Genomic DNA, 56195 nt, shown 5'->3' on the forward strand with positions numbered 1-56195 from the left:
TACTAACTTACAACTCATGGTCAGGATGAGCGCGGAAGAGCGACGGGAGAGCGTCATCCGGGCGGCGACCGCCGAGTTCGCCCGGGGCGGGTACCACGGCACCTCCACCGAGGCGATCGCCAAGCGGGTCGGGGTGTCGCAGCCGTATCTCTTCCGGCTGTTCCCCGGCAAGCGGGCGATCTTTCTCGCGGCGGCCGAGCGCTGTGTCGAGGACACCATCCGGACCTTCGAGGAAGCGTCCGAGGGCCTGCACGGCGAGGAGGCCGTGGAAGCCATGGGCCGGGCCTATCGGCGGGTCACCGCCGAGCGGCCCGAGCGGCTGCAGATGCAGATGCAGATGTACCTCGCGGTCGCCGCCGCCGAGGCCGACGGCGATCACGAGTTCGGTGAGGCCGTACGGCAGGGCTGGATGCGGCTGTGGGACACGGTGCACCTGCCCCTGGGCGCGGACGCCGGCGAGACGACGACCTTCATGGCGTACGGCATGCTCATCAACTGTCTGGTGGCGATGGGTTTCCCCGCCGACCACCGGGTGTGGGCAGGGCTGGCGCCGACCCGCCCGGCAGCGGACTGAGGAAGCGGACCCCAAGAACCCGCCTTCCGTACACCCCAACAACTTAGTGATCAATAACTAACGAAACGAACTCTCTGGGGGAGAGATGTCCCAACCCACCACCCGGACCACCGTCTGGGCCCTGGTCATCACCAGCGTCGCCGGCTTCATGGCGGCCCTCGACAACCTCGTCGTCACCACCGCACTGCCCTCCATCCGCAAGGACCTGGGCGGCGGACTGGGCGACCTCGAATGGACCGTCAGCGCCTACACGCTCACCTTCGCCGTCCTGCTGATGTTCGGCGCGGCCCTCGGCGACCGCTTCGGGCGCCGCCGGCTCTTCCAGGCGGGCATCGCCGTCTTCACCGTCGCCTCCGCGGCCGCGGCCATGGCCCCCGGCATCGACGCGCTGATCGCCGCCCGGGCGGTCCAGGGCGTGGGCGCGGCGGTGATGATGCCGCTCACCCTCACCCTGCTCACCGCCGCCGTGCCCGTCGCCAAGCGCGGCATGGCGTACGGCATCTGGGGCGCGGTGAACGGCCTCGCCGTCGCCTCCGGGCCGCTGATCGGCGGCAGCCTGACCGAGCACATCTCCTGGCACTGGATCTTCTGGCTGAACGTCCCCCTCGGCATCGCCCTGCTGCCCCTCGCCCGGCTCCGCCTCACCGAGTCCTACGGCACCGGCGCGCCGCTCGACCTCACCGGCACGCTGCTCGCCAGCGGCGGCCTCTTCGGAATCGTCTACGGCCTGGTCCGCGGTCCAGCGGACGGCTGGACCAGCACGCTGGTGCTCCTCGGGCTGATCGCGGGCGGCGCGCTCCTGGCCGGCTTCGTCCTGCACGGCACACGCGCGAAGAACCCGATGCTGCCGATGCGGCTGTTCCGCTCGCGGGCGTTCTCGGGGATCAACGCGGCGAGCATGCTGATGTTCCTGGGCATGTTCGGGTCGATCTTCCTGCTCAGCCAGTACATGCAGGGCGTGCTCGGCTACTCGCCCACCGAGGCGGGGCTGCGGATGCTGCCGTGGACCGGCATGCCGATGCTCGTCGCGCCGGTCGCCGGGATCCTGGCCGACCGCATAGGAGGCCGGCCGGTCGTCGCGGTGGGCCTCTTCCTCCAGGCCGCGGGACTCGGCTACCTGGCCTCCGCGTCCACCGCCCACGCGTCGTACGCCTCCCAGCTGCCGGGGCTGATCCTCAGCGGCATCGGGATGGCCCTCTTCTTCGCCCCGGCGTCCCACCTGGTCATGTCCAGCGTCCGGCCAGCCGAGCAGGGGATCGCCTCCGGTGCGAACAACGCGCTGCGGGAGGTCGGGGGTGCGCTCGGCATCGCGGTGATGTCGTCGATCTTCTCGGCGCAGGGGGGCTACGGGTCGGCGCAGGCCTTCGTCGACGGGTTGCGGCCGGCGGTGTTCACGGGAGCGGGGGTCGTTGCACTGGCGGGGGTGGCGACGCTGCTGATCCCCACGAGGCGACACACCACCCCGAACCCGCCGACCCCGACCAAGCCCCGCCCCTTGGCAACGTCAACGCACTGACGTCACCCGGCGGCGCGCCACAGCGGCGGCCGAGGTCGGCCGGCCGGGGGCAGCCCGGCGCTGGCGTGCACCGCCGGGCCCGCCCCACCGGCCGCCGGCGGGCTTACCCGCCGTTACGGATCACCCGGCGTGGGAGCTGGCCGGGGGTGGGTGTGCTCACCGGCGCTGGCATGGCGCCGCTGCGCCCACCCGTGCCGCCCTGGGGGCCCCGACTCGAAGAGCTTGGGGGAGGCACGACTGCTCGCCGCTACGGAGACATGGCGGCCCAGCGCTGCGGCCGCCTGCGGGCTACAGCGGCGTTGCGGCCCGCCCGGCGTGGTGGCTGGCCGGGGGTTGGGGCGCTCACCGGCGCTGGCAGGGTGCCTCCCCCAAGCTCTTCGAGCAGGGGGTACCCCCAGCCCACCCGTGCCGCCCCAGCGGCACGACTGCCCGCAGTTGGGGCGGCCAGGTCACCCGTGGCTACAGCGGCGTTAGGGATCACCCGGCGTCGTGGTTGGCGGGGGATGGGCGCGCAGCCCAGCGCGACGGATTGCCGCTGCGCCCACCCGTGCCGCCCTGGCGGTCCCCTTACTCGAAGAGCTTGGGGAGCCACGACTGCCCGCAGTTATGGCGACGTGGCCTCCCGGTGCTGTGGCCGTCGGCGGCCTGCAGTGGCGTTGCGGTCGGCCCGGCGTCGTCGGGGCTGGCCGGGGGTGGGTGTGCTCACCGGCGCTGGCATGGCGCCGCTGCGCCCACCCGTGCCGCCCCAGCGGCACGACTGCCCGCAGCTACGCCGGACGGCGGCCCGCCAGTTACGCCGGACCGCGGCCCGCAACTGCGCGCGCGTGGCGGCCCGCACGCACGCACGCGGCGGTCCGGACCCGCGGGCGCAAGGGGCGACGGGCCGCAGTCGCCGATGGCGGGCAGGGGACGGGGTGGGGGGTGTCCGCCCGCAGCGGCCGGCACCGGGCAACGGCGCCGTCGTCGGAAGCGGGCGGCCGGACCGAGGACGGACACCCCCCACCCCGGCCCCGACCCACAACGCACCGCAGGCGCGACAGCAACCGGCCACCGGACCGCAACGGGCCGCCGCAGGCATATAAGGGGCGCGGGGAACTGCGCGAGCAACCACCCACCGAACCCGCACAGGCCGCCGCAGGCACCCCACACCCGCACCCCGCCCAACCGCCCGGCCGCCCCCGGCCCAACCGCCCCCAGCCCAGCCGCACCCCGCCCAACCCCCCGCCCAGCCACACCCCGCCCAACCGCCCACCGCCCCCCACCCAACCGCCGCCCACCCCTCGAAGGCACCCGCACCCCGAACGCCCCACCCACCCCACCAACCACCCGCCCCACCCGCCCCCCGCCGGAGGCATAGGCTTGCGCCCGTGCAGGAACGAAAAGACGCCCCCCTCGCCCCCCACACCACCCTCCGGCTCGGCGGCCCCGCCACCCGGCTGCTCACCGCGAGCACCGACGCCGAGGTGATCGACGCCGTGCGCGAGGCCGACGCCACCGGCACCCCCTTGCTGATCATCGGCGGCGGCTCCAACCTGCTCATCGGGGACAAGGGCTTCCCCGGCACCGCCCTGCGCATCGCCACCCGCGGTGTCGAGCTGAACGGCACCACCCTGGAGCTCGCCGCCGGCGAGGTCTGGACCGACGCCGTCGCCCGCACCGTGGAGGCCGGCCTGGCCGGCATCGAGTGCCTGGCCGGCATCCCCGGCTCCGCCGGCGCCACCCCCATCCAGAACGTCGGCGCCTACGGCCAGGACGTCTCCGCCACGATCACCGAAGTGATCGCCTACGACCGCCGCACCCACCGCACGGTCACCCTCACCAACGCCGACTGCGCCTTCTCCTACCGCCACAGCCGCTTCAAGCAGGACCCGGACCGCCACGTCGTCCTCCGCGTCCGCTTCGCCCTGGAGGACGCCGGCGGCCTCTCCGCCCCGATCCGCTACGCGGAGACCGCCCGCGCCCTCGGCGTGGAACCCGGCGACCGCGTCCCCCTCGCGGACGCCCGCGACACGGTCGTGAAGCTGCGCGCCGGGAAGGGCATGGTGCTGGACCCCGACGACCACGACACCTGGTCCGCCGGTTCCTTCTTCACCAACCCCATCCTCACGAACACCGCCTTCGCGGCCTTCCGCGCCCGCGTCCACGACCGCCTCGGCGCCGGCACCGAGCCGCCCGCCTACCCCGCAGGCGACGGCCACACCAAGACCTCCGCGGCCTGGCTGATCGACAAGGCCGGCTTCACCAAGGGCTACGGCAACGGCCCGGCCCGCATCTCCACCAAGCACACCCTCGCCCTGACCAACCGCGGCGAGGCCACCACGGAGGACCTCCTCGCCCTCGCCCGTGAGGTCGTCGCCGGCGTCCGCGAGGCCTTCGGCATCACGCTCGTCAACGAGCCGGTGACGGTGGGCGTCAGCCTGTAGCGGAAGATCACATAGGGTCGTACCCCGCCGGAAGACACGAGGGGAACGACCCATGCGAGGCACCCGCCGAGGCACCCGCCGCACCCATACGGCCGCGACCGCGACCACGACCACGGCACTCGCCGTACTGCTGGCCGCAGCCGCCACAGGATGCGGCGGCGGCACGGACGGCGGCGGCGGCGGCGGCGACGCCAAACCGGCGGGCGGGCAGCACGCGCACGCCACCCCGGCCCAGACCTACGCCACGGACGCCGACCTCCCCGAGTCCCTCGCCCCCGACGGCACCACCGTCCGCGTCGGATCACCGAGCGCGAAGACGGTCGTGCACGTCTATGAGGACATGCGCTGCCCGGTCTGCGAGCAGTTCGAGACCCAGGGCGGCGGCGAGGCCCTGCGCGAGATGGTCCGCTCCGGCCAGGCCAGGGCCGAGTACACCGTCGCGTCCTTCCTGGACGACAAGCTCGGCGGCGAGGGCTCGAAGAAGGCGGCCAACGCACTGCGGGCCGCCCTGGACGCGGGCAGGTTCGTCGAGCTCCACGACGCCCTGTTCGCCCACCAGCCCGACGAGAGCGTCGACGGCTACACCGACGCGTTCCTGCTCCGTACGGCGTCCCAGGTACCGGGCCTGCGCGGCGCCGCGTTCGACGCGGCGGTGAAGGGGATGAAGTACCGCGCCTTCGTCACCGCCTCCGAGAAGGCCTTCGACACGTCCGGCGCGACCGGCACGCCCACGCTGAAGGTGAACGGCAAGATCGTCCCGCAGAACCTGGCCAACGGCATCTTCGACAAGACGTCGTTCCCGATGGTGATCGGCTCCATGAGCCAGTGAGCCAGTGAGCCAGTGAGCCAGTGAGCCAGTGAGCCAGTGAGCCGGCGGGCTCAGCCGTCCAGCCACTCGTCCACCGCGGACAGCAGCTCCCGCTTGACCCCCTCCGGCGCCGCCGACCCCCGCAGCGACTGCCGGGCCAGCTCCGCCAGCTCCTCGTCCGTGAAGCCGTGATGCCGCCGCGCGATCTCGTACTGCGCGGCGAGCCGCGAGCCGAACAGCAGCGGGTCGTCCGCGCCGAGCGCCATCGGCACGCCCGCCTCGAACAGCGTGCGCAGCGGCACGTCCTCGGGCTTCTCGTACACCCCGAGGGCGACATTGGACGCCGGGCACACCTCGCAGGTCACGCCCTGTTCGGCGAGCCGCCGCAGCAGCCACGGGTCCTCGGCGGCCCGCACCCCGTGCCCCAGCCGGTCGGCGTGCAGGTCGTCCAGGCAGTCCCGCACCGAGAAGGAGCCGGTCAGCTCACCGCCGTGCGGCGCGGACAGCAGCCCGCCCTCACGCGCGATGGCGAACGCCCGGTCGAAGTCGCGCGCCAGGCCGCGGCGCTCGTCGTTGGACAGCCCGAAGCCGACGACGCCCCGGTCGGCGTAGCGCACGGCCAGGCGGGCCAGGGTGCGCGCGTCCAGCGGGTGCTTCATACGGTTGGCGGCGACCAGCACCCGCATCCCGAGCCCGGTCTCCCGGCTGGTGGTCTCCACCGCGTCCAGGATGATCTCCAGCGCCGGAATCAGCCCGCCCAGCCGCGGCGCGTACGACGTGGGGTCGACCTGGATCTCCAGCCACCGCGAGCCGTCCTTCAGGTCCTCCTCCGCGGCCTCGCGCACCAGCCGCTGGATGTCCTCCGGCTGCTGGAGGCACGAGCGCGCGGCGTCGTAGAGCCGCTGGAAGCGGAACCAGCCCCGCTCGTCCGTGGCCCGCAGCCGCGGTGACTCCCCGCTGGCCAGCGCGTCGGTCAGCGCGTCCGGCAGCCGGACGCCGTGCTTGTCGGCGAGTTCCAGGAGGGTGCTGGGCCGCATCGAGCCGGTGAAGTGCAGGTGCAGATGGGCCTTGGGCAGTGCAGACAGATCACGTACGCGCTCCATTGGGAGATCCTGCCGCACGCCCCGGCCGTCCCGGTACCGCTTTCCCCTATCGAGGTCTTGCTCGCACGAAGAAACGGGCCGCCTCCCGAAGGAGACGGCCCGCAGCCTGCTCACGTGAGCAGGTCGGATCAGTCCCTGGCCTCCGCCAGCAGCTTCTGGATCCGGCTCACGCCCTCGACGAGGTCCTCGTCACCGAGCGCGTACGACAGCCGCAGGTAGCCCGGCGTGCCGAACGCCTCGCCCGGGACGACCGCGACCTCGGCCTCCTCCAGGATCAGCGCGGCCAGCTCGACCGTGTCCTGCGGGCGCTTGCCGCGGATCTCCTTGCCGAGCAGCTCCTTGACCGACGGGTAGGCGTAGAAGGCGCCCTCGGGCTCCGGGCAGAGCACGCCGTCGATCTCGTTGAGCATCCGCACGATGGTCTTGCGGCGCCGGTCGAAGGCCTCGCGCATCTTCGCCACGGCGTCCAGGTTCCCGGAGACGGCGGCGAGCGCGGCCACCTGGGCGACGTTGGAGACGTTGGAGGTGGCGTGCGACTGCAGGTTGGTCGCGGCCTTCACGACGTCCTTCGGGCCGATGATCCAGCCCACCCGCCAGCCGGTCATGGCGTAGGTCTTGGCGACGCCGTTGACGACGATGCACTTGTCGCGCAGCTCGGGCAGGACCGCGGGCAGCGACACGGCGGAGGCGCCGCCGTAGACCAGGTGCTCGTAGATCTCGTCGGTGAGCACCCACAGGCCGTGCTCGTGGGCCCAGCGGCCGATGGCCTCGGTCTCGTGCTCGGAGTAGACCGCGCCGGTCGGGTTGGACGGCGAGACGAAGAGGACGACCTTCGTCTTCTCGGTGCGGGCGGCCTCCAGCTGCTCGACGGAGACGCGGTAGCCGGTGGTCTCGTCGGCGGTCACGAAGACGGGGACACCGCCGGCCAGCCGGATCGACTCGGGGTAGGTCGTCCAGTACGGGGCGGGCACGATGACCTCGTCGCCCGGGTCGAGGATCGCCGCGAACGCCTCGTAGATCGCCTGCTTGCCACCGTTGGTCACCAGGACCTGGGACGCGTCGATCTCGTAACCGGAGTCGCGCAGCGTCTTCGCGGCGATGGCGGCCTTCAGCTCGGGCAGACCGCCGGCCGGGGTGTAGCGGTGGTACTTGGGGTTCTTGCAGGCCTCGACGGCCGCCTCGACGATGTAGTCAGGAGTCGGGAAGTCGGGCTCACCGGCGCCGAAGCCGATCACCGGGCGTCCGGCGGCCTTCAGGGCCTTGGCCTTGGCGTCCACGGCGAGGGTGGCGGACTCGGAGATCGCGCCGATGCGGGCGGAGACCCGGCGCTCGGTGGGAGGGATTGCAGCGCTCATACCGCCCATGCTTTCAGACCCGAAACCCGCCCGGCACGCCGGTTTCACGGAGTGGGCACTCACCGAACGCCTGACGGAACGGAACGGGGCGGCCGATGCGGATCCGGCCACGAACATCAGAACCAACCACCCCCGCGGCCGCTTTCCGTTCGACTGCGCGCTCCGGACCACGTACACTCTCACCTCGTTGGCCTTCAGCAGCCGCGTCCGCAACCGGTGCACACCAAGCATCCGAGTGGATGCGGTACGTTGGGGGACACATCAAAGGGTCGTAGCTCAATTGGTAGAGCACCGGTCTCCAAAACCGGCGGTTGGGGGTTCAAGTCCCTCCGGCCCTGCTACACACACCTTCGCCAGGATGTGTGCGCATGTACGTACAGCAATGCACCGCCGTGCGGCTCAGACCGGGCGCGGCACGGCCACGACCCGGGATCAGGTGAGGACTAATGGCGGACGCCGTGGGCTCCATCGACACGCCTGACGCCCAGGACGAGGCGCCGGAGAACCGGAAGAAGGCCCGCAAGGGCGGCAAGCGCGCCAAGCAGGGCCCGCTCAAGCGCCTGGCCACCTTCTACCGGCAGATCATCGCCGAGCTGCGCAAGGTCGTCTGGCCCTCACGCAACCAGCTGACGTCGTACACGACTGTGGTGATCTTCTTCGTCGCCATCATGATCGGCCTGGTGACCGTGATTGACTATGGGCTCAACCACGCGGCCAAGTACGTCTTCGGCTGAGCCAGAAGCGAAGGGCGCCGAGGTATCCGGCGCCCCTTTTCGCGTGTTCCACCCCTATGTATCCAGGAAGAAGCAGCCACCGTGTCTGACCAGAACCTGAACGACGCCGTTGAGCCAAGCGAGACTGCGGCAGAGTCGGTGGACGACGAGCTCGACATCGTCGAGGGCGCGGACGAGGACCTGGACGAGGCTGAGGCTGCCGACCTCGACGCGGGCGAGCCCGCCGAGGAAGCCGCCCTCCACGAGGAGGCCGACGCCGGCGAGAGCGCCGAGGACGCCATCGTCGAGACCGACGAGTCCGGTGACACCGATGAGGGCGAGTCCGGCGACACCGATGAGTCCGGCGAGGACGACGCCGTCGAGGCCGTGGCCGAGGAGCCCGAGCCCGAGGACGACCGCGACCCGGTCGACAAGCTCCGCGAGGAACTGCGCACGCTGCCCGGCGAGTGGTACGTCATCCACACCTACGCCGGCTACGAGAAGCGCGTGAAGGCCAACCTGGAGCAGCGCGCCGTCTCGCTCAACGTCGAGGACTTCATCTACCAGGCCGAAGTGCCCGAGGAAGAGATCGTCCAGATCAAGAACGGCGAGCGCAAGACCGTCAAGCAGAACAAGCTGCCCGGTTACGTCCTCGTCCGGATGGACCTGACGAACGAGTCCTGGGGCGTCGTGCGCAACACGCCCGGCGTCACCGGCTTCGTCGGCAACGCCTACGACCCGTACCCGCTCTCGCTCGACGAGATCGTGAAGATGCTCGCCCCCGAGGCGGAGGCAAAGGCCGCCCGTGAGGCCGCCGAGGCCGAGGGCAAGCCGGCGCCGCAGCGCAAGGTCGAGGTCCAGGTGCTGGACTTCGAGGTCGGCGACTCGGTCACCGTCACCGACGGCCCGTTCGCCACGCTGCAGGCCACGATCAACGAGATCAACCCGGACTCCAAGAAGGTCAAGGGTCTGGTGGAGATCTTCGGCCGCGAGACCCCGGTCGAGCTGTCCTTCGACCAGATCCAGAAGAACTAGTTCTTTCTGTTCTTTCTGGACGTACCGCTTCCGTGCAGGTCAGGCGAACGCTCAGCGAGCGCCTGACCTGCACGGTTTTTAGCCGCGCATCTATACCCGTTATCGTTGTGCGGTATGCCTGCGTCCGGGTGGTCCCCGGAAGCGGGCATGGACCCGAAGTGAAAGGACCCGGAGAGCCATGCCTCCCAAGAAGAAGAAGGTCACGGGGCTCATCAAGCTCCAGATCCAGGCCGGTGCCGCCAACCCGGCTCCGCCGGTCGGCCCCGCGCTGGGCCAGCACGGCGTGAACATCATGGAGTTCTGCAAGGCCTACAACGCCGCGACCGAGTCGCAGCGTGGCTGGGTCATCCCGGTGGAGATCACGGTCTACGAGGACCGCTCGTTCACCTTCATCACCAAGACCCCGCCGGCCGCGAAGATGATCCTCAAGGCCGCGGGCGTGGAGAAGGGCTCCGGCGAGCCGCACAAGACCAAGGTCGCGAAGATCACGCGTGACCAGGTCCGTGAGATCGCCACGACCAAGATGCCCGACCTCAACGCCAACGACCTGGACGCCGCCGAGAAGATCATCGCCGGCACCGCCCGTTCCATGGGCGTCACGGTCGAGGGCTGACCCCACCTTCCAGCAGTAGTGGCAGGGCCTGCTCGGCCCGGACCACAACTCCTCAGTACATACAGGAGCATCACGTGAGCAAGCGCAGCAAGGCTCTCAAGGCTGCGGACGCCAAGGTCGACCGGGAGAAGCTGTACGCCCCGCTCGAGGCCGTCCGTCTCGCCAAGGAGACCGCCACGACCAAGTTCGACTCGACCGTCGAGGTCGCCTTCCGTCTGGGCGTCGACCCGCGCAAGGCCGACCAGATGGTCCGTGGCACCGTGAACCTGCCGCACGGCACCGGCAAGACTGCCCGGGTCCTGGTCTTCGCGACCGGTGACCGTGCTGCGGCCGCGGAGGCCGCGGGCGCCGACATCGTCGGCTCCGACGAACTGATCGACGAGGTCGCGAAGGGCCGTCTGGACTTCGACGCCGTCGTCGCCACCCCGGACCTCATGGGCAAGGTCGGCCGCCTCGGCCGCGTGCTCGGTCCGCGTGGTCTGATGCCGAACCCGAAGACCGGCACCGTCACCCCCGACGTGGCCAAGGCCGTCACCGAGATCAAGGGCGGCAAGATCGAGTTCCGTGTCGACAAGCACGCGAACCTGCACTTCATCATCGGCAAGGCGTCCTTCGAGGACGACAAGCTGGTGGAGAACTACGGCGCGGCCCTGGAGGAGATCCTCCGTCTGAAGCCGTCCGCCGCCAAGGGCCGCTACATCAAGAAGGCCGCGGTCAGCACCACCATGGGCCCCGGCATCCCGGTCGACCCGAACCGCACCCGCAACCTCCTCGTCGAGGAGGACCCGGCTGCGGTCTGAGCCTGAGGTTCACCGAAGTCGGTCACGGGCCCCGCACCCTGATTCCAGGGGGCGGGGCCCGTTCCCGTCTCCGCGGGGCCCGTTCCCGTTTCCGGCGGGGCACGTTCGCGAGACCGTTCCGTACCCGAAGTCGTCCGCCGCGGGTTAGCGTGAAGATCGCGGGGGAGTGGAGGGGGGCCCATGAGGAGCATCGGGCGGGGGATCGTGCCGGTCCTGCTGGCGGCCGTACTGAGCACGCTGACGGCCTGCGGCGGCGGTGACGCCCAGCCGCGGCCCACGGCGTCGCCCAGCCGCCCCGACGCGCGCACCGCGGCCGCGCTGCGCGCCGTGGAGCAGGCCACCAGCCGGGCCGGCTCCGCGCGGATCAGCTCCACCACCGTCATGGGCGGCCTGCTGTCCACCCGCAGCGAAGGCATCCTGGACTGGGCCGGCGAGTCCACCGGCACGCTCAGCATCACCTACACCGGCGGCAGCCTGGCCGAGCCGCTGCGGGCGCTCGGCAGCACCACCATGGAGGCGCGCCTGCTGCCCGACGCCTATTACGCGCGCGTGGGCGCCGAGTTCGCCCGCCGCATCGGCGGCCGGCACTGGATCCGCTACGACTACGACGACCTCGCCGGCCTGCCGGGCACCTCCGGCGGCTATCTGCGCGACCAGCTGCGCAACACCGCCCCCGTGCCGCCGGTGAAGCTGCTGCTGGCCTCCGGCGACGCCCGCGCCGTCGGCGAGGAGAACGTCGCGGGCCGCCGCACACGGCACTACTCGGGCACGGTCGACGTCGCCTCCCTCGCCGACGCGTCCCTGAAGAAGCAGCTCACCGACGCCGGCGTGACCAGCGAGCACATCGACCTCTGGGTCGACGACCACGACCTGATCGTCAGAAAGACCGAGAAGGCCGCGATGACGAGCGGCCTGATGACCCAGACGGCCGGCTACGGCGACTACGGCGTCCACGTCGCCGTACAGCGGCCCCCGGCGGCCGACACCGAGGACTTCGCGCAGCTCATGGGCACCGCGGGCCCCTGAGAAACCGGGGTGCCTTACCGGTCTCTTACCGTTACCCTCGCAAGGCTGCCGTGTGGCAGCCGTGTCTCTCGTGGGGGGAAACCATGAAGAAGTCCTCTGCCGTACCCGCCGCCTCTCTCGCCGCGCTGCTGCTCGCCGGAGCCGTCGGCTGTGGAAAGGGCGCCGCGCAGTCCCCGGAGATGTCTCCGGCGGCGGCGGTGGCGGCGGCCGCGAAGAACGCCGACGCGGTCACGTCCTTTCACTACCGCATGAGCGGCACCGTCCCGGGCGAGGGCAAGCTGCGCGGTGACGCGGCGATGAGCCTCAAGCCGCTCGCCATGAGCATGAAGATGAGCGTCGAGGGCGGGGCCGACGCGGGCGAGATGGAGCTCCGGCTCGTGGACAAGGCGCTGTTCGTCAACGGCGGCGAGGAGGCCGCGAAGGACCTGGACGGCAAGAGCTGGATCAAGTTCGACATGTCCAAGAGCTCCAAGGAGCTGGAGGAACTGGGGGCGGCCGGCCAGGCCCAGAAGAACCCGGCGGCGGAGTCCACGTTCCTCACCGGCTCCAAGGACGTGAAGAAGGTCGGCACCGAGACGGTCGACGGGGTCGCCACGACGCACTACGCCGGCACGGCCACCCTGGCGGACCTCCAGGCCTCCCTGCAGGGCCAGGCCGCCCGGAAGAAGCAGCAGGAGAGCCTCAAGGAGTACGAGAAGCTCGGCATCGACAAGTTCGCCATGGACATGTGGATCGACGGTGAGCACCACACCAAGCAGTTCCGCATGCGGGGCGACGCCGACAAGGGACCGCTCGACATGACCGTCACCTTCCTCGACATCAACGAGCCGGTGACGGTGACCGCCCCGCCCGCCAAGGACGTCGCCGATCTGGCGGAGATGATGAAGAAGGCGATGGGGGAGGCCGCGACCGAGCAGAGCTGACCCGTACGGGCGGATTTGCTCAAAGGCGACCCGTTCCCGTAACCTCACTGACGAAGCCAAAGACCGCTGGTCGTTGCCGTGCCCCAACAAGGGGTCGGTGGCCGAAGGATCCGCTGAAAATGCGGGCGACCCGCGCAGGTGACTGTGGAAGAACTCCCGGAGCGCGTGCTCATACGCGTGTGCTGTCGGTCGAGTCCGCCCCGTGCGCCTGCGCCGGGGCGTTTCGTTTTCCCCAGTCCTCCTTCGGGTCCGCGCGGTCCGAATCACCCGGAAGGAGGCCGAGGCTCTATGGCGAGGCCCGACAAGGCTGCCGCGGTTGCCGAGCTGACGGACAAGTTCCGCAACTCCAACGCCGCCGTGCTGACCGAGTACCGCGGTCTCACCGTGGCGCAGCTCAAGACGCTGCGCCGCTCGCTCGGTGAGAACGCCCAGTACGCCGTGGTGAAGAACACGCTGACCAAGATTGCGGCCAACGAGGCCGGGATCACGACGCTGGACGACCAGTTTGCTGGTCCGACGGCCGTCGCCTTCATCACCGGTGACCCGGTGGAGTCGGCGAAGGGTCTCCGTGACTTCGCCAAGGACAACCCGAATCTCGTCATCAAGGGCGGTGTGCTCGAGGGCAAGGCCCTCACCGCCGACGAGATCAAGAAGCTTGCGGACCTCGAGTCCCGCGAGGTTCTGCTCTCCAAGCTGGCCGGTGCCATGAAGGGCAAGCAGTCGCAGGCTGCCGCGCTCTTCCAGGCGCTGCCGTCGAAGCTCGTCCGCACCCTGGACGCGCTGCGCGCCAAGCAGGACGAGCAGGGCGGTGCCGAGTAATTCGGCTCGCTTTCTGACGCTCGCCGCCTGAGCGCGGCGCGTGTCGCCAGCGGGCCAACGTACGCCCGCCACATCCAGTACATCCGGCACCTGCCGATTTAGTGGAAGGACCGCCATCATGGCGAAGCTCAGCCAGGAAGACCTGCTCGCGCAGTTCGAGGAGATGACCCTCATCGAGCTCTCCGAGTTCGTGAAGGCCTTCGAGGAGAAGTTCGACGTCACCGCCGCCGCCCCGGTCGCCGTGGCCGCCGCCGGCGCCCCGGGCGCCCCGGCCGCCGCCGCCGAGGAGGAGAAGGACGAGTTCGACGTCGTCCTCACCGGCGCCGGCGACAAGAAGATCCAGGTCATCAAGGTCGTGCGTGAGCTGACCTCCCTGGGTCTGAAGGAGGCCAAGGACCTCGTGGACGGCGCCCCGAAGCCCGTTCTCGAGAAGGTCGCCAAGGACGCCGCGGAGAAGGCCAAGGAGGCCCTCGAGGGCGCCGGCGCCTCCGTCGAGGTCAAGTAAGACCTTCGCGACCGCGTGAACGGCCCCTCAGGGCCCAGATCGTGAAAACGTCTTCCCTGGGGCTGTAACGCGAACGCACCGAAGGGCGATCATCCATCCGGGTGGTCGCCCTTCGGCGTTCCCCGGGGGACGGCCCGGGCTGCCTTGCACCTGTGTTCGTGAGGGGTAAGGTGATCTTCGCCGTGTCTCGGTCGCCCCGGTTCGTGCAAGGGGGGCCTTGACGAACCGCACGCAGCGCGCAATTCTCAGGACGCGTCGTCACAAGGATCCGTATCCGAGGCATGGATCGACGGCGAAGAGGGCAGTATCAACGTGCGTTGAAGGCAGGCAGGCCGTAGGCGTTGGGAACAGTGAGGTCTCCGAAAATGCGGGACTGGACATCAGTGTGCCAAGTGGCTACACTGACCCTTTGCGCTGCCTGTTAGCTGCCCCCTGCCCGTCACCAGGGGTCTGCCCTCACTCGAGCACTGACCGACAGATCGTCTCTGACCTGGGACATCTGTCTCCGTGCGCGGGAGAGGGGACGGTACGCGCGTAGTGAGTCCGAGCCCTCGGAAGGACCCCCTCTTGGCCGCCTCGCGCAACGCCTCGACCGCGAATACGAACAACGCTGCCAGCACCGCCCCGCTGCGCATCTCCTTTGCAAAGATCAAGGAGCCCCTCGAGGTTCCGAACCTTCTCGCGCTGCAAACCGAGAGCTTCGACTGGCTGCTCGGCAACGACGCGTGGAAGGCTCGCGTCGAGGAGGCCCTCGAGAACGGTCAGGATGTCCCCACCAAGTCCGGTCTGGAGGAGATCTTCGAGGAGATCTCCCCGATCGAGGACTTCAGCGGGTCGATGTCGCTGACCTTCCGCGACCACCGCTTCGAGCCGCCGAAGAATTCCATCGACGAGTGCAAGGACCGCGACTTCACCTACGCGGCCCCGCTCTTCGTCACCGCCGAGTTCACCAACAACGAGACCGGCGAGATCAAGTCCCAGACTGTCTTCATGGGCGACTTCCCGCTCATGACGAACAAGGGCACCTTCGTCATCAACGGCACCGAGCGTGTCGTGGTGTCCCAGCTGGTGCGTTCCCCCGGCGTCTACTTCGACTCCTCCATCGACAAGACGTCCGACAAGGACATCTTCTCCGCCAAGATCATCCCGTCCCGGGGTGCCTGGCTGGAGATGGAGATCGACAAGCGCGACATGGTCGGTGTCCGCATCGACCGCAAGCGCAAGCAGTCCGTGACCGTCCTCCTCAAGGCCCTCGGCTGGACCACCGAGCAGATCCTCGAGGAGTTCGGCGAGTACGAGTCCATGCGCGCCACCCTGGAGAAGGACCACACCCAGGGCCAGGACGACGCGCTGCTCGACATCTACCGCAAGCTGCGTCCGGGCGAGCCCCCCACGCGTGAGGCCGCGCAGACGCTACTCGAGAACCTCTACTTCAACCCCAAGCGCTACGACCTGGCCAAGGTCGGCCGCTACAAGGTCAACAAGAAGCTGGGCGCGGACGCCCCGCTGGACGCCGGGATCCTGACCGTCGAGGACATCATCGCGACGATCAAGTACCTGGTGAAGCTGCACGCCGGCGAGACCGAGACGGTCGGTGACAACGGCCAGCCGGTCGTCGTCGAGACCGACGACATCGACCACTTCGGCAACCGTCGTCTGCGCAGCGTCGGCGAGCTCATCCAGAACCAGGTCCGTACGGGTCTGGCCCGTATGGAGCGCGTCGTCCGTGAGCGGATGACCACCCAGGACGTCGAGGCGATCACGCCGCAGACCCTGATCAACATCCGGCCGGTCGTCGCCTCCATCAAGGAGTTCTTCGGCACCAGCCAGCTGTCGCAGTTCATGGACCAGAACAACCCGCTGTCGGGTCTCACCCACAAGCGCCGTCTGTCGGCTCTTGGCCCGGGTGGTCTCTCCCGTGAGCGGGCCGGCTTCGAGGTCCGTGACGTGCACCCGTCGCACTACGGCCGCATGTGCCCGATCGAGACCCCCGAAGGCCCGAACATCGGTCTGATCGGCTCGCTCGCCTCCTACGGCCGGGTCAACGCGTTCGGTTTCGTCGAGACCCCGTACCGCAAGGTCATCGACGGCCAGGTCACCGACGAGGTCGACTACCTGACCGCCGACGAGGAAGACCGCTTCGTCATCGCGCAGGCCAACGCCACGCTCAACGACGACCTGCGCTTCGCCGAGGCCCGCGTGCTGGTCCGCCGCAAGGGCGGCGAGGTCGACTACGTCGGCCCCGAGGACGTGGACTACATGGACGTCTCGCCGCGCCAGATGGTGTCGGTCGCGACCGCCATGATCCCCTTCCTCGAGCACGACGACGCCAACCGTGCCCTCATGGGCGCGAACATGATGCGTCAGGCCGTGCCGCTGATTAAGTCCGAGTCCCCGCTCGTCGGCACCGGCATGGAGTACCGCTCCGCCGTCGACGCCGGCGACGTGGTCAAGGCCGAGAAGGCGGGTGTGGTCCAGGAGGTCTCCGCGGACTACATCACCACCGCCAACGACGACGGCACGTACATCACGTACCGCCTGGCCAAGTTCGCCCGCTCCAACCAGGGCACCTCGGTCAACCAGAAGGTCATCGTCAACGAGGGCGACCGCGTCATCACGGGCCAGGTGCTCGCCGACGGCCCGGCCACCCAGAACGGCGAGATGGCGCTGGGCAAGAACCTGCTCGTGGCGTTCATGCCGTGGGAGGGTCACAACTACGAGGACGCGATCATCCTGTCGCAGCGCCTCGTGCAGGACGACGTCCTCTCCTCGATCCACATCGAGGAGCACGAGGTCGACGCCCGTGACACCAAGCTCGGCCCCGAGGAGATCACCCGGGACATCCCGAACGTCTCCGAGGAGGTCCTCGCCGACCTCGACGAGCGCGGCATCATCCGTATCGGTGCCGAGGTCGTCGCCGGTGACATCCTCGTCGGCAAGGTCACGCCCAAGGGTGAGACCGAGCTGACCCCCGAGGAGCGCCTGCTCCGCGCGATCTTCGGTGAGAAGGCGCGCGAGGTGCGCGACACCTCGCTGAAGGTGCCGCACGGTGAGATCGGCAAGGTCATCGGCGTCCGCGTCTTCGACCGCGAAGAGGGCGACGAGCTGCCGCCGGGCGTGAACCAGCTGGTCCGCGTCTACGTCGCGCAGAAGCGCAAGATCACCGACGGTGACAAGCTCGCCGGCCGTCACGGCAACAAGGGCGTCATCTCCAAGATCCTGCCGATCGAGGACATGCCGTTCCTGGAGGACGGCACCCCGGTCGACATCATCCTCAACCCGCTGGGTGTGCCGTCCCGAATGAACCCGGGACAGGTCCTGGAGATCCACCTCGGCTGGCTCGCCAGCCGCGGCTGGGACGTCTCCGGTCTCGCCGACGAGTGGGCGCAGCGCCTCCAGGTGATCGGCGCCGACTCCGTCGCCCCCGGCACCAACGTGGCCACCCCGGTCTTCGACGGTGCCCGCGAGGACGAGCTGGCAGGTCTGCTGCAGCACACCATCCCGAACCGCGACGGCGAGCGCATGGTGCTCCCGTCCGGCAAGGCGCGGCTGTACGACGGCCGTTCCGGCGAGCCGTTCCCGGAGCCGATCTCGGTCGGCTACATGTATATCCTGAAGCTCCACCACCTGGTCGACGACAAGCTGCACGCCCGCTCGACCGGTCCGTACTCGATGATCACCCAGCAGCCGCTGGGTGGTAAGGCCCAGTTCGGTGGCCAGCGCTTCGGTGAGATGGAGGTGTGGGCCCTCGAGGCCTACGGCGCCGCGTACGCCCTCCAGGAGCTGCTGACCATCAAGTCCGACGACGTCACCGGCCGCGTGAAGGTCTACGAGGCCATCGTCAAGGGCGAGAACATCCCTGAGCCCGGCATTCCCGAGTCCTTCAAGGTGCTCATCAAGGAAATGCAGTCCCTGTGCCTCAACGTGGAGGTGCTGTCCTCGGACGGCATGTCCATCGAGATGCGCGACACCGACGAGGACGTCTTCCGCGCTGCGGAGGAGCTCGGTATCGACCTGTCCCGGCGCGAGCCGAGCAGCGTCGAAGAGGTCTGACGGGAGTCCGGCGGGGCCCTCACCCACAGGGCCCCGCCGACCCCCAGGCCCCCGTTTCAGACCACAGACTTACAACCCTGAGAGGGATTGACGCATAGTGCTCGACGTCAACTTCTTCGATGAGCTCCGGATCGGTCTGGCCACCGCTGACGACATCCGTCAGTGGAGCCACGGCGAGGTCAAGAAGCCCGAGACCATCAACTACCGCACCCTCAAGCCCGAAAAGGACGGACTCTTCTGCGAGAAGATCTTCGGTCCGACCCGGGACTGGGAGTGCTACTGCGGCAAGTACAAGCGCGTCCGCTTCAAGGGCATCATCTGTGAGCGCTGCGGCGTCGAGGTGACCCGCGCCAAGGTGCGCCGTGAGCGGATGGGCCACATCGAGCTCGCCGCGCCCGTCACGCACATCTGGTACTTCAAGGGCGTCCCGTCGCGCCTGGGTTACCTGCTGGACCTCGCCCCGAAGGACCTGGAGAAGGTCATCTACTTCGCGGCGTACATGATCACGTACGTCGACGAGGAGCGCCGTCAGCGCGACCTGCCCTCGCTGGAGGCCCACGTCTCCGTCGAGCGTCAGCAGATCGAGCAGCGCCGTGACGCCGACCTCGAGGCCCGCGCCAAGAAGCTCGAGACCGACCTGGCCGAGCTGGAGGCCGAGGGCGCCAAGGCCGACGTGCGCCGCAAGGTGCGCGAGGGTGCCGAGCGCGAGATGAAGCAGCTGCGCGACCGTGCGCAGCGCGAGATCGACCGCCTGGACGAGGTGTGGAACCGGTTCAAGAACCTCAAGGTCCAGGACCTCGAGGGCGACGAGCTGCTCTACCGCGAGCTGCGTGACCGCTTCGGCACGTACTTCGACGGCTCGATGGGTGCCGCGGCGCTGCAGAAGCGCCTGGAGTCCTTCGACCTCGACGAGGAGGCCGAGCGCCTCCGCGAGATCATCCGCACCGGCAAGGGCCAGAAGAAGACCCGTGCGCTGAAGCGTCTGAAGGTCGTCTCCGCGTTCCTGCAGACGTCCAACAGCCCCAAGGGCATGGTTCTGGACTGCGTCCCGGTCATCCCGCCGGACCTGCGTCCGATGGTGCAGCTGGACGGTGGCCGCTTCGCGACCTCCGACCTGAACGACCTGTACCGCCGTGTCATCAACCGCAACAACCGTCTGAAGCGCCTGCTCGACCTGGGCGCTCCGGAGATCATCGTCAACAACGAGAAGCGCATGCTTCAGGAGGCTGTTGACGCCCTCTTCGACAACGGTCGTCGCGGCCGGCCGGTGACCGGTCCGGGTAACCGCCCGCTGAAGTCCCTCAGCGACATGCTGAAGGGCAAGCAGGGTCGTTTCCGTCAGAACCTGCTCGGCAAGCGTGTCGACTACTCGGCGCGTTCCGTGATCGTCGTCGGTCCGCAGCTGAAGCTGCACCAGTGCGGTCTGCCGAAGGCGATGGCGCTGGAGCTGTTCAAGCCGTTCGTGATGAAGCGCCTGGTCGACCTGAACCACGCGCAGAACATCAAGAGCGCCAAGCGCATGGTGGAGCGCGGCCGCACGGTCGTCTACGACGTCCTCGAAGAGGTCATCGCCGAGCACCCGGTGCTGCTGAACCGTGCTCCCACCCTGCACCGCCTCGGCATCCAGGCCTTCGAGCCGCAGCTGGTCGAGGGCAAGGCCATCCAGATCCACCCGCTCGTGTGCACCGCGTTCAACGCGGACTTCGACGGTGACCAGATGGCCGTGCACCTGCCGCTGTCCGCGGAGGCGCAGGCCGAGGCCCGCATCCTGATGCTGTCCTCGAACAACATCCTCAAGCCGGCCGACGGCCGTCCGGTGACGATGCCGACCCAGGACATGGTCCTCGGTCTGTTCTTCCTCACCACGGACGCCGAGGGCCGGGGCGTCAAGGGCGAGGGCCGCGCGTTCGCGTCCGTCGCCGAGGCGATCATGGCGTTCGACGCCGGTGAGCTGTCCCTGCAGACCCCGGTCGACATCCGCTTCCCGGTGGGCACCATGCCGCCGCGTGGCTGGGTGCCGCCGGTGCGCGAGGAGGGCGAGCCGGAGTGGCAGCAGGGTGACAGCTTCACGCTGAAGACCACGCTGGGCCGTGCGCTCTTCAACGAGCTGCTGCCCGAGGACTACCCGTTCGCCGACTACGAGGTCGGCAAGAAGCAGCTCTCCCAGATCGTCAACGACCTGGCCGAGCGCTACCCGAAGGTCATCGTGGCGGCGACGCTCGACAACCTGAAGGCGGCGGGCTTCTTCTGGGCCACCCGTTCCGGCGTCACCGTGGCCATCTCCGACGTCGTCGTCCCCGAGGCGAAGAAGGAGATCGTCGCCCGCTGGGAGGCCGCGGACGAGAAGGTCCAGCGTCAGTACGAGCGTGGTCTGATCACCAAGGACGAGCGCACCCAGGAACTGATCGGCATCTGGACCAACGCGACCAACGAGGTCGCCGAGGCGATGAACGAGAACTTCCCGAAGACCAACCCGATCTTCATGATGGTGAACTCGGGTGCTCGAGGCAACATGATGCAGATGCGTCAGATCGCCGGTATGCGTGGTCTGGTGTCGAACGCCAAGAACGAGACGATCCCGCGTCCCATCAAGGCGTCCTTCCGTGAGGGTCTGTCCGTGCTGGAGTACTTCATCTCCACGCACGGTGCCCGTAAGGGTCTGGCGGACACCGCTCTGCGTACCGCCGACTCGGGTTACCTCACCCGTCGTCTGGTCGACGTCTCCCAGGACGTCATCATCCGCGAGGAGGACTGCGGCACCGACCGCGGTCTGAAGCTGCGGATCGCCGAGCGCGACGCCGAGGGCACGCTGCTCAAGGCGGAGGACGTCGAGACCAGCGTGTACGCGCGCTGCCTCGCCGAGGACATCGTGGTCGACGGCCAGGTCCTGGCCCCGGCCGGCACCGACCTCGGTGACGTCCTGATCGACGAGCTGGTCTCCCGCGGGATCGAGGAGGTCAAGACCCGTTCGGTCCTGACCTGTGAGTCCGCGGTCGGCACCTGCGCCATGTGCTACGGCCGTTCGCTGGCCACCGGCAAGCTGGTCGACATCGGTGAGGCGGTCGGCATCATCGCCGCCCAGTCCATCGGTGAGCCCGGTACCCAGCTGACGATGCGTACCTTCCACACCGGTGGTGTGGCCGGTGACGACATCACCCAGGGTCTGCCGCGTGTCGTCGAGCTCTTCGAGGCCCGTACCCCGAAGGGTGTCGCCCCGATCTCCGAGGCCTCCGGCCGCGTGCGGATCGAGGAGACCGAGAAGACGAAGAAGATCGTCATCACGCCGGACGACGGCAGCGACGAGACGGCGTACCCGATCTCGAAGCGCGCCCGTCTCCTGGTCGGCGAGGGCGAGCACGTCGAGGTGGGCCAGAAGCTCACCGTGGGTGCCACCAACCCGCACGACGTGCTGCGCATCCTGGGTCAGCGTGCCGTCCAGGTCCACCTGGTCGGCGAGGTCCAGAAGGTGTACAACTCGCAGGGTGTGTCGATCCACGACAAGCACATCGAGATCATCATCCGGCAGATGCTGCGCCGCGTGACGATCATCGAGTCCGGCGACGCCGAGCTGCTGCCCGGTGAGCTGGTCGAGCGCTCGAAGTTCGAGACCGAGAACCGTCGTGTGGTCCAGGAGGGCGGTCACCCGGCCTCCGGTCGTCCGCAGCTGATGGGTATCACCAAGGCCTCGCTGGCGACGGAGTCCTGGCTGTCGGCCGCCTCCTTCCAGGAGACGACCCGAGTCCTGACGGATGCGGCGATCAACGCCAAGTCCGACAGCCTCATCGGCCTCAAGGAGAACGTCATCATCGGTAAGCTCATCCCGGCCGGTACGGGTCTGTCCCGCTACCGCAACATCCGGGTCGAGCCGACCGAGGAGGCCAAGGCCGCGATGTACTCGGCCGTCGGCTACGACGACATCGACTACTCGCCGTTCGGCACCGGCTCCGGCCAGGCCGTTCCGCTGGAGGACTACGACTACGGTCCGTACAACCAGTAAGGCGCAGGTCCACTGAAGGGCGGTCACCCGTACGGGTGGCCGCCCTTCGGCGTTGTGCCGGTGCCGCGCGCGCCGGTTCGGCGCATGATGGAGGGACGCCGGCGCTTCGGGGAGGTGCTCGTGTCCCAGTGGCCGAATCCTTCGTGGCAGTCCGGGCAGGCCGGGCCGCAGGGGTGGCGGGTGGTGCTCGCCTCGCATGCCGACCGGGAGCGGGCCGTGGACGTGCTCAGAGCCGGGTATGGCGAGGGGCGGATGGAGCGCGAGGAGTTCGAGGAGCGGGCCGGGCGGGCGTATGCGGCCCGTACGGTGGGGGAGCTGGCCCAGCTGGTCGCCGACCTGCCGCAGGGCCCCGTACCGCCCTCGGTGCCCGCTGTCTTCGCGCCGGGGGCGTTCGTGGCCGTGCCCCGGCCACGGACGAACGGGAAGGCCGTGGGGGCCGCGGTGTGCGGGCTGCTGTGCGTGTTCACCGCCGGCGTCACCGGTATCCCGGCGATCGTCCTCGGGCACACCGCGCGCTCGGAGATCCGGCGGACCGGCGAGCTGGGGGAGGGGCTGGCCCTGACCGGTCTCGTACTGGGGTGGTTGGCTACGGCCGGCTGGGCACTCGTACTGCTCCTGCTGACGGCCGTGTCGCTCGCGGCCGGCTGACCCGGCGCAGGGGTGTGAGGAAAGTGTTCGAAGCGGACAGCGGCCGCCGATTCGTAGATCACTTGGGCTCGGCGGGCTTGACATGTGGCGTGTGTCGCTGCGGGCGGGGCCCATTTGTTTTGACCGTAGCGTTTGAGGTAGGTACGCTCAGACCTTGTGCCTGGGGTGTGCCTTGGCTCTCCTGCGTGCCTTCGTCCGCATAGGAGTCATGACCGGCCACCGCGATCTGCGTCTCTTTCTGCCGTTCGGCAGGAGCCCGCCGATTCGACACACCCGACCGCGTGGGTCGGCGACGTTCCAGGTTAGCTTCACCATCGGCACACAGAAACCGGAGAAGTAGTGCCTACGATCCAGCAGCTGGTCCGTAAGGGCCGGCAGGACAAGGTCGAGAAGAACAAGACGCCCGCACTCGAGGGTTCCCCTCAGCGTCGTGGCGTCTGCACGCGTGTGTTCACGACCACCCCGAAGAAGCCGAACTCGGCCCTCCGTAAGGTCGCGCGTGTGCGTCTGACCAGCGGCATCGAGGTCACGGCCTACATTCCGGGTGAGGGACACAACCTGCAGGAGCACTCCATCGTGCTCGTGCGCGGCGGCCGTGTGAAGGACCTGCCGGGTGTTCGCTACAAGATCATCCGCGGTTCGCTCGACACCCAGGGTGTCAAGAACCGCAAGCAGGCTCGCAGCCGTTACGGCGCCAAGAAGGAGAAGTAAGAATGCCTCGTAAGGGCCCCGCCCCGAAGCGCCCGGTCATCATCGACCCGGTCTACGGTTCTCCTCTGGTGACCTCGCTGATCAACAAGGTGCTGCTGAACGGCAAGCGCTCCACCGCCGAGCGCATCGTCTACGGCGCCATGGAGGGTCTGCGTGAGAAGACGGGCAACGACCCGGTCATCACGCTGAAGCGCGCGCTGGAGAACATCAAGCCGACCCTCGAGGTCAAGTCCCGCCGTGTCGGTGGTGCGACGTACCAGGTTCCGATCGAGGTCAAGCCCGGTCGCGCCAACACGCTCGCGCTGCGCTGGCTGGTCGGTTACTCCCGCGCCCGTCGCGAGAAGACCATGACCGAGCGTCTGCTCAACGAGCTTCTCGACGCCTCCAACGGCCTCGGTGCCGCTGTGAAGAAGCGCGAGGACACCCACAAGATGGCCGAGTCCAACAAGGCCTTCGCGCACTACCGCTGGTAGTCGCTACCCACATCGAGACCGAGAGAAGACTGAAGCCTTATGGCTACCACTTCACTTGACCTGGCCAAGGTGCGCAACATCGGCATCATGGCCCACATCGACGCGGGCAAGACGACCACCACCGAGCGGATCCTGTTCTACACCGGTGTGTCTTACAAGATCGGTGAGGTCCACGACGGCGCTGCCACCATGGACTGGATGGAGCAGGAGCAGGAGCGTGGCATCACGATCACCTCTGCTGCCACCACCTGCCACTGGCCGCTGGAAGACGTCGACCACACCATCAACATCATCGACACCCCCGGTCACGTCGACTTCACCGTCGAGGTGGAGCGCTCGCTGCGCGTGCTCGACGGTGCCGTGACGGTGTTCGACGGCGTCGCCGGCGTTGAGCCGCAGTCCGAGACGGTGTGGCGTCAGGCGGACCGCTACGGCGTTCCGCGTATCTGCTTCGTCAACAAGCTCGACCGCACGGGCGCCGAGTTCCACCGCTGTGTGGACATGATCTCGGACCGCCTGGGCGCGCAGCCGATCGTCATGCAGCTCCCGATCGGTGCCGAGGCCGACTTCCAGGGCGTCGTGGACCTCGTCCGCATGAAGGCGCTCGTGTGGTCCGCCGAGGCCACCAAGGGCGAGATGTACGACGTCGTCGACATCCCGGACACGCACACCGAGGCTGCCGAGGAGTACCGCGGCAAGCTGCTCGAGGCCGTGGCCGAGAACGACGAAGAGATCATGGAGCTGTACCTGGAGGGCCAGGAGCCCACCGAGGAGCAGCTGTACGCCGCGGTCCGTCGTATCACCATCGCGTCCGGCAAGGGCACCGGCACCACCGTGACCCCGGTGTTCTGCGGTACCGCGTTCAAGAACAAGGGCGTCCAGCCCCTGCTCGACGCGGTCGTGCGCTACCTGCCGTCCCCGGTCGACATCGAGGCCATCGAGGGCCACGACGTCAAGGACGCCGAGGTCGTCGTCAAGCGCAAGCCGTCCGACGAGGAGCCCCTCTCGGCGCTGGCGTTCAAGATCATGAGCGACCCGCACCTGGGCAAGCTCACCTTCGTCCGGGTCTACTCGGGCCGCCTGGAGTCCGGCACCTCGGTGCTGAACTCCGTCAAGGGCAAGAAGGAGCGCATCGGCAAGATCTACCGCATGCACGCGAACAAGCGTGAGGAGATCGAGTCGGTGGGCGCCGGTGACATCGTCGCCGTCATGGGCCTGAAGCAGACCACCACCGGTGAGACGCTGTGCGACGAGAAGAAGCCGGTGATCCTGGAGTCCATGGACTTCCCGGCGCCGGTCATCGAGGTCGCGATCGAGCCCAAGTCCAAGGGTGACCAGGAGAAACTGGGTGTCGCCATCCAGCGTCTCGCGGAGGAGGACCCCTCCTTCCAGGTGCACACCAACGAGGAGACCGGCCAGACCGTCATCGGCGGTATGGGCGAGCTTCACCTCGAGGTGCTCGTCGACCGCATGAAGCGCGAGTTCAAGGTCGAGGCCAACGTCGGCAAGCCGCAGGTGGCCTACCGTGAGACGATCCGCAAGGCCGTCGAGCGCGTCGACTACACGCACAAGAAGCAGACCGGTGGTACGGGTCAGTTCGCCAAGGTGCAGATCGGCATCGAGCCCCTCGAGGGCGGCGACGTCTCGTACGAGTTCGTGAACAAGGTGACCGGTGGCCGTATCCCGAAGGAGTACATCCCTTCGGTGGACGCCGGTGCGCAGGAGGCCATGCAGTTCGGCATCCTCGCCGGCTACGAGATGACCGGTGTCCGTGTCATCCTCCACGACGGCGCCTACCACGAGGTCGACTCCTCCGAGCTCGCCTTCAAGATCGCCGGTTCGCAGGCCTTCAAGGAGGCCGCGCGCAAGGCCAGCCCCGTGCTGCTCGAGCCGATGATGGCCGTCGAGGTCACCACGCCCGAGGACTACATGGGTGAGGTCATCGGCGACATCAACTCCCGCCGTGGTCAGATCCAGGCCATGGAGGAGCGGGCCGGTGCCCGTGTCGTGAAGGGCCTCGTGCCTCTGTCGGAGATGTTCGGCTACGTCGGCGACCTCCGCAGCAAGACGTCGGGTCGCGCAAGCTACTCGATGCAGTTCGACTCCTACGCCGAGGTTCCGCGGAACGTCGCCGAGGAGATCATCGCGAAGGCCAAGGGCGAGTAACGCACCGCGTTCACACGCCGTAGGCTTGACTCCGGAGCCTCCAGGGGCAAACACCCGCAATCGCGAGGGTTTGCCCCCGGGTTCCGGGCCTTTTCAGCAAAGATCACCTGGCGCCGATGAAGTAAGGCGTACCAGAACCACTCCACAGGAGGACCCCAGTGGCGAAGGCGAAGTTCGAGCGGACTAAGCCGCACGTCAACATCGGCACCATCGGTCACATCGACCACGGTAAGACGACCCTCACGGCCGCCATTACCAAGGTGCTGCACGACGCGTTCCCGGACCTGAACGAGGCCTCGGCGTTCGACCAGATCGACAAGGCTCCTGAGGAGCGCCAGCGCGGTATCACCATCTCCATCGCGCACGTCGAGTACCAGACGGAGACCCGTCACTACGCCCACGTCGACTGCCCCGGTCACGCGGACTACATCAAGAACATGATCACGGGTGCTGCCCAGATGGACGGCGCCATCCTCGTGGTCGCCGCCACCGACGGCCCGATGCCGCAGACCAAGGAGCACGTGCTCCTGGCCCGCCAGGTCGGCGTTCCGTACATCGTCGTCGCCCTGAACAAGGCCGACATGGTGGACGACGAGGAGATCCTGGAGCTCGTCGAGCTCGAGGTCCGTGAGCTCCTCTCCGAGTACGAGTTCCCGGGCGACGACCTGCCGGTCGTCCGTGTCTCCGCGCTCAAGGCCCTCGAGGGCGACAAGGAGTGGGGTGAGTCCGTCCTCAACCTGATGAAGGCTGTGGACGAGAACATCCCCGAGCCCGAGCGTGACGTCGACAAGCCGTTCCTCATGCCCATCGAGGACGTCTTCACGATCACCGGTCGCGGTACGGTCGTCACCGGCCGTATCGAGCGCGGTGTCCTGAAGGTCAACGAGACCGTCGACATCATCGGCATCAAGACCGAGAAGACCACCACCACGGTCACCGGTATCGAGATGTTCCGCAAGCTGCTCGACGAGGGCCAGGCCGGTGAGAACGTCGGTCTGCTCCTCCGTGGCATCAAGCGCGAGGACGTCGAGCGCGGCCAGGTCATCATCAAGCCGGGTTCGGTCACGCCGCACACCGAGTTCGAGGCGCAGGCGTACATCCTGTCGAAGGACGAGGGTGGCCGTCACACCCCGTTCTTCAACAACTACCGCCCGCAGTTCTACTTCCGTACGACGGACGTGACCGGCGTCGTGACCCTCCCCGAGGGCACCGAGATGGTCATGCCGGGTGACAACACCGAGATGAAGGTGGAGCTCATCCAGCCCGTCGCCATGGAGGAGGGCCTGAAGTTCGCCATCCGTGAGGGTGGCCGGACCGTCGGCGCCGGCCAGGTCACCAAGATCAACAAGTAAGCTCGCTTGCTTGAGGGTTCTGTGACCCGGTAGCTCCGACTGCGAGCTCCCTGAGGGGCCCGTACGACTTCGGTCGTACGGGCCCCTCGCTTTTGTCCCCTCGCTTTTGTCCCGGTGACCTCACCGGTCACAAGCGTTTCCCCAGCCCCGGTGGAAAGCGCTCCCACGCGCCCCTGTAGCCTGCCGCCACCTATTCGTGTCATGTCCATCTAGGGGCTCCAGGGGGGCCGTTCAGGGGTGGGAAACAACTTGAGATCGGGACGTCGAGCACGGCGTACGGCCGCCGCACGAGTGCGGCGCACAGCCGCCGGGACCGCACTGGGCATCGCCGCGATCCTGGGCATCCAGTCCATCGCGAACGGCGCGGTCTTCGCGAGCGGGGACGACCAGGCGCGTCAGCCGAGCGTCTACAGCGCGCGCGGGAAGGAGCACGGCCCCGTCCGGACCGCCGTGCACAAGCTCGCCCTGACCGACCAGGGCCACGGCGAGGCCGTGCTGTCGAAGCGGGACACCGACCGCTTCGCCCTCATGGGCGTCTCCTGGACGGACCCGGAGGCGAAGATCCAGGGCACCATCCAGGCGCGCGCCCGCAACGCCGAGACCGGCGAGTGGACCGCGTGGCAGGACCTGACGCCGTACCCGGCGCTGCTCGACGGCAAGCGGGCCGGCGCGCGCGGCTCCACCGAGCCGGTCTGGGTGGACGCCTCCGACGGCGCCGAGGTCCGCGTCACCGACGGCGCCCGCAACGGCAAGCTGCCGGCCGGTCTGCGCCTGGACCTGGTCGACCCGGGCACCGCCACGGCGGGCAAGTCCTCCGGCGGCGGTGAGCTGAACGCGGAGCCCGCGGCCTTCGCGCAGGACACGCCGCCTCCCACCACGCCTCCGACGACGCCCGGCCCGGCCTCCACGGCCCCGCAGCCGACGATCGTCTCGCGTGCCGGGTGGGGCGCCGACGAGAGCATCAGCCCCGAGGCGCCGGAGTACCTGCCGAACGGCAACACGATCAAGGCCGCGTTCGTGCACCACACCGCGGACGCCACGCCGTACGACTGCTCCGAGTCCGCCGCGATCATCCGGGGCATCTACACGTACCACGTGAAATCGAACGGCTGGAAGGACATCGGCTACAACTTCCTGGTCGACAAGTGCGGCACCCTCTTCGAGGGCCGCAAGGGCGGCATCGACCAGCCGGTGTACGGGGCCCACACCTTCGGCTGGAACTCCCAGTCGACGAGCGTGGCCTTCCTCGGCGACTACAGCCAGCAGAGCGCCTCGGACGCGTCCCTGGTCGCCGCGTCGCGGATCATCGCGTACAAGCTCGGTCAGTACGGCGTCGACCCGTCCGGCACGACCCTGCTGAACTCCGGTGCCACGCAGAAGAACTACTTCGGCACCTCGTACACCCAGGGCCAGGACTACACCTTCAACACCGTCTCCGGGCACCGTGACGGCTACGCCACCGAGTGCCCCGGCAACCTGCTCTACGGGCAGCTCGGCACGATCCGCAGCTATGCGAGCGGCACCGTGCAGGACCTGGCGATCAGCTCGGTCGGCGGCGAGGCCACGAGGGCCGGCAGCGGCTACCAGACGTCCGGTCCGGCCACCGTCAACTGGTCCACGAGCACGCAGAACGCCCTGATCTCCAAGTTCGAGGTGCTGGTCGACGGCCAGGTCGCCACCTGGAGCTGGGGTCACATCCGCAGCGCGTCGATCACGCTGACCGGCTACGGCGACCACACGGTGGCCGTCCGCGCCACGCACACCTCCGGCAAGGTGACGACGTCGGCGCCGGTCACCGTGACCGTGCCCGGCCCCAAGACCTTCAAGCCGGTCACCCCGACCCGTCTGATGGACACCCGGTACGGCACGGGCGTCGCGAAGGCCAAGGTCGGCCCCGGCGGCGAGGTCGTCCTGAACGTCACCGGCAACAGCGTGGTGCCGTCGACGGGCGTCGGCGCGGTCGTCCTGAACGTGACAGCCGCCAACCCCACGTCGACGAGCTTCGTGTCCGTCTACCCGAACGGCACCGACCGCACCTCCGCGTCGAACCTCAACTTCACCGCCGGGAAGACCATCCCGAACCTGGTGACCGTGCCGGTGATCGACGGCAAGGTGCGGTTCTACAACCACGCGGGCTCCGTCGACCTGATCGCCGACGTCACCGGCTACTACGCCACGGACACCAGCGGCTCCACCCACGTCAGCCACGGCCCGCTGCGGCTGATGGACACGCGGTACGGCATCGGCGTCGCGAAGGCCCCGGTGGGTCCGCAGGGCGTGGTCTCGCTCCCGGTGGCCGGAGTCCAGGGCGTGCCCGCCTCCGGCGTGACGGCGGTCGTCCTGAACGTCACAGCGACGAACCCGACGTCGTCGAGCTTCGTCTCGGTCTACCCGGACGGCACGACCCGCACCTCGGCGTCCAACCTGAACTTCACCGCCGGCCAGACGATCCCCAACCTGGTGATCGTCCCGGTCGTCAACGGCAAGGTGGACTTCTACAACCAGTGGGGCTCGGTCGACCTGATCGCCGACATCACCGGCTACTTCACCTCCGGCACGGACGGCGCCCAGCACATCAACCTGGGCCCGAAGCGGCTGATGGACACGCGGTACGGCATCGGCGTCGCGAAGGCCCCGGTGGGTCCGCAGGGCGTGGTCTCGCTTCCGGTGGCCGGAGTCCAGGGCGTGCCCGCGTCCGGTGTGACGGCGGTGGTCCTGAACGTGACGGCGACGAACCCGACGTCGTCGAGCTTCGTCTCGGTCTACCCGGACGGCACGACCCGCACCTCGGCGTCGAACCTCAACTTCACGTCGGGCCTGACGATCCCCAACCTGGTGATCGTCCCGGTCGTGAACGGCAAGGTGGACTTCTACAACCAGTGGGGCTCGGTGGACCTGATCGCGGACATCACGGGGTACTTCGTGAAGTGACGCGGCTGTAGGGCTATAGAGCTCAGGGCTGTAGGGCTGTAGGGCTGTAGGGCTGTTGGGGCCCGTCTCCACCTGTGGGTGGGGGCGGGCCCTTTCTTGCTGATGGCACCATGAGGGGCCGAACGATCGAGCGAGCGGGGGAGTCCCACGTCATGGCGCGTTACATGGAGGCGCTGACCGTCGAGCGGGGCGGGTTCAGGATCAAGGTGCCGGAGTCGTGGTGGGAGTTCGACGTGCGGCCGGAGTCGCGGGACGACTCGATCCACCGGATGGTGACGGAACGCGTCGCCCAGCGGCCGGAGTTGGCGCCGTACAAGGACACCTACGTCGGCTTTCTGCAGAAGGCGGCCGCCGACGCCTGGAAGTCGGGGGCGCTGTACTGCGGCTGCATGGCGGAGAGTTTCGGCGGTGACACGCCGATCACCGGCTCGTTGACGGTGTCCCTCGTCGGCGGCCGGACGCGGGAGGGCGTGCCCCTGACGACCGACCCCTCGGCCATCGCCGCCGGGCTGGCGGTCAAGGAGGCCAAGAAGGAGGGCGACTCCTGGCGGAAGGTCACCACCGTCGACATCCCCGGTGTGGGCCCGGCGGCACGGACGTACGGCATCGAGGACATCGCCGTACCGGACGACGCCCTGGGCCGCACGGTCCGCGCCGTCCTGATGCAGACGTTCATCCCGGTCCCGGGCCAGGAGGGCAAGGTCGCGCTGGTGGCGGGCAGCAGCCAGGTCCTGGACCTCGCCGACTCCTTCTTCGACATCTTCGACGCGATCACGTCGACGTTCCGGTTCGTCGGGTAGGGGCCTGGGGAGGGGAGTGCCATGACGTCCGCCTGGGACTGGGACACCGGTGAGGGCCTGCTCGGTGTCGACGACCCGGTCGACGTCGACGCCGCGTTCGAGCGGGGCGCGGAGCCTCTCGGTACGGCGGTGATCGGGCTGGCCCTCAACTGCTCGCTGGAGGAGGCGTCACCGCGGATCCTCCGGGCGATGCGGCTGCCGGACGCCGCCCAGCGCGGCTTCGCCTTCACCGCGGCCGGTGCGGCGGCCCGGCTCAACGGTGCGCTGACACCGGAGCTGTACGACGCCCTGCGGGCGGAGGGCCTCACGGGCGGCACGGCCGAGGACGCCATCAGGGACACGCTCACGTTCGTGCCGTTCCGGGACCTGCCGTGGTGGTTCCGGTGGTGCCGGATGCGGCTGGGAGTGCGGGACAGGGTGGAGGGCTGGTGGCTGCGGGCGGCGGACGCCCTCGGGTCTGCCGCCCGTCATGCCGCCGCATCGTTGCGGAGGCGTTGCTCCCGGCAGTCGCGGCAGTAGGCCCCTGGTTTCGGGGTGCGGATGCCGCGTTCACAGCCCTCGCAGTTGAGCATCGGCAGGCGCGGGGTGGGGCGGTCGGCCTTTGGCGCCGGTGGCGTTTCCGGCACGGGAGGTGGCAGCAGGTCGGCCAGGCGGTGGGCGAGCAGGGCGGCCGGGTTGCGCAGGGGTTCCCGTGGCAGGTTCGCCGTCAGCGCGTGGCGTACGGCTTCGGGGCCAGCGCCGCGTTCGAGCCAGGCGGCGACGGCCGGGGCGAGGTGGCGGATGGCGCGCTCGGAGAGCAGCAGGCGGGGATCGTGGCGGTGGAGGGTGGCCAGGACGGCCGTGGCGGAGCGGTGACGGTCCGGGTCGGGGGCTTGCGGCGCGGGGAGGGGAGGCGGAGGCGGCGGGGGCTTCGGTGCCGCCTCGGGGGCGGGCGCGGGTTCGGGTTCGGGCGCGGGGGCGGGCGCGGGTTCGGGATCCGGCGCGGGTTCGGGATCGGTTGTGGGCTCGGGGGCCGGTCGCGGGGTACGCGCGGGTGGTGTCTCCCGGCGATGGGCTTGGCCGGCGTAGGGCTGGTTGTACGACACCGTGTGCGTGACGATCCGGCCGTTCGGGAGCTTCTGGCGGACGCGGGCCAGGTAGCCGTGGACCTCCAGCTCACGCAGGGCGGCGGCGATACGTGTCTCGCCCTCCGGGAAGCGGGCGGCGAGCGCCTTGATGGCGACGGGGGCGCCGGCGGGCAGCGACTGGATGTGGGCGGCGAGGCCGATCGCGGTGAGGCTCAGCCCCCGGTGCTGGGCGAGATGGTTGCCGATGACCGTGAAGCGGGCGGTGTGCCGGGAGTTGATGTGGGTGATGCCGCGCGGATTCAGCGGCTCGGCGCACGACGGCGCGCTAAAGTGCGGGGTATCCATCGGGAAGCTCCTGACTTCCTCGGTGGTCAGGCCCTCGATCGGGATGCCAGTCCCGGCCGGGGGCCGTCGCATGTCTGCGGTTGTGGTCGCGGCGAGCATATGCCATCGAACTGGCGGCAGATCCAGCCCAGTTGGGGAAGATCACTCGTGCGGGTGACGGGCGTCCGCAGGGCAGTCGGCGGGGTGGGGTCGGGTTGGGTCGGTACTTTCCCCGGGGTTCTTCAAAGAATTGACCACGCGCCGGGCCGGGTTGCCGCTCACCGGGACGTGCCCGGTCGCGATGCGGTGCTCCCGGCCCCGATCTCCGCCCAGACGGTCTTGCGCGGGAAGCGTTCCTCCCGCACCCCCCACCGGTCCGCGAGCGCCTCCACGAGAAGCAGCCCCCGCCCGGACTCGGCGCCCTCCTCCGGGCACCGCACCTCCGGCAGACGTTCACCCCGCGTGTCCGTCACCTCGATGCGCAGCGTGCCGCCGACCACGTACAGCGTCAGACGGAAGCTGCGCCCGGGGACGCGGCCGTGGGTGGCGGCGTTGGCCGCCAGCTCGGCCACCAGCTGGTTCGCGGGCTCGGTCGGCAGCCCCCAGCGGCGCAGCTGCGTCTCGGCGAGCAGCCGGGCGAGGCGGGCGCCGCGCGCGGTGGATGACAGCAGCACGCTGAAGTGCGGGACGGTGGGGGCGAGTTCGGGGCCGGACTCGGCGATTTCCTGATTCACGTCACTCAGCGTGGCGGTTTCTGCCTACCGTGATGAGTGACGGGGCGCTTGCGTACGGTCACTGTCCGGCACTTGTCCGGTGCTGTCTTGGCTGTCGGCGCGGTTCCCACGGGTAGGGCGCCGACGTACGGCGCGGGAACGGGACGACGGAGGGGTGCGGATGGCCGTGGACGGCGAGGCGGTACGGCTCAAGAGCGAGGCGGACGAGCCCGGTTGGGAAGTGGACCCGGACGACGAGTGGGGCGTGGCCGTCATCGCCACGGTCGGACGGCAGCTGAAGCTGCGCCGGGAGGCGGCCGGGCTGCGGGCCGCCGAGTTCGGCCGGCTCATCGGCTACGGCGAGGACATGGTGTACAAGATCGAGGCCGGGAAGCGCATCCCCCGCCAGGACTACCTGGTCGCGGCCGACCAGGTGCTGAACGCCGGCGGGCTCATCGCGGCGACGTGGGAGGACGTGAAGAAGGTCCGCTACCCGAAGCGGGTCCGGGAACTGGCGAAGCTGGAGGCCCAGGCGGTGGAGATCGGGGTCTACGAGTGCAACATCATCGCCGGGTTGCTGCAGACGCCGGACCACGCGCGAGCCGTGATCGGTGCGGCCCAGCCGCCGTACTCACCGGATGACGTGGAGCGCATGGTGGCGGCGCGGCTGGCGCGGCAGTCGGTGTTCGAGCGGGATCCGGCACCGGCTCTGAGCTTCGTCCTGGAGGAGGGATCCCTGCGCCGTCCCATCGGGGGCACAATGGCCTGGCGTCACCAGCTCGAACGTCTGCTGGAGGTGGGCCGGTTGCACAACGTCGTGCTTCAGGTGATGCCGATGAACTGTGACACCCACTCGGGGCTGGACGGTCGTATCGAGCTGCTGAAGTTCGCGGACGGTACGGCGGTGGGCCGCTCCGACGGCGCGTTCAACGGCCGGCCGACGCAGGATCCCAAACACCTGCGCATCCTTGAGCTGCGGTATGGCACGATCCGGGCTCAGGCGCTCTCGCCCAGGGAGTCGCTGGCCTTCGTCGAGACACTGCTGGGAGAAACATGATCCGCAAGACCACGGCCGGGGACGCATCCGAGCTGGCGTGGTTCAAGAGCAGCTACAGCGGCGGCAACGACGGCAACTCCTGCGTCGAGATCGCCCACGCTCCCGGCACCGTCCACGTGCGCGACTCCAAGCACGCCGCGGGCCCCCGGCTCGCGCTCACGGCGCCGGCCTGGGCGGACTTCCTGACGTACGCGTCGGGACGCTGACCGGGAACCCCCGTGGATGACGTCACGTACGCACGCGAGCAGGAGTACGCGAGGGTGTACGACGAACTGCTCCGCCTCGCCGCACGGCTCGACACGCTGCGGCGGCTGGAGGACGGCTCCGTCGAGCCCCAGGCCGGAGCGGCCATGTACGGCGTCCGGTTCGCCGCGACCATCCTGTGGCCCGCCGTTCCGCACGCGTCGCCGCCGGGATACCGCCACGACAGCGAGCACCTGGTCACCCTGATCGCGAACTGGCGTGAGGCAGCACTGGGCATCGGCGAATTCGCCCCACCACGCCCCACCCTGCGCCTCGTGAGCAGCACCGAACCGCCGGAGGAAACCGGAAACCCGACTTCGTGACGTACGCCTCGAGGAGCTGAGCCCCGCAGACGGACGCCGCATGGGGCACTGGTCATCCTGGTCAGGGCGCGGTGGGCCGACGTGTCCGAGAGGGTAACCGCCTGCTGGCAGCAGGCCGCACCCGCTACCAGTACGACGGCCAAGGGCGCGTTGTGCGACGGCATTGCGGGCCCGCGCCACTCTATGGGGAGTGACGGAGCCCCCGGGGGGATCCGGGGGCCGGCTCCCAATCCCCATCTCTACTTCCTCGACCCGTTGCTCTCGGCCGACTTCCTCGGGCTGTATGAGATAGGAAAGCCTGACCCGGCTAGCCAAGACATGATGACTGCGAAGCCCGGAATCAGGATGCGGAGCACGTCTTCGGGGAATACCCGTTTCGCGTCGTGGGATGACGCGTCTGGGACCATGCTGAACCGTGAGGGTGAAAAGGGAACATTCATGCAGCCGGACGATGGCTACGAGTATTTCCTAAAACAATTAGAGGAGTGAACGGTGAACTACGACGTATTTTGGGAGGCACCTGAGACCAGGAACGCATGGAGTGGACTGGCCCCGCCCGTTCTCGAAGCGATGGCTGAGCGTGATGTGGAGCGACTGGAGGTGGAACGGGCACGAGTGGCTCCGCAACTGCGGGAGAAGATTACCGCCCCGACGTACTCGGTGGCCGATCGCTTCGCCTCGTGGGAGCGCCTGGTGAGGCGGTTGGAACGGGAATTTTCCCGGGGCGACGACTTCTACCCCATCAGCGCGTATGAGAACGACCTGGACTCTCGCGACAACCTCCAGGAAGTCATGCAGACGCTGCCGGTCGAGGTGCGCGAGGGTGTGCTGGGTGACCTCTTGACCCGCCTGGACGGCCGCTTCCGCGCCGCAAGTGCGCCTGATCCGGAGCGTTCGCTTCGCCCCTGGGTCCGCCCGACCAGGGAGCGCCCGGAAGATGCCCTTGCGGAGTGGTGGAAGCGCAAGCCGATCCACGTCCCCTGGGGTGATTAGCTGCGGTCGCCGCTTCCCCGTCGACGACCAAGCCAACCTTGCGAGGCGCCCTTTCGGCGATCACCGACGCCTTGGGCCATTGACAGGCCATCGTGACCGCAGAATGTGTATCGCCAAATGGAGGAAGTGCTGGCTGAGGTGCCTGAGGCGCGCACCCAGATCCTCGGCTGGCTGCGCGGTCTTGCGGACGTGGGGGACTGGCGCCGCTTCGAAAGGCTGGCGGGAGTCGCCGTCCATCTCCACCCCGACGGGCTGGGCCCGGTACTGGCGTCGGTGCTGGCCGCGCGAGTACCAGGCGTCAACGCCGAGGACTTGGTGGACATACTCGGCGAGGCGAGGGCTCCGGAAGGAGTGGAGCCGATCATCTCGGTCGTCCGGGACAGGAAGGACACGGACGGCCCGTTCTACGCGTTCTGCATCAAAGGCATCCAAGCTCTCGGTGAAATCGGCGGCCCCGAGGCCGAGCGGTTTCTGCTGGCTATTGCCACCGATGAGGCGGACACGTGGCCGGATCCGCTGCGCTGGCATGCGGCGGAGGAACTGGGCATCGAGGAAGATCTTGGCTTCGACGAGGACGACATGCTCGGCGGCGTGTGAGCAGATCTCATTCGCCGGCCAGCTCATCTCTGAGCAGCCCTCAATCCCGAGGAATGGAACTGAAGGGCTTGGGGACGGGTTGATCGAGACCACACACGAGGCCGCCATGAGTCCGAGCGCTACCTGGCGACAGGGGTCGAGGGGAGGAGAGGTCCATGACCTACCTCGGCAGGTGCTGGAAGGGGCGTCCCACGTCGACGGGACCTGCGGTCCTGGCACGTCCGGCTGCGGGACGGCATGGATGCGTCCCCGTTCGTCGTCGGATGGGAGGGGCCTGTCGCCGGGCGGGACAAACTCAGCGCGTCCCTGCGCATCGACGGGCCCGAGCGTCTGGGTGAGCTGACCGTCCGGGAGACCGGGGAGGGTTGTCCACATCGACGCCGAGCCGGTCGAGCGGATGCCCCGGCGGGCGGCCGACGCCCGACGTCGGGTTGACGAGTCATGGAAGGCGCAGGCGCGAAATGGCGGAGTGCTGGCCGACGACGGCTCGTTTCTGGTGGCGGCAGAGATGGACCGTGGCTGGCTCCGCGCAAGGCTGACCGATGGAGCAGACATCTCGGCCCTCGAAGACCCAGAGGGAGACGAGTTCAGGAGCCCGACGTCACCGGGGTCTCACTCCTTCTCTGGTCCGGTGGTATCGCCGGCGTGCCCGAGCCGCCGGAGCTACTCGGCGAGCCGCGCTGGTGTGTCGTCGTGGTCGCGCTACGGGGGGCCGCCCGGCTCGTCGGCGGTCAGCCCGTCGACGCCCGCAGCTCCCAAGGGCGGACCCGGCCCGGCGTACTACACGCCGGATCACTATGGAACGTTCTATTACGTCGGTGAATTTACAGGGTGATTTCGAATGAGCGGTTTTGACATCACGGGGACGTTGGAGCCGTGGGTTATTTTTGTTCCCCATGGGCAGGCGGAGGTCGCTCGGCAACTGGGGCAACTTGAGGACCGAGGGGGGCGAATCTACCGGATCGACGCCCGGGAGTTGATGACGCCGCAGGGTATCTATCGATCATTCGCAGAGCATCTGCAATTCCCGGGCTACTTCGGGCGCAACTGGGACGCCATGGTGGACTGCCTGGATGACTTGTGTGGCGCCGTTACAGGGCAGATCGGAATTGCGGGGGTCATTGGTGAAGCGGATCGTCTATTGGAGTTGCATCACTTCCCGCTTTTTGTGTCGGTTCTCTGCCAAGGGGCGGACCGGGCGAACTCTTCGGTGGACCTCGATGGGTTCCCATTGGACAGGCCGGCCATCTCTGAGCATTTTATTTTCGAGTTCCGTGAATTTGACCGCGACAAGATCATGCGCCGAGTCGAGCAACGTGATTTGGTCGTCACCTCTGATGATTCTTTCGTGGCAGCCGCCCTCAATCCAGAGGAATGGCATTGAAAGGCTTGACGGGCGGTTGATCGAGACCACACGCGACGCCGTATGAGTTCGTGGCGTGAGGTGCGGGACGCGGTTCCGCCGTCTCGTGCAGCCGGCCGAGGAGCTGGTCTTCTGCGACGCGAGCCACAGCTTCGACGCGCCGCCCCTGGCAGGGCCCCGTCGCCGGGTGGGGAAAGCTCAGCGCGTCCCTGCGCATCGACGGGCCCGGGCGTCTGGGTGAGCTGACCGTCCGGGAGACCGGGGAGGGTTGTCCACATCGACGCCGAGCCGGTGGAGCGGATTCCCCGGCGGGCGGCCGACGACGGCTCGTGTCGATCCCCGTGGCGGGGTGATGGCGGCCGTGGACGTACGCGCTGAGGGCAATCCGGTCCACGGCACACCGAAGCCGCCTTGTCTCTCCTGCCAACATGTCCAACTGGGCGTTCGGGCGGTGGTGTGAGTGAACGACGACCGTACACATGGCTGGTCTCAGCAGACCGAAGACGTGTTGCGACGGGCGGGCTGGCGGCCTGGGCGTTCGGTGCCCACCGACACCTGGGAGTCGATCCTGAGTGAGCGGGGGCCGTTCGTGGCCCACGATGCGGCGCGCCGGTTCCTTTCGGAATTCGGCGCCTTGGTGACGTACGGCTGGCCGGCCGATTCGATCACGACGTCGTCAGGCGTGCGATTCGACCCTCTCAGGGTCTCGTGGGAGAGCGAGCGCCTGGCGAGCGCCGGCCGGGAAGCGGGGGTGCCCCTGTACCCCGTGGGCGCCGCGGACGAGGGGGCCGGCGTCCTCTGCATCAGCGAGGACGGCGCGCTCCACCTCGTGCGGGACCACGCGGAGTCCTTGGGGACGACCGTCGGCCAGGCTCTCGACCGCCTGCTGGAGACACAGCGAACGCGGTCCGCCCTCTGGGCGCCTGATGTGCCGGACGAGGACCCGTTCTGGCGGCGGCTCGACGCGGTGGAGCCCGGCCCGGACAGCGGGGTGCGGTGGCCCGAGGAGACAGACCGTGTGCTGCGGGCGGGCGGTTGGTTCCCGGGCCGTTCGGTGGCTACACAGACTTGGGAGAGCATCCTTCTGCAGACCGGTGAATTCGAGTTGCACGACGCGGCACGGAGCTTCCTCGCCGAGTTCGGCGCCGTGGGCGTGCCCTACCGCGATCCGTGGGACTCGATGCCGTGGATGGAGTTCTCTCTGGACCCGCTGCTGGCCTTCTGGGACGCGGAGATCATCGATGACCTCGCCGAGCAGGCGGGCGTCGATCTCTACCCCATCGGGATGCGCGACCGGGGGAACCAGTACCTGGCCATGGCGGAGGACGGCGCGGTATACGCCGGCATGGACAGCGTCGGGGTGCTGGCTCCCACGCCCGATGAGGCACTACGGAGGCTCACCACCCGGATCCGGCCAACGGCGGAGACGCGGGGAGCCACCGACAAGGACTGAAGCGTCGAATGCCCGTCGCGTGTGTGGCGTGTCGCACATCTGGCCCGGATTCGGGACACCCGGTCCGACGACCCGGAGGGGACCGGGCCGCCCACAGGGTCTGTGACCTGGTCCTGGACGGGCTTCTCCAGGGGGCCCGGCGCTCCGGGTTTGACCTTCGTCACCCCAGGGGTAATCTCTTCGGCTCGATTGGCGTCCGGCCTGCCCCATATGGCAGACTGTCGGAGTTGCTCGGTCGAGTGTTGATGCTGCGCGCCTCCCGCCGGGAGGACCGGAAGCGAGTCCCACAGTACTCGTCGCCCTAACTGCCCTCGGGCAGCGCTGGGGCGGACGTACGGGAATCTTCCGGGAAGTGTGGTGCGGCACTGGCCAGGCACCCGGTGAACCTCTTCCCCACGACAAGGGATGTTCGAACAAGGGACATCTGTGTCAGGGGGAGTGCGACACGCCCGACCGCGTGGGTCGGACAAAGTCGAAGGAACACCAGGTTCCAGAGCTGTAGAGAGACAGGACTACTGAGTAGCCATGGCGGGACAGAAGATCCGCATCCGGCTCAAGGCCTACGACCACGAGGTCATCGACTCTTCGGCGAAGAAGATCGTCGAGACGGTGACGCGCACTGGTGCGTCGGTCGCGGGCCCGGTGCCGCTGCCCACTGAGAAGAACGTGTACTGCGTCATCAAGTCGCCGCACAAGTACAAGGACTCGCGCGAGCACTTCGAGATGCGCACGCACAAGCGCCTGATCGACATCCTCGACCCGACCCCCAAGACCGTTGACTCTCTGATGCGACTCGACCTCCCGGCCGGTGTCGACATCGAGATCAAGCTCTGAGGCTGGTGGGCTGAGAATGGCTAAGCAGATCAAGGGCATCCTGGGCGAGAAGCTCGGCATGACGCAGGTGTGGGACGAGAACAACCGTGTTGTTCCGGTCACCGTCGTCAAGGCCGGCCCCAACGTCGTCACCCAGGTCCGTACGAACGACGTCGACGGCTACGAGTCGGTCCAGATCGCCTTCGGCGAGATCGACCCGCGCAAGGTGAACAAGCCCCTCAAGGGCCACTTCGCCAAGGCCGACGTCACCCCTCGCCGTCACCTCGTCGAGATCCGCACCGCGGACGCCTCCGAGTACACGCTGGGCCAGGAGATCACCGCTGAGGTGTTCGAGGCCGGCGTGAAGGTCGACGTGACCGGCAAGAGCAAGGGCAAGGGCTTCGCCGGTGTCATGAAGCGCCACAACTTCCGTGGCCTCGGCGCCGGACACGGCACCCAGCGCAAGCACCGCTCGCCCGGTTCCATCGGTGGCTGCGCCACCCCGGGCCGCGTGTTCAAGGGCCTCCGCATGGCGGGTCGCATGGGCAACGAGCGGGTCACCACCCAGAACCTGACCGTCCACGCCGTTGACGCGGAGAAGGGTCTGCTGCTCATCAAGGGCGCGGTTCCCGGTCCGAACGGCGGCCTCGTCCTGGTCCGCACCGCGGCCAAGGGGGCCTGAGGTACCGATGAGCACTGTTGACATCCTTTCGCCTGCCGGCGAGAAGACCGGTAGCGTCGAGCTCCCCGCGGAGATCTTCGGCGTGGAGAAGATCAGCATCCCGCTGCTTCACCAGGTCGTCGTCGCGCAGAACGCCGCTGCCCGTCAGGGCACGCACAAGACCAAGCGTCGCGGTGAAGTCCGCGGTGGCGGCAAGAAGCCGTACCGCCAGAAGGGCACCGGCCGCGCCCGTCAGGGCTCGACCCGCGCCCCGCAGTTCGCCGGCGGTGGCGTCGTCCACGGCCCGCAGCCGCGTGACTACTCGCAGCGGACCCCGAAGAAGATGAAGGCCGCGGCCCTGCGCCACGCCCTCACCGACCGGGCCCGCCACAACCGCATCCACGTCGTCTCCGGCGTGATCGAGGGCGCGAACCCGTCCACGAAGGCCGCCAAGTCGCTGTTCGGCAAGATCTCGGAGCGCAAGAACCTGCTCCTGGTCGTCGACCGCGCCGACGAGGCCGCGTGGCTGTCCGCCCGCAACCTGCCCCAGGTCCACATCCTGGAGCCGGGCCAGCTGAACACGTACGACGTTCTCGTCTCGGACGACGTGGTCTTCACCCAGGCCGCTTTCGAGTCCTTCGTGTCTGGCCCCAAGGCCGCTGACACCGAAGGGAGCGAGGCCTGATGGCTATCCGTCACCCCGCTATCGCCTCGAAGGCCGCCAAGGCCGCCAAGGCCGCGCGCGTCGCCAAGGCGCGTCGCCACGCCACCGAGGGCAAGAACACCGTCGAGACCCCGCTGAGCAAGTCCTTCACGGACCCCCGTGACGTGCTGCTCAAGCCGGTCGTCTCCGAGAAGAGCTACGCGCTCCTCGACGAGAACAAGTACACGTTCATCGTCGCCCCGGGCGCCAACAAGACCCAGATCAAGCAGGCCGTCCAGGCGGTCTTCTCGGTCAAGGTCACCGGGGTCAACACGATCAACCGCCAGGGCAAGCGCAAGCGCACCAAGACCGGCTTCGGTCAGCGTGCCGGCAGCAAGCGGGCGATCGTGACCCTCGCCGAGGGCGACCGTATCGACATCTTCGGCGGTCCGACCGCGTAAGCGGGTCGGATCGTCCGATATCGGACGAGGACTGAGAAATGGGAATCCGCAAGTACAAGCCGACTACGCCGGGCCGTCGTGGCGCCAGCGTCGCCGACTTCGTCGAGGTCACGCGGTCCACGCCGGAGAAGTCGCTGGTCCGCCCGCTGCACAGCAAGGGCGGCCGTAACAACGCCGGTCGTGTGACCGTCCGCCACCAGGGCGGTGGCCACAAGCGCGCCTACCGAGTGATCGACTTCCGTCGTCACGACAAGGACGGCGTGCCGGCGAAGGTCGCGCACATCGAGTACGACCCGAACCGCACGGCGCGCATCGCCCTTCTGCACTACGCGGACGGCGAGAAGCGCTACATCCTGGCCCCCCGTGGGCTGAACCAGGGCGACCGGATCGAGAACGGCCCCGGTGCCGACATCAAGCCCGGCAACAACCTGGCGCTGCGCAACATCCCCGTCGGTACGACGATCCACTCCGTGGAGCTTCGTCCGGGCGGCGGCGCCAAGTTCGCCCGCTCCGCCGGTGCCTCCGTGCAGCTGCTCGCGAAGGAGGGCACGATGGCCCACCTCCGCATGCCGTCCGGTGAGATCCGCCTGGTCGACCAGCGCTGCCGCGCCACGGTCGGCGAGGTCGGCAACGCCGAGCAGAGCAACATCAACTGGGGCAAGGCCGGCCGTAAGCGCTGGCTGGGCGTCCGCCCGACCGTTCGCGGTGTGGCGATGAACCCGGTTGACCACCCCCACGGTGGTGGTGAGGGCAAGACCTCCGGTGGTCGCCACCCGGTCAGCCCCTGGGGTCAGAAGGAAGGTCGTACTCGTTCGCCGAAGAAGGCTTCGAACAAGTACATCGTCCGCCGCCGCAAGACGAACAAGAAGCGCTAGGAGCGGGTTTAGATGCCGCGCAGTCTCAAGAAGGGGCCCTTCGTCGACGACCACCTGATCAAGAAGGTGGACACGCAGAACGAAGCCGGCACCAAGAACGTCATCAAGACCTGGTCCCGTCGCTCCATGATCGTCCCGGCGATGCTGGGCCACACGATCGCGGTGCACAACGGCAAGACCCACATCCCGGTGTTCGTCACCGAGTCGATGGTCGGCCACAAGCTCGGCGAGTTCTCGCCGACGCGCACCTTCCGGGGTCACGTCAAGGAAGACCGGAAGTCGAAGCGCCGCTAGTAGCGGATCGCATTCAGACACGTAAGTAACTGAAGGGACAACCATGGAAGCCAGGGCCCAGGCGCGGTACATCCGCGTCACGCCCATGAAGGCCCGCCGCGTGGTGGACCTCATCCGTGGCATGGACGCCACGGAGGCCCAGGCGGTCCTGCGATTCGCTCCGCAGGCCGCCTCGGTGCCGGTGGGCAAGGTGCTCGACAGCGCCATCGCCAACGCCGCGCACAACTACGACCACACCGACGCCGACAGCCTCTACATCTCCGAGGCCTACGTCGACGAGGGCCCGACCCTGAAGCGGTTCCGGCCGCGTGCCCAGGGCCGCGCCTACCGGATCCGCAAGCGGACCAGCCACATCACCGTGGTCGTCAGCAGCAAGGAAGGAACCCGGTAATGGGCCAGAAGGTAAACCCGCACGGGTTCCGGCTCGGTGTCACGACCGACTTCAAGTCGCGTTGGTACGCCGACAAGCTGTACAAGGACTACGTCAAGGAAGACGTCGCCATCCGTCGGATGATGACGTCCGGCATGGAGCGCGCCGGCATCTCCAAGGTGGAGATCGAGCGCACCCGTGACCGCGTGCGGGTGGACATCCACACCGCTCGTCCGGGCATCGTCATCGGCCGCCGTGGCGCCGAGGCCGACCGCATCCGCGGTGACCTCGAGAAGCTCACGGGCAAGCAGGTCCAGCTGAACATCCTCGAGGTCAAGAACCCCGAGACGGACGCTCAGCTGGTTGCCCAGGCCGTCGCCGAGCAGCTCTCCTCCCGCGTCTCCTTCCGCCGCGCCATGCGTAAGAGCATGCAGTCGGCGATGAAGGCCGGCGCCAAGGGCATCAAGATCCAGTGCGGTGGCCGCCTCGGTGGCGCCGAGATGTCCCGCTCGGAGTTCTACCGCGAGGGCCGTGTGCCCCTGCACACGCTCCGCGCGAACGTGGACTACGGCTTCTTCGAGGCCAAGACGACCTTCGGCCGCATCGGCGTGAAGGTCTGGATCTACAAGGGCGACGTGAAGAACATCGCCGAGGTCCGCGCCGAGAACGCTGCGGCCCGTGCGGGTAACCGCCCGGCTCGTGGCGGCGCCGACCGCCCGGCCCGTGGTGGCCGCGGTGGCGAGCGTGGCGGGCGCGGTCGCAAGCCGCAGCAGGCTGCCGGCGCCGAGGCCCCCAAGGCCGAGGCCCCCGCGTCCGCTCCGGCTGAGAGCACCGGAACGGAGGCCTGACCGAAATGCTGATCCCCCGTAGGGTCAAGCACCGCAAGCAGCACCACCCGAAGCGCAACGGTATGTCCAAGGGTGGAACGCAGGTTGCGTTCGGCGAATACGGCATCCAGGCGCTGACCCCGGCCTACGTGACGAACCGCCAGATCGAGGCGGCCCGTATCGCGATGACCCGCCACATCAAGCGTGGCGGCAAGGTCTGGATCAACATCTACCCGGACCGTCCCCTCACCAAGAAGCCTGCCGAGACCCGCATGGGTTCCGGTAAGGGTTCGCCGGAGTGGTGGATCGCGAACGTCAAGCCCGGACGTGTGATGTTCGAGCTGTCGTACCCCAACGAGAAGATCGCCCGTGAGGCGCTCCTTCGTGCGGCCCACAAGCTGCCGATGAAGTGCCGGATCGTCAAGCGCGAGGCAGGTGAAGCGTGATGTCGGCCGGTACCAAGGCGTCCGAGCTGCGCGAGCTGGGCAACGAGGAGCTTCTGGCGAAGCTCCGCGAGGCCAAGGAAGAGCTGTTCAACCTCCGCTTCCAGGCGGCGACTGGTCAGCTCGAGAACCACGGCCGTCTGAAGGCGGTCCGCAAGGACATCGCGCGGATCTACACCCTGATGCGCGAGCGTGAGCTGGGCATCGAAACGGTGGAGAACGCATGAGCGAGAGCAACGTGACTGAGAACAAGGAAGCGCGCGGCTTCCGCAAGACCCGTGAGGGTCTGGTCGTCAGCGACAAGATGGACAAGACCGTCGTCGTCGCCGTCGAGGACCGCGTCAAGCACGCGCTGTACGGCAAGGTCATCCGCCGTACGAACAAGCTCAAGGCGCACGACGAGCAGAACGCCGCGGGTGTCGGCGACCGCGTCCTCCTCATGGAGACCCGGCCGCTGTCCGCCACGAAGCGCTGGCGCGTCGTCGAGATCCTCGAGAAGGCCAAGTAATCCCTCGTAGGGGGACCCCCTACGCATCGTTCCGCCAGGCTCGGCAGGGGTTTCGTGAAGGAACCCCTGCCGGGAACCGGCAGACATCCAGGAGATAGACGTGATCCAGCAGGAGTCGCGACTGCGTGTCGCCGACAACACTGGTGCGAAGGAGATCCTTTGCATCCGTGTGCTCGGTGGCTCCGGTCGCCGCTACGCGGGCATCGGTGACGTCATCGTCGCCACCGTGAAGGACGCGATCCCCGGTGGCAACGTGAAGAAGGGTGACGTCGTCAAGGCGGTCATCGTTCGCACCGTCAAGGAGCGCCGCCGTCCGGACGGCTCGTACATCCGCTTCGACGAGAACGCCGCCGTCATTCTGAAGAACGACGGCGACCCTCGCGGCACCCGTATCTTCGGCCCGGTCGGCCGTGAGCTGCGCGAGAAGAAGTTCATGAAGATCATCTCCCTCGCGCCGGAGGTGCTGTGAGCATGAAGATCAAGAAGGGCGACCTGGTCCAGGTCATCACCGGCAAGGACAAGGGCAAGCAGGGCAAGGTCATTGCCGCTTACCCGCGCGAGGAGCGCGTCCTGGTCGAGGGTGTCAACCGGGTCAAGAAGCACACGAAGGCCGGCCCCACCGCCGGCGGTTCGCAGGCCGGTGGCATCGTCACGACCGAGGCCCCGATCCACGTCTCCAACGTCCAGCTGGTCGTGGAGAAGGACGGGAACAAGGTCGTCACGCGTGTCGGCTACCGCTTCGACGACGAGGGCAACAAGATCCGCGTTGCCAAGCGGACGGGTGAGGACATCTGATGGCTACCACCACGACTCCGCGTCTGAAGACGAAGTACCGCGAGGAGATCGCGGGCAAGCTGCGTGACGAGTTCAAGTACGAGAACGTCATGCAGGTCCCCGGCCTCGTCAAGATCGTGGTCAACATGGGTGTGGGCGACGCCGCCCGCGACTCCAAGCTGATCGAGGGCGCCATCCGCGACCTCACCACGATCACCGGTCAGAAGCCGGCCGTCACCAAGGCCCGCAAGTCCATCGCGCAGTTCAAGCTGCGTGAGGGTCAGCCGATCGGTGCCCACGTCACGCTCCGTGGCGACCGCATGTGGGAGTTCCTGGACCGCACCCTGTCGCTCGCGCTGCCGCGCATCCGCGACTTCCGCGGCCTGTCCCCCAAGCAGTTCGACGGCCGTGGCAACTACACCTTCGGTCTCACGGAGCAGGTCATGTTCCACGAGATCGACCAGGACAAGATCGACCGTGTCCGGGGTATGGACATCACCGTGGTCACCACGGCGACCAACGACGCTGAGGGCCGTGCGCTCCTTCGTCACCTCGGCTTCCCCTTCAAGGAGGCGTGAGCGAGATGGCGAAGAAGGCTCTGATCGCTAAGGCTGCTCGCAAGCCCAAGTTCGGTGTGCGTGGCTACACCCGCTGCCAGCGCTGCGGCCGTCCGCACTCCGTGTACCGCAAGTTCGGCCTCTGCCGCGTGTGCCTTCGTGAGATGGCTCACCGTGGCGAGCTGCCGGGCGTGACCAAGAGCTCCTGGTAATCCCGTAGTTAGGGATACCTGGACCTCTCGGTAAGCAACTGGGTCGGCAGAGCCCGACGTCCCGCATGCCGTAGGCTTGTGGGGTTGGGCTCTGCCGCCCTGGATCGACTTACTACGCCGTAGGTCCCCGCACCGCACCCGTCCCGTCCATGTATGGGGAGAGGGATGGCGCATATAGGAAACCCCGGCGAGAAAGGCCACAGGCCAATTCATGACCATGACTGATCCGATCGCAGACATGCTGACGCGTCTGCGGAACGCGAACGCGGCTTACCACGACTCCGTGTCGATGCCGCACTCCAAGATCAAGTCTCACATCGCGGAGATCCTCCAGCAGGAGGGCTTCATCACCGGCTGGAAGGTCGAGGACGCCGAGGTCGGCAAGAACCTCGTGCTCGACCTGAAGTTCGGTCCGAACCGTGAGCGCTCCATCGCGGGCATCAAGCGGATCTCGAAGCCCGGTCTCCGGGTCTACGCGAAGTCCACCAACCTGCCCAAGGTGCTCGGCGGCCTCGGCGTGGCGATCATCTCCACGTCTCACGGTCTGCTCACCGACAAGCAGGCGCAGAAGAAGGGCGTGGGTGGGGAAGTCCTCGCCTACGTCTGGTAACGGAAGGGAACGGAGGAAACAGCTATGTCGCGTATCGGCAAGCTTCCCATCCCGGTTCCCGCCGGCGTGGACGTCACCATCGACGGCCGTACGGTCAAGGTCAAGGGCCCCAAGGGCGAGCTGACCCACACCATCGTCGCGCCGATCGACATCGCTAAGGGCGAGGACGGCACCCTCCAGGTGCTCCGCCCGAACGACGAGCGGCAGAGCAAGGCCCTGCACGGCCTGTCCCGCACGCTGGTGGCGAACATGATCACCGGTGTGACCCAGGGATACGTCAAGAAGCTCGAGATCAGCGGTGTCGGTTACCGAGTGACGGCCAAGGGCTCGAACCTCGAGTTCGCGCTGGGCTACAGCCACCCGATCACCGTCGAGGCCCCCGAGGGCATCTCCTTCAAGGTGGAGACCCCGACCCGTTTCTCGGTCGAGGGCATCGACAAGCAGAAGGTCGGCGAGGTTGCGGCCAACATCCGCAAGCTGCGCAAGCCTGACCCGTACAAGGCCAAGGGCGTCAAGTACGAGGGCGAAGTCATCCGCCGCAAGGTCGGAAAGGCGGGTAAGTAAGCCATGGCATACGGGCAGAAGATCCTCAAGGGCGACGCTTACAAGCGTGCTGCTATCAAGCGTCGTCACCTTCGGATCCGCAAGAATGTCTCCGGTACCGCGGAGCGTCCCCGCCTGGTCGTGACCCGCTCCAACCGTCACATCGTGGCGCAGGTGATCGACGACCTGAAGGGCCACACCCTGGCGTCGGCGTCCACCCTGGACAGCTCGATCCGCGGTGGCGAGGGCGACAAGTCCGCCCAGGCCAAGCAGGTCGGCGCCCTGGTCGCCGAGCGTGCCAAGGCCGCCGGTGTCGAGGCCGTCGTGTTCGACCGTGGTGGCAACCAGTACGCCGGGCGCATCGCCGCCCTGGCGGACGCCGCCCGCGAGGCCGGGCTCAAGTTCTGAGCCGCCGTAGCTAGCGGAAAAAGAGAGAGGTAATCCAATGGCTGGACCCCAGCGCCGCGGGAGCGGTGCCGGTGGCGGCGAGCGGCGGGACCGGAAGGGCCGTGACGGCGGCGCTGCTGCCGCCGAGAAGACCGCGTACGTCGAGCGCGTCGTCGCGATCAACCGTGTCGCCAAGGTTGTGAAGGGTGGTCGTCGCTTCAGCTTCACCGCGCTGGTCGTGGTGGGCGACGGTGACGGCACCGTAGGTGTCGGTTACGGCAAGGCCAAGGAGGTGCCGGCCGCCATCGCCAAGGGTGTTGAGGAGGCCAAGAAGCACTTCTTCAAGGTCCCCCGTATCCAGGGCACCATCCCCCACCCGATCCAGGGTGAGAAGGCTGCCGGCGTCGTGCTGCTCAAGCCGGCTTCGCCGGGTACCGGTGTTATCGCCGGTGGTCCCGTGCGTGCCGTGCTCGAGTGCGCCGGCGTTCACGACATCCTGTCGAAGTCCCTGGGCTCCGACAACGCCATCAACATCGTGCACGCGACCGTGGCGGCCCTGAAGGGTCTGCAGCGTCCCGAGGAGATCGCGGCCCGCCGTGGTCTGCCGCTCGAGGACGTCGCCCCCGCGGCTCTGCTGCGTGCACGTGCCGGGGCGGGTGCGTAATCATGGCGCAGCTCAAGATCACGCAGGTCAAGTCCTACATCGGCAGCAAGCAGAACCACCGTGACACCCTGCGCTCCCTTGGTCTCAAGGGCATCAACACGCAGGTCGTCAAGGAGGACCGCCCCGAGTTCCGCGGCATGGTGCACACCGTCCGCCACCTCGTGACGGTCGAGGAGGTCGACTGATCATGGCGGAGAACAACCCGCTCAAGATCCACAACCTCCGTCCTGCCCCGGGTGCCAAGACCGCGAAGACCCGTGTCGGTCGTGGTGAGGCGTCGAAGGGTAAGACGGCCGGTCGTGGTACCAAGGGCACCAAGGCCCGTTACCAGGTTCCGGAGCGCTTCGAGGGTGGGCAGATGCCCCTCCACATGCGCCTCCCGAAGCTGAAGGGCTTCAAGAACCCGTTCAAGACCGAGTACCAGGTCGTGAACCTCGACAAGCTGGCCGCGCTGTACCCGGAGGGTGGCGAGGTCACCGTCGAGGGTCTCGTCGCCAAGGGTGCCGTTCGCAAGAACAGCCTCGTCAAGGTCCTCGGCCAGGGCGAGGTCTCCGTGGCGCTGCAGGTGACGGTCGACGCCGTCTCCGGTTCCGCCAAGGAGAAGATCACCGCCGCGGGCGGTACGGTCACCGAGCTCATCTGAGCCTGATGACGTAACACGTCAACCGGGGATACTCCACAATTGGGGTATCCCCGGTTGGTCGTTCCTAGGGAAGCAGTGTCGCCGGTAAGGTAGCGTGCACTGTTCTTTTTCGTATTCGTCGAACCTCAAGACCGCCCTTCGACGCAGTTGCGCGGGGGTCGCAGGAGGCACCGTGCTCACCGCGTTCGCCCGGGCGTTCAAGACGCCCGACCTGCGCAAGAAGCTGCTCTTCACGCTCGGCATCATCGTGGTCTACCGGGTCGGTACCCACATCCCGATTCCCGGCGTGGACTACAAGTCCGTCCAGCAGTGCGTGGACGAGGCGTCCGGCAACCAGGGCCTCTTCGGTCTGGTCAACATGTTCAGCGGCGGTGCGCTGCTGCAGATCACGGTGTTCGCGCTGGGCATCATGCCGTACATCACGGCGAGCATCATCCTGCAGCTGCTGACCGTGGTGATCCCGCGCCTGGAGGCCCTGAAGAAGGAGGGCCAGGCCGGTACCGCCAAGATCACGCAGTACACCCGCTATCTGACCATCGCCCTGGCCATCCTCCAGGGCACCGGTCTGGTGGCCACCGCCCGCAGCGGCGCCCTGTTCAACGGCTGCACCGTCGCGTCGCAGATCGTTCCCGACCGGGCCATCTTCTCCACCATCACCATGGTCATCTGCATGACCGCCGGCACGGCCGTCGTCATGTGGCTGGGTGAGCTGATCACCGACCGCGGTATCGGCAACGGCATGTCGATCCTGATGTTCATCTCGATCGCCGCGACCTTCCCGTCCGCCCTGTGGTCGATCAAGAAGTCCGGCAACCTGGCCGGCGGCTGGATCGAGTTCGGCACGGTGATCCTGGTCGGCCTGATCATGGTCGGGCTCGTGGTCTTCGTGGAGCAGGCCCAGCGCCGTATCCCCGTCCAGTACGCGAAGCGGATGATCGGCCGCCGTTCCTACGGCGGTACGTCGACCTACATCCCGCTGAAGGTGAACCAGGCGGGTGTGATTCCCGTCATCTTCGCCTCGTCGCTGCTGTACATTCCGGCGCTGGTCGCGCAGTTCGCCGGGGGCAACTCGGGGTGGAAGACCTGGGTTCAGCAGAACCTGGTGAAGGGCGACCACCCGGTTTACATCACTTTGTACTTCTTGCTCATCGTGTTCTTCGCGTTCTTCTACGTGGCGATCTCCTTCAACCCCGAAGAAGTCGCCGACAACATGAAGAAGTATGGTGGCTTCATCCCGGGCATCCGGGCTGGCCGACCGACCGCTGAGTACCTCTCCTACGTGCTCAACCGGATCACCTGGCCGGGTTCGCTGTACTTGGGTCTGATCGCTCTCGTGCCGACGATGGCGTTGGTGGGCTTCGGGGCAAGCCAGAACTTCCCGTTCGGCGGGACCAGCATCCTGATCATCGTGGGTGTCGGTCTCGAGACGGTGAAGCAGATCGAGAGCCAGCTCCAGCAGCGCAATTACGAAGGGTTCCTCCGCTGATGCGAATCGTCCTCGTCGGGCCGCCGGGTGCCGGAAAGGGTACGCAGGCCACGCGCCTTGCCGAGCGCCTGCGCGTCCCGCACATCTCCACGGGCGACCTCTTCCGCGCCAACATCAGCCAGCAGACGGAGCTCGGGAAGCTCGCGAAGTCCTACATGGACGCCGGCAACCTCGTCCCCGACGAGGTCACCATCGCGATGGCGAAGGACCGCATGGAGCAGCCGGACGCCGAGAACGGCTTCCTGCTGGACGGCTTCCCGCGCAATGTCTCGCAGGCCGAGGCGCTGGACGAACTGCTGAACACCGAGAACATCAAGCTGGACGCGGTACTCGACCTCGAAGCCCCCGAGGACGAGGTCGTGAAGCGCATCGCCGGCCGTCGCATCTGCCGCAACGACTCGGCGCACGTCTTCCACGTGTCGTACAAGAAGCCGGCCAAGGAAGGCGTCTGTGACGTCTGCGGCGGCGAGCTGTACCAGCGGGACGACGACACCGAGGAGACGGTGCGCACCCGGCTGGAGGTCTACCACACGCAGACCGAGCCGATCATCGACTACTACAAGTCCCAGGGCCTGGTCGTGACGATCTCGGCCATGGGTCCGGTGGACGAGGTCACGCAGCGGGCGCTCGGTGCGCTGAAGCGTGAGGACGACGGCCAGTAGTCGTCGGTCCGCTGTCGGCCGTGGCGCCCTGAGGGGCGTCACGGCCGTACTGTTGTGTTGGTAACCGATTGACGTGAGTGACGGAGAGCGCAGGCCCCCCATGGTGCAGATCAAGACGCCCGAGCAGATCGCGAAGATGCGTGCGGCGGGTCTGGTCGTCGCTGCCATTCATCAGGCCACCCGCGAGGCGGCGGTGCCGGGCGCCACGACCAAGGACCTGGACGACGTCGCGCGCAAGGTGCTCGCCGAGCACGGGGCCAAGCCGAACTTCCTCGGGTACGGCGGCTTCCCGGCGACGATCTGCACCTCCGTCAACGAGGTCGTCGTCCACGGCATCCCTTCGGACGATGTCGTGCTGAAGGACGGCGACATCATCTCCATCGACTGCGGCGCGATCATCGACGGCTGGCACGGTGACGCCGCCTACACGGCGTTCGTCGGCTCCGGTCACTCCCCGGAGCTGGTCGAGCTGTCCCGGGTGACCGAGGAGTCGATGTGGGCCGGCATCGCCGCGATGAAGCTCGGCAACCGGCTCGTCGACATCTCCCGCGCGATCGAGACGTACATCCGCCGCCAGCCCAAGCCCGGCGGCGGCCGCTACGGGATCATCGAGGACTACGGCGGCCACGGCATCGGCACCGAGATGCACATGGACCCGCATCTGCTGAACTACGTCGAGAAGCGCCGCGGCAAGGGCCCCAAGCTGGTCCCCGGGTTCTGCCTGGCGATCGAGCCGATGGTGTCCCTCGGCACACCGAAGACCGAGGTCCTCTCCGACGACTGGACGGTCATCACGACCGACGGCACCTGGTCCTCCCACTGGGAGCACTCCGTCGCCCTGACGGAAGAGGGCCCCTTGGTCCTGACGTCCCCGGACGGTGGCAGGGCGAAGCTGGCGGAGTACGGCGTGACGGCGGCGCCGGATCCGCTGGGCTGAGGGCCGGCCGGGCTGTCGGCCCGGGTTTTGCCCCACCTCTTGCATGACGATCTCCCTCGTAGGGCAGACTTCCTCGTTTCGCCTTTTCGGGGGTGCTGACGTAGACTGACTCGTCGGCTCCGGTGCACCCGCATGTCCGCATGCTCACAAACGGTGCCCGCCGAAGTCGATCAAGGTAGCCGATTCGAAGGGCGAAGCGTGGCCAAGAAGCAAGGTGCCATCGAGATCGAGGGCACTGTCGTCGAGTCTCTTCCGAACGCCATGTTCAAGGTCGAGCTCCAGAACGGCCACCAGGTCCTGGCACACATCAGCGGCAAGATGCGTATGCACTACATCCGCATCCTCCCTGACGACCGGGTCGTGGTGGAGCTGTCTCCGTACGACCTGACGCGTGGCCGGATCGTCTACCGGTACAAGTAGATCTTGCCCACGCCTTGTGTGCCCTCTCGGCGCACGGGGCCGCCGGCAACTGACCCGGAGAACCTCACATCCCATGAAGGTCAAGCCGAGCGTCAAGAAGATCTGCGACAAGTGCAGGGTGATCCGCCGTCACGGCCGGGTCATGATCATCTGCGAGAACCCGCGCCACAAGCAGCGCCAGGGCTGATCGCAGACGGATCGCACCCTCTGCACCTCTTCGCAGAGTTTTCGCGCGACGCGAGCAGAATTGTTCATACGCAGGACCCAGGCAACTCAAGCGTTCGCCTGACACCCCCGGCTCGGAGGCCGGGGACCCAGTTCGTACCTGATACGGCGGCTGGGAACCGGTCCTGCGGAAGACCTCCGAAGATCACCAGGAGCCATTGAATGGCACGCGTTTCCGGTGTTGACATCCCGCGCGAAAAGCGCGTGGAGGTCGCCCTCACCTACGTGTTCGGCATCGGCCGGACCCTTTCGAAGGAGACGCTGGCTGCGACCGGCGTCGACCCGAACACCCGCGTCCGCGACCTCTCCGAGGAGCAGCTCGTCGCGATCCGCGAGTACGTCGACAACAACATCAAGACCGAGGGTGACCTCCGTCGCGAGATCCAGGCCGACATCCGCCGCAAGGTCGAGATCGGCTGCTACCAGGGTCTGCGTCACCGTCGCGGTCTGCCCGTCCGCGGTCAGCGCACCAGCACCAACGCTCGTACCCGCAAGGGCCCGCGTCGCGCCATCGCCGGCAAGAAGAAGCCGGGCAAGAAGTAGTCCGCAGCGGACCTCTGTCCACGGTCTTCGCTGTAGGACCGACCACCTCCCGTAGGAGTTTGTAGATGCCCCCCAAGGGTCGTCAGGGCGCTGCCAAGAAGGTGCGCCGCAAGGAAAAGAAGAACGTCGCTCACGGCCACGCGCACATCAAGAGCACGTTCAACAACACGATCGTCTCCATCACGGACCCGTCGGGCAACGTGATCTCCTGGGCCTCCGCCGGCCACGTCGGCTTCAAGGGCTCCCGGAAGTCCACGCCGTTCGCCGCGCAGATGGCCGCCGAGTCGGCTGCCCGCCGCGCTCAGGAGCACGGCATGCGCAAGGTCGACGTGTTCGTGAAGGGCCCGGGTTCCGGTCGTGAGACCGCGATCCGCTCCCTGCAGGCCACGGGCCTCGAGGTCGGCTCCATCCAGGACGTCACCCCGACCCCGCACAACGGCTGCCGTCCGCCGAAGCGCCGTCGCGTCTGACCTCGCTTCACAGGGCTTTCCGGGCGGTACGGCTCCTTCGGGTCGTGCCGCCCGTACCCTTGCAGTACCCGCGCTTTTCACCGGGCGCGGTTTCCGTCGGGCGTCAAATAGCGGGCGTCCACGAAAGAAGGATCTGATCCACACATGCTGATCGCTCAGCGTCCCTCGTTGACCGAAGAGGTCGTCGACGAGTTCCGCTCCCGGTTCGTGATCGAGCCGCTGGAGCCGGGCTTCGGCTACACCCTCGGCAACTCGCTCCGCCGCACCCTCCTGTCGTCGATCCCCGGCGCTGCTGTCACCAGCATCCGTATCGACGGCGTCCTGCACGAGTTCACCACCGTGCCGGGCGTCAAGGAGGACGTCACCGACCTGATCCTCAACATCAAGCAGCTGGTCGTCTCCTCGGAGCACGACGAGCCGGTCGTGATGTACCTGCGCAAGCAGGGCCCGGGTCTGGTCACCGCCGCCGACATCGCGCCCCCGGCCGGTGTCGAGGTGCACAACCCCGACCTCGTCCTCGCCACGCTCAACGGCAAGGGCAAGCTGGAGATGGAGCTGACCGTCGAGCGCGGTCGCGGCTACGTCTCCGCCGTGCAGAACAAGCAGGCGGGCCAGGAGATCGGCCGTATCCCGGTCGACTCCATCTACTCGCCGGTGCTGAAGGTCACGTACAAGGTCGAGGCCACGCGTGTCGAGCAGCGCACCGACTTCGACAAGCTGATCGTCGACGTCGAGACCAAGCAGGCGATGCGTCCGCGTGACGCCATGGCCTCCGCCGGTAAGACGCTGGTCGAGCTGTTCGGTCTCGCCCGTGAGCTGAACATCGACGCCGAGGGCATCGACATGGGTCCGTCCCCGACGGACGCCGCGCTCGCCGCCGATCTGGCGCTGCCGATCGAGGAGCTCGAGCTCACCGTTCGGTCGTACAACTGCCTCAAGCGTGAGGGCATCCACTCCGTGGGTGAGCTCGTGGCGCGTTCCGAGGCCGACCTGCTGGACATCCGCAACTTCGGTGCGAAGTCCATCGACGAGGTCAAGGCGAAGCTGGCCGGCATGGGCCTGGCCCTCAAGGACAGCCCGCCCGGATTCGACCCGACCGCCGCGGCCGACGCGTTCGGTGCCGATGACGACGCTGACGCCGGTTTCGTGGAGACCGAGCAGTACTGATTCGGCTGCCGGTCCGTTGTGGCTGGTCGCGCAGTTCCCCGCGCCCCTCACGGGGCGCGGACCCTTCCGGAGTTGAGAAGAACCCCGGATCTCCGACAGACAACCGTCTGCTCGGATACTGACCTCGGTACCTGATACGGCCGGGGCAGACACACAGGAGATTGATCATGCCGAAGCCCACCAAGGGTGCCCGTCTGGGCGGCAGCGCCGCGCACGAGAAGCTGCTCCTCGCGAACCTCGCGAAGAGCCTCTTCGAGCACGGCCGCATCACCACCACCGAGGCGAAGGCGCGCAAGCTGCGTCCGTACGCCGAGCGTCTGGTCACCAAGGCGAAGAAGGGCGACCTTCACAACCGCCGTCAGGTGCTCCAGGTGATCACGGACAAGAGCATCGTCCACACGCTCTTCACCGAGATCGGCCCGCGCTACGAGAACCGTCCGGGTGGCTACACCCGCATCACCAAGATCGGTAACCGCCGTGGCGACAACGCGCCCATGGCTGTCATCGAGCTGGTCGAGGCGCT

Annotated in this window: 63 protein-coding genes and 1 tRNA gene (1 of these 64 running past the window's edge); 60 read left to right on the forward strand and 4 right to left on the reverse strand. The window is 67.9% G+C overall.

Going from position 1 to position 56195, the window contains the following annotated elements; translation table 11 throughout:
- The first annotated feature begins 16 nt into the window (after positions 1-16).
- From AC0B9F_RS21400 to AC0B9F_RS21415, 4 genes are all read left to right on the forward strand, one after another.
- Complete coding sequence (locus AC0B9F_RS21400; protein ID WP_472004912.1) at positions 17-574, forward strand: TetR/AcrR family transcriptional regulator; 558 nt, start codon at positions 17-19, stop codon at positions 572-574.
- An 85-nt stretch (positions 575-659) separates the two neighbouring features.
- Positions 660-2090 carry a DHA2 family efflux MFS transporter permease subunit gene (locus tag AC0B9F_RS21405; RefSeq protein WP_472004914.1) on the forward strand — a complete coding sequence of 477 codons (1431 nt, stop codon included), beginning with the start codon at positions 660-662 and terminating at the stop codon, positions 2088-2090.
- A gap of 1367 nt (positions 2091-3457) precedes the next feature.
- Positions 3458-4513: a UDP-N-acetylmuramate dehydrogenase gene (locus tag AC0B9F_RS21410; RefSeq protein WP_472004916.1), complete on the forward strand. Its 1056-nt coding sequence runs from the start codon at positions 3458-3460 to the stop codon at positions 4511-4513.
- A gap of 52 nt (positions 4514-4565) precedes the next feature.
- Positions 4566-5342, forward strand: coding sequence for a DsbA family protein (locus AC0B9F_RS21415; protein WP_472004918.1), 777 nt, complete (start codon positions 4566-4568; stop codon positions 5340-5342).
- A 50-nt stretch (positions 5343-5392) separates the two neighbouring features.
- Here AC0B9F_RS21415 and AC0B9F_RS21420 read toward each other — a convergent pair whose 3' ends face one another.
- Both AC0B9F_RS21420 and AC0B9F_RS21425 read right to left on the reverse strand, forming a co-directional pair.
- Positions 5393-6424, reverse strand: coding sequence for an adenosine deaminase (locus tag AC0B9F_RS21420; protein WP_472004922.1), 1032 nt, complete (start codon positions 6422-6424; stop codon positions 5393-5395).
- A 128-nt stretch (positions 6425-6552) separates the two neighbouring features.
- A complete protein-coding gene (locus AC0B9F_RS21425; protein WP_472004924.1) occupies positions 6553-7779 on the reverse strand; it encodes a pyridoxal phosphate-dependent aminotransferase in 1227 nt (408 codons plus the stop codon).
- A gap of 265 nt (positions 7780-8044) precedes the next feature.
- On the opposite strand from AC0B9F_RS21425, the gene AC0B9F_RS21430 reads away from it, so the two are divergent.
- The 19 genes from AC0B9F_RS21430 (at position 8045) to AC0B9F_RS21520 (ending at position 31863) form a co-directional block, all read left to right on the forward strand.
- Positions 8045-8117 (forward strand) — tRNA-Trp (locus AC0B9F_RS21430).
- Between the two features lie 108 nt (positions 8118-8225).
- Positions 8226-8513 (forward strand): preprotein translocase subunit SecE, encoded by a 288-nt coding sequence (gene secE / locus AC0B9F_RS21435; protein ID WP_472004926.1) that lies wholly within the window; start codon positions 8226-8228, stop codon positions 8511-8513.
- An 81-nt stretch (positions 8514-8594) separates the two neighbouring features.
- Positions 8595-9527: a transcription termination/antitermination protein NusG gene (nusG, locus tag AC0B9F_RS21440; protein WP_472004928.1), complete on the forward strand. Its 933-nt coding sequence runs from the start codon at positions 8595-8597 to the stop codon at positions 9525-9527.
- Between the two features lie 178 nt (positions 9528-9705).
- Positions 9706-10140: a 50S ribosomal protein L11 gene (gene rplK, locus AC0B9F_RS21445; RefSeq protein WP_006130605.1), complete on the forward strand. Its 435-nt coding sequence runs from the start codon at positions 9706-9708 to the stop codon at positions 10138-10140.
- Positions 10141-10214: 74 nt separating this feature from the next.
- Positions 10215-10940: a 50S ribosomal protein L1 gene (gene rplA, locus AC0B9F_RS21450; RefSeq protein ID WP_472004932.1), complete on the forward strand. Its 726-nt coding sequence runs from the start codon at positions 10215-10217 to the stop codon at positions 10938-10940.
- A gap of 180 nt (positions 10941-11120) precedes the next feature.
- Positions 11121-11966, forward strand: coding sequence for an SCO4651 family lipoprotein (locus AC0B9F_RS21455; protein WP_472004934.1), 846 nt, complete (start codon positions 11121-11123; stop codon positions 11964-11966).
- Positions 11967-12049: 83 nt separating this feature from the next.
- Positions 12050-12889, forward strand: a complete 840-nt coding sequence (locus AC0B9F_RS21460; RefSeq protein ID WP_472004936.1) for an SCO4651 family lipoprotein — start codon at positions 12050-12052, stop codon at positions 12887-12889.
- A 288-nt stretch (positions 12890-13177) separates the two neighbouring features.
- Complete coding sequence (gene rplJ, locus AC0B9F_RS21465) at positions 13178-13708, forward strand: 50S ribosomal protein L10 (RefSeq protein ID WP_472004938.1); 531 nt, start codon at positions 13178-13180, stop codon at positions 13706-13708.
- Positions 13709-13826: 118 nt separating this feature from the next.
- A complete protein-coding gene (gene rplL / locus AC0B9F_RS21470; RefSeq protein ID WP_472004940.1) occupies positions 13827-14213 on the forward strand; it encodes a 50S ribosomal protein L7/L12 in 387 nt (128 codons plus the stop codon).
- Between the two features lie 567 nt (positions 14214-14780).
- Positions 14781-18266 carry a DNA-directed RNA polymerase subunit beta gene (gene rpoB, locus AC0B9F_RS21475; RefSeq protein ID WP_472004942.1) on the forward strand — a complete coding sequence of 1162 codons (3486 nt, stop codon included), beginning with the start codon at positions 14781-14783 and terminating at the stop codon, positions 18264-18266.
- A 97-nt stretch (positions 18267-18363) separates the two neighbouring features.
- Positions 18364-22263: a DNA-directed RNA polymerase subunit beta' gene (locus AC0B9F_RS21480; RefSeq protein ID WP_472004944.1), complete on the forward strand. Its 3900-nt coding sequence runs from the start codon at positions 18364-18366 to the stop codon at positions 22261-22263.
- Positions 22264-22383: 120 nt separating this feature from the next.
- Complete coding sequence (locus AC0B9F_RS21485; RefSeq protein ID WP_472004946.1) at positions 22384-22911, forward strand: DUF1707 and DUF4190 domain-containing protein; 528 nt, start codon at positions 22384-22386, stop codon at positions 22909-22911.
- Positions 22912-23250: 339 nt separating this feature from the next.
- A complete protein-coding gene (gene rpsL / locus AC0B9F_RS21490) occupies positions 23251-23622 on the forward strand; it encodes a 30S ribosomal protein S12 (protein WP_003948652.1) in 372 nt (123 codons plus the stop codon).
- 2 nt (positions 23623-23624) lie between these two features.
- Entirely contained in the window at positions 23625-24095 is a 471-nt protein-coding gene (gene rpsG, locus AC0B9F_RS21495; protein WP_003974303.1) for a 30S ribosomal protein S7, read from the forward strand.
- Positions 24096-24134: 39 nt separating this feature from the next.
- A complete protein-coding gene (gene fusA, locus AC0B9F_RS21500) occupies positions 24135-26261 on the forward strand; it encodes an elongation factor G (RefSeq protein WP_472004947.1) in 2127 nt (708 codons plus the stop codon).
- Positions 26262-26419: 158 nt separating this feature from the next.
- The gene (gene tuf / locus AC0B9F_RS21505) at positions 26420-27613 is read left to right on the forward strand and encodes an elongation factor Tu (protein WP_469811650.1); all 1194 of its coding nucleotides are present in this window, start codon (positions 26420-26422) and stop codon (positions 27611-27613) included.
- Positions 27614-27904: 291 nt separating this feature from the next.
- Complete coding sequence (locus AC0B9F_RS21510) at positions 27905-30544, forward strand: peptidoglycan recognition protein family protein (protein ID WP_472004949.1); 2640 nt, start codon at positions 27905-27907, stop codon at positions 30542-30544.
- Positions 30545-30696: 152 nt separating this feature from the next.
- Complete coding sequence (locus AC0B9F_RS21515) at positions 30697-31344, forward strand: hypothetical protein (protein WP_472004951.1); 648 nt, start codon at positions 30697-30699, stop codon at positions 31342-31344.
- A gap of 21 nt (positions 31345-31365) precedes the next feature.
- Complete coding sequence (locus tag AC0B9F_RS21520; RefSeq protein WP_472004953.1) at positions 31366-31863, forward strand: hypothetical protein; 498 nt, start codon at positions 31366-31368, stop codon at positions 31861-31863.
- On the opposite strand, the gene AC0B9F_RS21525 is transcribed toward AC0B9F_RS21520, so the two are convergent.
- Together AC0B9F_RS21525 and AC0B9F_RS21530 are read right to left on the reverse strand one after the other, a co-directional pair.
- Entirely contained in the window at positions 31812-32756 is a 945-nt protein-coding gene (locus AC0B9F_RS21525) for a helix-turn-helix domain-containing protein (RefSeq protein ID WP_472004955.1), read from the reverse strand. The genes AC0B9F_RS21520 and AC0B9F_RS21525 overlap by 52 nt on opposite strands.
- Positions 32757-33013: 257 nt before the next feature.
- Positions 33014-33478 (reverse strand): ATP-binding protein, encoded by a 465-nt coding sequence (locus tag AC0B9F_RS21530; RefSeq protein ID WP_472005324.1) that lies wholly within the window; start codon positions 33476-33478, stop codon positions 33014-33016.
- Between the two features lie 151 nt (positions 33479-33629).
- Between AC0B9F_RS21530 and AC0B9F_RS21535 the strand changes: the two genes are divergently transcribed.
- The 37 genes from AC0B9F_RS21535 to rplQ form a co-directional block, all read left to right on the forward strand.
- Positions 33630-34505 (forward strand): helix-turn-helix domain-containing protein, encoded by an 876-nt coding sequence (locus tag AC0B9F_RS21535; protein ID WP_472004956.1) that lies wholly within the window; start codon positions 33630-33632, stop codon positions 34503-34505.
- Positions 34502-34711 (forward strand): DUF397 domain-containing protein, encoded by a 210-nt coding sequence (locus tag AC0B9F_RS21540; RefSeq protein WP_472004958.1) that lies wholly within the window; start codon positions 34502-34504, stop codon positions 34709-34711. Before AC0B9F_RS21535 ends, AC0B9F_RS21540 begins: the two co-directional genes overlap by 4 nt.
- A gap of 12 nt (positions 34712-34723) precedes the next feature.
- The gene (locus AC0B9F_RS21545; protein ID WP_472004960.1) at positions 34724-35071 is read left to right on the forward strand and encodes a hypothetical protein; all 348 of its coding nucleotides are present in this window, start codon (positions 34724-34726) and stop codon (positions 35069-35071) included.
- 492 nt (positions 35072-35563) lie between these two features.
- The gene (locus tag AC0B9F_RS21550) at positions 35564-36064 is read left to right on the forward strand and encodes a hypothetical protein (protein WP_472004962.1); all 501 of its coding nucleotides are present in this window, start codon (positions 35564-35566) and stop codon (positions 36062-36064) included.
- Between the two features lie 117 nt (positions 36065-36181).
- Entirely contained in the window at positions 36182-36661 is a 480-nt protein-coding gene (locus AC0B9F_RS21555; protein WP_472004964.1) for a HEAT repeat domain-containing protein, read from the forward strand.
- Positions 36662-37502: 841 nt separating this feature from the next.
- A complete protein-coding gene (locus AC0B9F_RS21560; RefSeq protein WP_472004966.1) occupies positions 37503-38045 on the forward strand; it encodes a barstar family protein in 543 nt (180 codons plus the stop codon).
- A 439-nt stretch (positions 38046-38484) separates the two neighbouring features.
- Complete coding sequence (locus AC0B9F_RS21565) at positions 38485-39477, forward strand: SUKH-3 domain-containing protein (RefSeq protein WP_472004968.1); 993 nt, start codon at positions 38485-38487, stop codon at positions 39475-39477.
- 525 nt (positions 39478-40002) lie between these two features.
- A complete protein-coding gene (rpsJ, locus tag AC0B9F_RS21570; RefSeq protein ID WP_003948644.1) occupies positions 40003-40311 on the forward strand; it encodes a 30S ribosomal protein S10 in 309 nt (102 codons plus the stop codon).
- A gap of 16 nt (positions 40312-40327) precedes the next feature.
- Positions 40328-40972 carry a 50S ribosomal protein L3 gene (gene rplC / locus AC0B9F_RS21575; protein ID WP_014674369.1) on the forward strand — a complete coding sequence of 215 codons (645 nt, stop codon included), beginning with the start codon at positions 40328-40330 and terminating at the stop codon, positions 40970-40972.
- Positions 40973-40979: 7 nt separating this feature from the next.
- On the forward strand, positions 40980-41636 hold the full coding sequence (rplD, locus tag AC0B9F_RS21580; RefSeq protein WP_472004970.1) for a 50S ribosomal protein L4: 657 nt from the start codon (positions 40980-40982) through the stop codon (positions 41634-41636).
- Complete coding sequence (gene rplW / locus AC0B9F_RS21585; RefSeq protein ID WP_472004972.1) at positions 41636-42055, forward strand: 50S ribosomal protein L23; 420 nt, start codon at positions 41636-41638, stop codon at positions 42053-42055. The genes rplD and rplW overlap by 1 nt, the downstream gene beginning before the upstream one ends.
- Before the next feature lie 38 nt (positions 42056-42093).
- On the forward strand, positions 42094-42930 hold the full coding sequence (rplB, locus tag AC0B9F_RS21590; RefSeq protein ID WP_472004974.1) for a 50S ribosomal protein L2: 837 nt from the start codon (positions 42094-42096) through the stop codon (positions 42928-42930).
- Positions 42931-42942: 12 nt separating this feature from the next.
- Entirely contained in the window at positions 42943-43224 is a 282-nt protein-coding gene (rpsS, locus tag AC0B9F_RS21595; protein ID WP_073753479.1) for a 30S ribosomal protein S19, read from the forward strand.
- Between the two features lie 43 nt (positions 43225-43267).
- Positions 43268-43615, forward strand: a complete 348-nt coding sequence (gene rplV / locus AC0B9F_RS21600; RefSeq protein WP_019329637.1) for a 50S ribosomal protein L22 — start codon at positions 43268-43270, stop codon at positions 43613-43615.
- Positions 43615-44442: a 30S ribosomal protein S3 gene (gene rpsC / locus AC0B9F_RS21605; protein ID WP_116148545.1), complete on the forward strand. Its 828-nt coding sequence runs from the start codon at positions 43615-43617 to the stop codon at positions 44440-44442. The genes rplV and rpsC overlap by 1 nt, the downstream gene beginning before the upstream one ends.
- 5 nt (positions 44443-44447) lie before the next feature.
- Positions 44448-44867 (forward strand): 50S ribosomal protein L16, encoded by a 420-nt coding sequence (gene rplP / locus AC0B9F_RS21610; protein WP_030174541.1) that lies wholly within the window; start codon positions 44448-44450, stop codon positions 44865-44867.
- Entirely contained in the window at positions 44867-45091 is a 225-nt protein-coding gene (rpmC, locus tag AC0B9F_RS21615; RefSeq protein WP_007494763.1) for a 50S ribosomal protein L29, read from the forward strand. Before rplP ends, rpmC begins: the two co-directional genes overlap by 1 nt.
- On the forward strand, positions 45088-45372 hold the full coding sequence (rpsQ, locus tag AC0B9F_RS21620; protein ID WP_039656223.1) for a 30S ribosomal protein S17: 285 nt from the start codon (positions 45088-45090) through the stop codon (positions 45370-45372). The genes rpmC and rpsQ overlap by 4 nt, the downstream gene beginning before the upstream one ends.
- A 100-nt stretch (positions 45373-45472) precedes the next feature.
- On the forward strand, positions 45473-45841 hold the full coding sequence (gene rplN, locus AC0B9F_RS21625) for a 50S ribosomal protein L14 (RefSeq protein ID WP_003998823.1): 369 nt from the start codon (positions 45473-45475) through the stop codon (positions 45839-45841).
- 2 nt (positions 45842-45843) lie between these two features.
- Entirely contained in the window at positions 45844-46167 is a 324-nt protein-coding gene (rplX, locus tag AC0B9F_RS21630) for a 50S ribosomal protein L24 (protein WP_472004976.1), read from the forward strand.
- Positions 46167-46724: a 50S ribosomal protein L5 gene (rplE, locus tag AC0B9F_RS21635; protein ID WP_053661885.1), complete on the forward strand. Its 558-nt coding sequence runs from the start codon at positions 46167-46169 to the stop codon at positions 46722-46724. Before rplX ends, rplE begins: the two co-directional genes overlap by 1 nt.
- 5 nt (positions 46725-46729) lie before the next feature.
- Positions 46730-46915, forward strand: a complete 186-nt coding sequence (locus AC0B9F_RS21640; protein ID WP_003948630.1) for a type Z 30S ribosomal protein S14 — start codon at positions 46730-46732, stop codon at positions 46913-46915.
- Positions 46916-47126: 211 nt separating this feature from the next.
- The gene (rpsH, locus tag AC0B9F_RS21645) at positions 47127-47525 is read left to right on the forward strand and encodes a 30S ribosomal protein S8 (RefSeq protein ID WP_361630554.1); all 399 of its coding nucleotides are present in this window, start codon (positions 47127-47129) and stop codon (positions 47523-47525) included.
- A 24-nt stretch (positions 47526-47549) separates the two neighbouring features.
- Positions 47550-48089 (forward strand): 50S ribosomal protein L6, encoded by a 540-nt coding sequence (gene rplF, locus AC0B9F_RS21650; RefSeq protein ID WP_363265738.1) that lies wholly within the window; start codon positions 47550-47552, stop codon positions 48087-48089.
- Positions 48090-48092: 3 nt separating this feature from the next.
- Positions 48093-48476, forward strand: a complete 384-nt coding sequence (rplR, locus tag AC0B9F_RS21655; RefSeq protein ID WP_472004978.1) for a 50S ribosomal protein L18 — start codon at positions 48093-48095, stop codon at positions 48474-48476.
- Positions 48477-48513: 37 nt separating this feature from the next.
- On the forward strand, positions 48514-49119 hold the full coding sequence (gene rpsE / locus AC0B9F_RS21660; RefSeq protein ID WP_005313527.1) for a 30S ribosomal protein S5: 606 nt from the start codon (positions 48514-48516) through the stop codon (positions 49117-49119).
- A gap of 2 nt (positions 49120-49121) precedes the next feature.
- Positions 49122-49304 (forward strand): 50S ribosomal protein L30, encoded by a 183-nt coding sequence (gene rpmD / locus AC0B9F_RS21665; protein ID WP_003974250.1) that lies wholly within the window; start codon positions 49122-49124, stop codon positions 49302-49304.
- A 2-nt stretch (positions 49305-49306) separates the two neighbouring features.
- Complete coding sequence (rplO, locus tag AC0B9F_RS21670; protein ID WP_472004980.1) at positions 49307-49762, forward strand: 50S ribosomal protein L15; 456 nt, start codon at positions 49307-49309, stop codon at positions 49760-49762.
- A 172-nt stretch (positions 49763-49934) separates the two neighbouring features.
- Positions 49935-51248: a preprotein translocase subunit SecY gene (secY, locus tag AC0B9F_RS21675; RefSeq protein ID WP_472004982.1), complete on the forward strand. Its 1314-nt coding sequence runs from the start codon at positions 49935-49937 to the stop codon at positions 51246-51248.
- Positions 51248-51910, forward strand: a complete 663-nt coding sequence (locus tag AC0B9F_RS21680) for an adenylate kinase (protein WP_472004984.1) — start codon at positions 51248-51250, stop codon at positions 51908-51910. The genes secY and AC0B9F_RS21680 overlap by 1 nt, the downstream gene beginning before the upstream one ends.
- A gap of 100 nt (positions 51911-52010) precedes the next feature.
- Positions 52011-52847: a type I methionyl aminopeptidase gene (gene map / locus AC0B9F_RS21685; protein ID WP_472004985.1), complete on the forward strand. Its 837-nt coding sequence runs from the start codon at positions 52011-52013 to the stop codon at positions 52845-52847.
- A 198-nt stretch (positions 52848-53045) separates the two neighbouring features.
- Positions 53046-53267 carry a translation initiation factor IF-1 gene (infA, locus tag AC0B9F_RS21690; RefSeq protein ID WP_003948620.1) on the forward strand — a complete coding sequence of 74 codons (222 nt, stop codon included), beginning with the start codon at positions 53046-53048 and terminating at the stop codon, positions 53265-53267.
- A 73-nt stretch (positions 53268-53340) separates the two neighbouring features.
- Positions 53341-53454, forward strand: coding sequence for a 50S ribosomal protein L36 (rpmJ, locus tag AC0B9F_RS21695; RefSeq protein WP_004984509.1), 114 nt, complete (start codon positions 53341-53343; stop codon positions 53452-53454).
- A 200-nt stretch (positions 53455-53654) separates the two neighbouring features.
- Positions 53655-54035 (forward strand): 30S ribosomal protein S13, encoded by a 381-nt coding sequence (gene rpsM / locus AC0B9F_RS21700; protein WP_009300593.1) that lies wholly within the window; start codon positions 53655-53657, stop codon positions 54033-54035.
- A 65-nt stretch (positions 54036-54100) separates the two neighbouring features.
- Positions 54101-54505: a 30S ribosomal protein S11 gene (rpsK, locus tag AC0B9F_RS21705; protein ID WP_003956432.1), complete on the forward strand. Its 405-nt coding sequence runs from the start codon at positions 54101-54103 to the stop codon at positions 54503-54505.
- 144 nt (positions 54506-54649) lie between these two features.
- Entirely contained in the window at positions 54650-55672 is a 1023-nt protein-coding gene (locus tag AC0B9F_RS21710) for a DNA-directed RNA polymerase subunit alpha (RefSeq protein ID WP_024755423.1), read from the forward strand.
- A gap of 167 nt (positions 55673-55839) precedes the next feature.
- Positions 55840-56195, forward strand: partial view of a 50S ribosomal protein L17 gene (gene rplQ / locus AC0B9F_RS21715; protein ID WP_472004988.1) — the 5' portion only. It continues 151 nt past the right edge of the window; the window shows 356 of its 507 coding nt (coding positions 1-356); the start codon lies at positions 55840-55842; its stop codon lies beyond the right edge, outside the window.

The sequence above is a fragment of the Streptomyces sp. NPDC097129 genome, assembly GCF_055668065.1.

Excerpts from the sequence above, each read along its gene's own strand:
- rplW (WP_472004972.1), top strand. The coding sequence starts at position 41,636 with ATGGCTATCCGTCACCCCGCTATCGCCTCGAAGGCCGCCAAGGCCGCC.
- fusA (WP_472004947.1), top strand. The coding sequence starts at position 24,135 with ATGGCTACCACTTCACTTGACCTGGCCAAGGTGCGCAACATCGGCATC.
- rpsM (WP_009300593.1), top strand. The coding sequence starts at position 53,655 with ATGGCACGCGTTTCCGGTGTTGACATCCCGCGCGAAAAGCGCGTGGAG.
- AC0B9F_RS21535 (WP_472004956.1), top strand. The coding sequence starts at position 33,630 with ATGGCCGTGGACGGCGAGGCGGTACGGCTCAAGAGCGAGGCGGACGAG.
- AC0B9F_RS21560 (WP_472004966.1), top strand. The coding sequence starts at position 37,503 with ATGAGCGGTTTTGACATCACGGGGACGTTGGAGCCGTGGGTTATTTTT.
- rplV (WP_019329637.1), top strand. The coding sequence starts at position 43,268 with ATGGAAGCCAGGGCCCAGGCGCGGTACATCCGCGTCACGCCCATGAAG.
- AC0B9F_RS21680 (WP_472004984.1), top strand. The coding sequence starts at position 51,248 with ATGCGAATCGTCCTCGTCGGGCCGCCGGGTGCCGGAAAGGGTACGCAG.
- rplJ (WP_472004938.1), top strand. The coding sequence starts at position 13,178 with ATGGCGAGGCCCGACAAGGCTGCCGCGGTTGCCGAGCTGACGGACAAG.
- rplK (WP_006130605.1), top strand. The coding sequence starts at position 9,706 with ATGCCTCCCAAGAAGAAGAAGGTCACGGGGCTCATCAAGCTCCAGATC.
- rplE (WP_053661885.1), top strand. The coding sequence starts at position 46,167 with ATGGCTACCACCACGACTCCGCGTCTGAAGACGAAGTACCGCGAGGAG.
- AC0B9F_RS21710 (WP_024755423.1), top strand. The coding sequence starts at position 54,650 with ATGCTGATCGCTCAGCGTCCCTCGTTGACCGAAGAGGTCGTCGACGAG.
- rpsK (WP_003956432.1), top strand. The coding sequence starts at position 54,101 with ATGCCCCCCAAGGGTCGTCAGGGCGCTGCCAAGAAGGTGCGCCGCAAG.
- rpsQ (WP_039656223.1), top strand. The coding sequence starts at position 45,088 with ATGAGCGAGAGCAACGTGACTGAGAACAAGGAAGCGCGCGGCTTCCGC.
- AC0B9F_RS21400 (WP_472004912.1), top strand. The coding sequence starts at position 17 with ATGGTCAGGATGAGCGCGGAAGAGCGACGGGAGAGCGTCATCCGGGCG.
- rpsH (WP_361630554.1), top strand. The coding sequence starts at position 47,127 with ATGACCATGACTGATCCGATCGCAGACATGCTGACGCGTCTGCGGAAC.
- AC0B9F_RS21420 (WP_472004922.1), bottom strand. The coding sequence starts at position 6,424 with ATGGAGCGCGTACGTGATCTGTCTGCACTGCCCAAGGCCCATCTGCAC.
- map (WP_472004985.1), top strand. The coding sequence starts at position 52,011 with ATGGTGCAGATCAAGACGCCCGAGCAGATCGCGAAGATGCGTGCGGCG.
- rplB (WP_472004974.1), top strand. The coding sequence starts at position 42,094 with ATGGGAATCCGCAAGTACAAGCCGACTACGCCGGGCCGTCGTGGCGCC.
- AC0B9F_RS21455 (WP_472004934.1), top strand. The coding sequence starts at position 11,121 with ATGAGGAGCATCGGGCGGGGGATCGTGCCGGTCCTGCTGGCGGCCGTA.
- AC0B9F_RS21415 (WP_472004918.1), top strand. The coding sequence starts at position 4,566 with ATGCGAGGCACCCGCCGAGGCACCCGCCGCACCCATACGGCCGCGACC.
- rplO (WP_472004980.1), top strand. The coding sequence starts at position 49,307 with ATGGCGGAGAACAACCCGCTCAAGATCCACAACCTCCGTCCTGCCCCG.
- rpsJ (WP_003948644.1), top strand. The coding sequence starts at position 40,003 with ATGGCGGGACAGAAGATCCGCATCCGGCTCAAGGCCTACGACCACGAG.
- AC0B9F_RS21405 (WP_472004914.1), top strand. The coding sequence starts at position 660 with ATGTCCCAACCCACCACCCGGACCACCGTCTGGGCCCTGGTCATCACC.
- AC0B9F_RS21520 (WP_472004953.1), top strand. The coding sequence starts at position 31,366 with ATGACGTCCGCCTGGGACTGGGACACCGGTGAGGGCCTGCTCGGTGTC.
- rplX (WP_472004976.1), top strand. The coding sequence starts at position 45,844 with ATGAAGATCAAGAAGGGCGACCTGGTCCAGGTCATCACCGGCAAGGAC.
- rpsC (WP_116148545.1), top strand. The coding sequence starts at position 43,615 with ATGGGCCAGAAGGTAAACCCGCACGGGTTCCGGCTCGGTGTCACGACC.
- AC0B9F_RS21460 (WP_472004936.1), top strand. The coding sequence starts at position 12,050 with ATGAAGAAGTCCTCTGCCGTACCCGCCGCCTCTCTCGCCGCGCTGCTG.
- AC0B9F_RS21515 (WP_472004951.1), top strand. The coding sequence starts at position 30,697 with ATGGCGCGTTACATGGAGGCGCTGACCGTCGAGCGGGGCGGGTTCAGG.
- AC0B9F_RS21540 (WP_472004958.1), top strand. The coding sequence starts at position 34,502 with ATGATCCGCAAGACCACGGCCGGGGACGCATCCGAGCTGGCGTGGTTC.
- rplR (WP_472004978.1), top strand. The coding sequence starts at position 48,093 with ATGGCATACGGGCAGAAGATCCTCAAGGGCGACGCTTACAAGCGTGCT.
- rplF (WP_363265738.1), top strand. The coding sequence starts at position 47,550 with ATGTCGCGTATCGGCAAGCTTCCCATCCCGGTTCCCGCCGGCGTGGAC.
- rplP (WP_030174541.1), top strand. The coding sequence starts at position 44,448 with ATGCTGATCCCCCGTAGGGTCAAGCACCGCAAGCAGCACCACCCGAAG.
- rplL (WP_472004940.1), top strand. The coding sequence starts at position 13,827 with ATGGCGAAGCTCAGCCAGGAAGACCTGCTCGCGCAGTTCGAGGAGATG.
- AC0B9F_RS21425 (WP_472004924.1), bottom strand. The coding sequence starts at position 7,779 with ATGAGCGCTGCAATCCCTCCCACCGAGCGCCGGGTCTCCGCCCGCATC.
- secE (WP_472004926.1), top strand. The coding sequence starts at position 8,226 with ATGGCGGACGCCGTGGGCTCCATCGACACGCCTGACGCCCAGGACGAG.
- AC0B9F_RS21640 (WP_003948630.1), top strand. The coding sequence starts at position 46,730 with ATGGCGAAGAAGGCTCTGATCGCTAAGGCTGCTCGCAAGCCCAAGTTC.
- rpmD (WP_003974250.1), top strand. The coding sequence starts at position 49,122 with ATGGCGCAGCTCAAGATCACGCAGGTCAAGTCCTACATCGGCAGCAAG.
- rpmJ (WP_004984509.1), top strand. The coding sequence starts at position 53,341 with ATGAAGGTCAAGCCGAGCGTCAAGAAGATCTGCGACAAGTGCAGGGTG.
- AC0B9F_RS21555 (WP_472004964.1), top strand. The coding sequence starts at position 36,182 with ATGGAGGAAGTGCTGGCTGAGGTGCCTGAGGCGCGCACCCAGATCCTC.
- rplD (WP_472004970.1), top strand. The coding sequence starts at position 40,980 with ATGAGCACTGTTGACATCCTTTCGCCTGCCGGCGAGAAGACCGGTAGC.
- rpsG (WP_003974303.1), top strand. The coding sequence starts at position 23,625 with ATGCCTCGTAAGGGCCCCGCCCCGAAGCGCCCGGTCATCATCGACCCG.
- AC0B9F_RS21525 (WP_472004955.1), bottom strand. The coding sequence starts at position 32,756 with ATGGATACCCCGCACTTTAGCGCGCCGTCGTGCGCCGAGCCGCTGAAT.
- rplC (WP_014674369.1), top strand. The coding sequence starts at position 40,328 with ATGGCTAAGCAGATCAAGGGCATCCTGGGCGAGAAGCTCGGCATGACG.
- rpsS (WP_073753479.1), top strand. The coding sequence starts at position 42,943 with ATGCCGCGCAGTCTCAAGAAGGGGCCCTTCGTCGACGACCACCTGATC.
- rpsE (WP_005313527.1), top strand. The coding sequence starts at position 48,514 with ATGGCTGGACCCCAGCGCCGCGGGAGCGGTGCCGGTGGCGGCGAGCGG.
- rpmC (WP_007494763.1), top strand. The coding sequence starts at position 44,867 with ATGTCGGCCGGTACCAAGGCGTCCGAGCTGCGCGAGCTGGGCAACGAG.